The 56,221-nt window shown below is 62.4% G+C and carries 52 protein-coding genes and 2 tRNA genes (1 of these 54 cut by a window edge); 36 read left to right on the forward strand and 18 right to left on the reverse strand.

Features of this window, described 5'->3' with window-relative positions:
* The 8 genes from K7R21_RS01055 to K7R21_RS01090 form a co-directional block, all read left to right on the forward strand.
* A protein-coding gene (locus K7R21_RS01055; protein ID WP_224981377.1) for a retention module-containing protein crosses the window boundary here: on the forward strand, positions 1-95 show its 3' portion. Its footprint begins 7,495 nt before the window's first position; 95 of the gene's 7,590 nt are visible here — the last part of the coding sequence; its start codon lies off the left edge, out of view; its stop codon occupies positions 93-95.
* A gap of 189 nt (positions 96-284) precedes the next feature.
* Positions 285-1,937: an AAA family ATPase gene (locus K7R21_RS01060; RefSeq protein WP_224981379.1), complete on the forward strand. Its 1,653-nt coding sequence runs from the start codon at positions 285-287 to the stop codon at positions 1,935-1,937.
* A 1-nt stretch (position 1,938) separates the two neighbouring features.
* The gene (locus tag K7R21_RS01065) at positions 1,939-2,649 is read left to right on the forward strand and encodes a general secretion pathway protein GspB (protein WP_224981381.1); all 711 of its coding nucleotides are present in this window, start codon (positions 1,939-1,941) and stop codon (positions 2,647-2,649) included.
* Positions 2,650-2,733: 84 nt separating this feature from the next.
* The gene (recD2, locus tag K7R21_RS01070) at positions 2,734-4,923 is read left to right on the forward strand and encodes an SF1B family DNA helicase RecD2 (protein WP_224981383.1); all 2,190 of its coding nucleotides are present in this window, start codon (positions 2,734-2,736) and stop codon (positions 4,921-4,923) included.
* Between the two features lie 34 nt (positions 4,924-4,957).
* A complete protein-coding gene (locus K7R21_RS01075) occupies positions 4,958-5,659 on the forward strand; it encodes an aspartate/glutamate racemase family protein (protein WP_224981384.1) in 702 nt (233 codons plus the stop codon).
* A 34-nt stretch (positions 5,660-5,693) separates the two neighbouring features.
* Positions 5,694-6,236 carry a surface-adhesin E family protein gene (locus K7R21_RS01080; protein ID WP_224981386.1) on the forward strand — a complete coding sequence of 181 codons (543 nt, stop codon included), beginning with the start codon at positions 5,694-5,696 and terminating at the stop codon, positions 6,234-6,236.
* Between the two features lie 3 nt (positions 6,237-6,239).
* A complete protein-coding gene (locus tag K7R21_RS01085; RefSeq protein ID WP_224981388.1) occupies positions 6,240-7,574 on the forward strand; it encodes an MFS transporter in 1,335 nt (444 codons plus the stop codon).
* Positions 7,575-7,591: 17 nt separating this feature from the next.
* Positions 7,592-8,209, forward strand: coding sequence for a LysE family translocator (locus K7R21_RS01090; protein ID WP_224981389.1), 618 nt, complete (start codon positions 7,592-7,594; stop codon positions 8,207-8,209).
* Positions 8,210-8,225: 16 nt separating this feature from the next.
* Here K7R21_RS01090 and K7R21_RS01095 read toward each other — a convergent pair whose 3' ends face one another.
* Entirely contained in the window at positions 8,226-8,654 is a 429-nt protein-coding gene (locus K7R21_RS01095; RefSeq protein WP_224981392.1) for an FKBP-type peptidyl-prolyl cis-trans isomerase, read from the reverse strand.
* A 46-nt stretch (positions 8,655-8,700) separates the two neighbouring features.
* Positions 8,701-10,077 (reverse strand): 4Fe-4S dicluster domain-containing protein, encoded by a 1,377-nt coding sequence (locus tag K7R21_RS01100; RefSeq protein WP_224981394.1) that lies wholly within the window; start codon positions 10,075-10,077, stop codon positions 8,701-8,703.
* A gap of 248 nt (positions 10,078-10,325) precedes the next feature.
* Here K7R21_RS01100 and K7R21_RS01105 point away from each other — a divergent pair, with 248 nt between their 5' ends.
* Positions 10,326-13,991, forward strand: coding sequence for a PAS domain S-box protein (locus tag K7R21_RS01105; RefSeq protein ID WP_224981395.1), 3,666 nt, complete (start codon positions 10,326-10,328; stop codon positions 13,989-13,991).
* Positions 13,988-14,953: a diguanylate cyclase gene (locus K7R21_RS01110; RefSeq protein ID WP_224981396.1), complete on the forward strand. Its 966-nt coding sequence runs from the start codon at positions 13,988-13,990 to the stop codon at positions 14,951-14,953. The genes K7R21_RS01105 and K7R21_RS01110 overlap by 4 nt, the downstream gene beginning before the upstream one ends.
* On the opposite strand, the gene K7R21_RS01115 is transcribed toward K7R21_RS01110, so the two are convergent.
* Genes K7R21_RS01115 through K7R21_RS01160 form a run of 10 tightly spaced genes read right to left on the reverse strand, consistent with a single transcriptional unit; the run spans position 14,947 to position 23,592 of the window.
* On the reverse strand, positions 14,947-15,528 hold the full coding sequence (locus K7R21_RS01115; RefSeq protein ID WP_224981397.1) for a cob(I)yrinic acid a,c-diamide adenosyltransferase: 582 nt from the start codon (positions 15,526-15,528) through the stop codon (positions 14,947-14,949). The two genes, K7R21_RS01110 and K7R21_RS01115, sit on opposite strands and share 7 nt — an antisense overlap.
* A gap of 52 nt (positions 15,529-15,580) precedes the next feature.
* Positions 15,581-16,255: a sulfite exporter TauE/SafE family protein gene (locus tag K7R21_RS01120; protein WP_224981398.1), complete on the reverse strand. Its 675-nt coding sequence runs from the start codon at positions 16,253-16,255 to the stop codon at positions 15,581-15,583.
* 20 nt (positions 16,256-16,275) lie between these two features.
* The gene (gene ccoS / locus K7R21_RS01125; RefSeq protein WP_224981399.1) at positions 16,276-16,545 is read right to left on the reverse strand and encodes a cbb3-type cytochrome oxidase assembly protein CcoS; all 270 of its coding nucleotides are present in this window, start codon (positions 16,543-16,545) and stop codon (positions 16,276-16,278) included.
* Positions 16,538-18,958 carry a heavy metal translocating P-type ATPase gene (locus K7R21_RS01130; protein ID WP_224981400.1) on the reverse strand — a complete coding sequence of 807 codons (2,421 nt, stop codon included), beginning with the start codon at positions 18,956-18,958 and terminating at the stop codon, positions 16,538-16,540. The genes ccoS and K7R21_RS01130 overlap by 8 nt, the downstream gene beginning before the upstream one ends.
* The gene (locus K7R21_RS01135) at positions 18,955-19,410 is read right to left on the reverse strand and encodes a FixH family protein (RefSeq protein ID WP_224981401.1); all 456 of its coding nucleotides are present in this window, start codon (positions 19,408-19,410) and stop codon (positions 18,955-18,957) included. Before K7R21_RS01135 ends, K7R21_RS01130 begins: the two co-directional genes overlap by 4 nt.
* A gap of 20 nt (positions 19,411-19,430) precedes the next feature.
* Positions 19,431-20,654 carry a 4Fe-4S dicluster domain-containing protein gene (locus K7R21_RS01140; RefSeq protein WP_224981402.1) on the reverse strand — a complete coding sequence of 408 codons (1,224 nt, stop codon included), beginning with the start codon at positions 20,652-20,654 and terminating at the stop codon, positions 19,431-19,433.
* Complete coding sequence (locus K7R21_RS01145; RefSeq protein WP_224981403.1) at positions 20,651-21,142, reverse strand: c-type cytochrome; 492 nt, start codon at positions 21,140-21,142, stop codon at positions 20,651-20,653. The genes K7R21_RS01140 and K7R21_RS01145 overlap by 4 nt, the downstream gene beginning before the upstream one ends.
* Positions 21,126-21,311, reverse strand: coding sequence for a cbb3-type cytochrome c oxidase subunit 3 (locus K7R21_RS01150; protein ID WP_224981405.1), 186 nt, complete (start codon positions 21,309-21,311; stop codon positions 21,126-21,128). The genes K7R21_RS01145 and K7R21_RS01150 overlap by 17 nt, the downstream gene beginning before the upstream one ends.
* Before the next feature lies 1 nt (position 21,312).
* The gene (locus K7R21_RS01155; protein WP_224981407.1) at positions 21,313-22,176 is read right to left on the reverse strand and encodes a cbb3-type cytochrome c oxidase subunit II; all 864 of its coding nucleotides are present in this window, start codon (positions 22,174-22,176) and stop codon (positions 21,313-21,315) included.
* A gap of 12 nt (positions 22,177-22,188) precedes the next feature.
* Complete coding sequence (locus K7R21_RS01160; RefSeq protein ID WP_224981408.1) at positions 22,189-23,592, reverse strand: cbb3-type cytochrome c oxidase subunit I; 1,404 nt, start codon at positions 23,590-23,592, stop codon at positions 22,189-22,191.
* A gap of 559 nt (positions 23,593-24,151) precedes the next feature.
* Between K7R21_RS01160 and K7R21_RS01165 the strand changes: the two genes are divergently transcribed.
* Positions 24,152-24,808, forward strand: coding sequence for a hypothetical protein (locus K7R21_RS01165; RefSeq protein WP_224981409.1), 657 nt, complete (start codon positions 24,152-24,154; stop codon positions 24,806-24,808).
* A gap of 5 nt (positions 24,809-24,813) precedes the next feature.
* On the opposite strand, the gene K7R21_RS01170 is transcribed toward K7R21_RS01165, so the two are convergent.
* A complete protein-coding gene (locus K7R21_RS01170; RefSeq protein ID WP_199395145.1) occupies positions 24,814-24,981 on the reverse strand; it encodes a hypothetical protein in 168 nt (55 codons plus the stop codon).
* A 167-nt stretch (positions 24,982-25,148) separates the two neighbouring features.
* On the opposite strand from K7R21_RS01170, the gene hcp reads away from it, so the two are divergent.
* Positions 25,149-26,798: a hydroxylamine reductase gene (gene hcp, locus K7R21_RS01175; RefSeq protein WP_224981411.1), complete on the forward strand. Its 1,650-nt coding sequence runs from the start codon at positions 25,149-25,151 to the stop codon at positions 26,796-26,798.
* A gap of 120 nt (positions 26,799-26,918) precedes the next feature.
* On the opposite strand, the gene K7R21_RS01180 is transcribed toward hcp, so the two are convergent.
* The 4 genes from K7R21_RS01180 to K7R21_RS01195 all read right to left on the reverse strand — a co-directional run bounded on the left by K7R21_RS01180 (position 26,919) and on the right by K7R21_RS01195 (position 30,657).
* Positions 26,919-28,289: a cbb3-type cytochrome c oxidase subunit I gene (locus tag K7R21_RS01180; RefSeq protein ID WP_224981413.1), complete on the reverse strand. Its 1,371-nt coding sequence runs from the start codon at positions 28,287-28,289 to the stop codon at positions 26,919-26,921.
* Positions 28,286-29,002: a c-type cytochrome gene (locus K7R21_RS01185; RefSeq protein ID WP_224981415.1), complete on the reverse strand. Its 717-nt coding sequence runs from the start codon at positions 29,000-29,002 to the stop codon at positions 28,286-28,288. Before K7R21_RS01185 ends, K7R21_RS01180 begins: the two co-directional genes overlap by 4 nt.
* Positions 29,003-29,317: 315 nt before the next feature.
* Positions 29,318-30,049: an iron-sulfur cluster repair di-iron protein gene (ric, locus tag K7R21_RS01190; protein ID WP_224981416.1), complete on the reverse strand. Its 732-nt coding sequence runs from the start codon at positions 30,047-30,049 to the stop codon at positions 29,318-29,320.
* Between the two features lie 194 nt (positions 30,050-30,243).
* Complete coding sequence (locus K7R21_RS01195; protein ID WP_224981418.1) at positions 30,244-30,657, reverse strand: bacteriohemerythrin; 414 nt, start codon at positions 30,655-30,657, stop codon at positions 30,244-30,246.
* A 225-nt stretch (positions 30,658-30,882) separates the two neighbouring features.
* Between K7R21_RS01195 and K7R21_RS01200 the strand changes: the two genes are divergently transcribed.
* Positions 30,883-31,836, forward strand: coding sequence for a divergent polysaccharide deacetylase family protein (locus K7R21_RS01200; RefSeq protein ID WP_224981420.1), 954 nt, complete (start codon positions 30,883-30,885; stop codon positions 31,834-31,836).
* A 111-nt stretch (positions 31,837-31,947) separates the two neighbouring features.
* Here the strand turns inward: K7R21_RS01200 and K7R21_RS01205 are convergent, their stop codons facing one another.
* Entirely contained in the window at positions 31,948-33,321 is a 1,374-nt protein-coding gene (locus K7R21_RS01205) for a ParA family protein (RefSeq protein WP_224981421.1), read from the reverse strand.
* Positions 33,322-33,589: 268 nt separating this feature from the next.
* Here K7R21_RS01205 and xseA point away from each other — a divergent pair, with 268 nt between their 5' ends.
* The 23 genes from xseA (at position 33,590) to K7R21_RS01320 (ending at position 56,169) form a co-directional block, all read left to right on the forward strand.
* Positions 33,590-34,966, forward strand: a complete 1,377-nt coding sequence (gene xseA / locus K7R21_RS01210; protein WP_224981423.1) for an exodeoxyribonuclease VII large subunit — start codon at positions 33,590-33,592, stop codon at positions 34,964-34,966.
* A gap of 76 nt (positions 34,967-35,042) precedes the next feature.
* A complete protein-coding gene (locus tag K7R21_RS01215) occupies positions 35,043-35,270 on the forward strand; it encodes an exodeoxyribonuclease VII small subunit (RefSeq protein ID WP_224981425.1) in 228 nt (75 codons plus the stop codon).
* 55 nt (positions 35,271-35,325) lie between these two features.
* The gene (locus K7R21_RS01220; protein WP_224981427.1) at positions 35,326-36,210 is read left to right on the forward strand and encodes a polyprenyl synthetase family protein; all 885 of its coding nucleotides are present in this window, start codon (positions 35,326-35,328) and stop codon (positions 36,208-36,210) included.
* The gene (dxs, locus tag K7R21_RS01225) at positions 36,211-38,148 is read left to right on the forward strand and encodes a 1-deoxy-D-xylulose-5-phosphate synthase (protein ID WP_224981428.1); all 1,938 of its coding nucleotides are present in this window, start codon (positions 36,211-36,213) and stop codon (positions 38,146-38,148) included. It begins immediately after the preceding gene.
* Positions 38,141-39,379 carry a peptidase MA family metallohydrolase gene (locus K7R21_RS01230; RefSeq protein ID WP_224981430.1) on the forward strand — a complete coding sequence of 413 codons (1,239 nt, stop codon included), beginning with the start codon at positions 38,141-38,143 and terminating at the stop codon, positions 39,377-39,379. The genes dxs and K7R21_RS01230 overlap by 8 nt, the downstream gene beginning before the upstream one ends.
* A gap of 74 nt (positions 39,380-39,453) precedes the next feature.
* Positions 39,454-39,831 (forward strand): holo-[acyl-carrier-protein] synthase, encoded by a 378-nt coding sequence (locus K7R21_RS01235; RefSeq protein WP_224981431.1) that lies wholly within the window; start codon positions 39,454-39,456, stop codon positions 39,829-39,831.
* On the forward strand, positions 39,832-41,406 hold the full coding sequence (locus K7R21_RS01240) for an NAD(P)H-hydrate dehydratase (RefSeq protein ID WP_224981432.1): 1,575 nt from the start codon (positions 39,832-39,834) through the stop codon (positions 41,404-41,406). It abuts the gene before it with no gap.
* Positions 41,407-41,408: 2 nt separating this feature from the next.
* On the forward strand, positions 41,409-41,858 hold the full coding sequence (locus K7R21_RS01245) for a CBS domain-containing protein (RefSeq protein ID WP_224981433.1): 450 nt from the start codon (positions 41,409-41,411) through the stop codon (positions 41,856-41,858).
* Between the two features lie 8 nt (positions 41,859-41,866).
* Positions 41,867-42,325 carry a tRNA (adenosine(37)-N6)-threonylcarbamoyltransferase complex ATPase subunit type 1 TsaE gene (gene tsaE, locus K7R21_RS01250; protein ID WP_224981434.1) on the forward strand — a complete coding sequence of 153 codons (459 nt, stop codon included), beginning with the start codon at positions 41,867-41,869 and terminating at the stop codon, positions 42,323-42,325.
* A 273-nt stretch (positions 42,326-42,598) separates the two neighbouring features.
* A complete protein-coding gene (locus K7R21_RS01255; protein WP_216499469.1) occupies positions 42,599-43,816 on the forward strand; it encodes an aspartate kinase in 1,218 nt (405 codons plus the stop codon).
* A gap of 185 nt (positions 43,817-44,001) precedes the next feature.
* Positions 44,002-45,588, forward strand: a complete 1,587-nt coding sequence (cimA, locus tag K7R21_RS01260) for a citramalate synthase (RefSeq protein ID WP_224981435.1) — start codon at positions 44,002-44,004, stop codon at positions 45,586-45,588.
* Positions 45,585-46,142 carry a helix-hairpin-helix domain-containing protein gene (locus K7R21_RS01265; protein WP_224981436.1) on the forward strand — a complete coding sequence of 186 codons (558 nt, stop codon included), beginning with the start codon at positions 45,585-45,587 and terminating at the stop codon, positions 46,140-46,142. The genes cimA and K7R21_RS01265 overlap by 4 nt, the downstream gene beginning before the upstream one ends.
* A gap of 153 nt (positions 46,143-46,295) precedes the next feature.
* A complete protein-coding gene (locus K7R21_RS01270) occupies positions 46,296-46,451 on the forward strand; it encodes a hypothetical protein (protein WP_012529698.1) in 156 nt (51 codons plus the stop codon).
* 305 nt (positions 46,452-46,756) lie between these two features.
* On the forward strand, positions 46,757-47,167 hold the full coding sequence (locus tag K7R21_RS01275) for an RrF2 family transcriptional regulator (RefSeq protein ID WP_199387855.1): 411 nt from the start codon (positions 46,757-46,759) through the stop codon (positions 47,165-47,167).
* Positions 47,168-47,305: 138 nt separating this feature from the next.
* Entirely contained in the window at positions 47,306-48,649 is a 1,344-nt protein-coding gene (locus K7R21_RS01280; protein ID WP_224981437.1) for a cytochrome ubiquinol oxidase subunit I, read from the forward strand.
* A gap of 9 nt (positions 48,650-48,658) precedes the next feature.
* Positions 48,659-49,687: a cytochrome d ubiquinol oxidase subunit II gene (gene cydB, locus K7R21_RS01285; RefSeq protein ID WP_224981438.1), complete on the forward strand. Its 1,029-nt coding sequence runs from the start codon at positions 48,659-48,661 to the stop codon at positions 49,685-49,687.
* 318 nt (positions 49,688-50,005) lie between these two features.
* Positions 50,006-51,313: a trigger factor gene (gene tig / locus K7R21_RS01290; RefSeq protein WP_224981439.1), complete on the forward strand. Its 1,308-nt coding sequence runs from the start codon at positions 50,006-50,008 to the stop codon at positions 51,311-51,313.
* 8 nt (positions 51,314-51,321) lie between these two features.
* Positions 51,322-51,921, forward strand: a complete 600-nt coding sequence (gene clpP, locus K7R21_RS01295) for an ATP-dependent Clp endopeptidase proteolytic subunit ClpP (protein ID WP_224981440.1) — start codon at positions 51,322-51,324, stop codon at positions 51,919-51,921.
* On the forward strand, positions 51,918-53,171 hold the full coding sequence (gene clpX / locus K7R21_RS01300) for an ATP-dependent Clp protease ATP-binding subunit ClpX (RefSeq protein ID WP_183348987.1): 1,254 nt from the start codon (positions 51,918-51,920) through the stop codon (positions 53,169-53,171). The genes clpP and clpX overlap by 4 nt, the downstream gene beginning before the upstream one ends.
* 9 nt (positions 53,172-53,180) lie before the next feature.
* Complete coding sequence (gene lon / locus K7R21_RS01305; RefSeq protein WP_224981441.1) at positions 53,181-55,601, forward strand: endopeptidase La; 2,421 nt, start codon at positions 53,181-53,183, stop codon at positions 55,599-55,601.
* A gap of 88 nt (positions 55,602-55,689) precedes the next feature.
* Positions 55,690-55,965 (forward strand): HU family DNA-binding protein, encoded by a 276-nt coding sequence (locus K7R21_RS01310; RefSeq protein ID WP_216799074.1) that lies wholly within the window; start codon positions 55,690-55,692, stop codon positions 55,963-55,965.
* 38 nt (positions 55,966-56,003) lie between these two features.
* Positions 56,004-56,080 (forward strand) — tRNA-Asp (locus K7R21_RS01315).
* A 13-nt stretch (positions 56,081-56,093) separates the two neighbouring features.
* A tRNA-Val gene (locus K7R21_RS01320) sits at positions 56,094-56,169 on the forward strand.
* The last annotated feature ends 52 nt before the right edge of the window (positions 56,170-56,221 follow it).

Consider the following 56,221-nt stretch of genomic DNA (forward strand, 5'->3'; position numbering starts at 1 on the left):
GAACCCAGGTGGGGACTGTTACCTTTGAAAACGTCACCGACGCAGGTGCTCTTTTGGATTCGTTGATTCACAACGATCCCAAAATCCATAGCTAGGATTCGGTGACTGGTTGAACCAAGCTGCCGCGGAAAATGTTTCCGCGGCAGCTTTTTTTGTACCCGTCGACCTTGGTGGAGGTTTACTCCTTCACAGGATTCGCTTGACACTCCCGCCGCAAAAAACTATAGCTATAACCTCCACTTCACCCAACCTTCTCCCGCCCGGAACGGGCACATCGGGGAAACATGTACTGGGAATCTTTTGGCTTCAAAGAAGCACCTTTCGCACTAACTCCTAACCCGTCTTTCCTGTTCCTGAGCGCTCCGCACCAGGAGGCTTTCGCGCACCTGCTCTTCGCCATTGAAAACCGCGCCGGGTTCATTGAACTCTCCGGCGAGGTGGGCACCGGCAAGACCACCATCGTGCGCACTCTTTTGAACCAGCTCGACTCGGAAACGCACCGCACAGCGCTGATTTTTAACCCGATCCTCTCTCCCCTTGGTTTCATGAAAGAGGTAAACGCAGAGTTCGGCCTCCCCACTGAAGGCAACGAAATCCGCGACCTGCACGCGGCCCTCAACGCTTACCTCCTCGAGGAGAACCGCGCCGGTCACACGGTGGTCTTGGTGATCGACGAGGCCCAGAACCTCTCGGTGGAGGTACTGGAGCACGTGCGACTTATCTCCAACCTGGAGACCGAGAGCGACAAGCTGATCCAGATCGTGCTGGTCGGGCAGCCGGAATTGAATGCGCTCTTGGCCCGGGACGAGTTGCGCCAACTCGACCAGCGCATCACGGTGCGCTACCACCTGAAGCCGATGTGCTTCGAGGACACCTGCGCCTACATCCGGCACCGGATCAGGTTCGCCGCTGACGGCAGGGAACCGCTGACGTTCTCCCCTGGCGCCTTCAAGCGTATCTTCAAGTTCTCCGGAGGGCTGCCGCGCCTGATCAACGGGGTCTGCGACCGCGCTTTGCTGCTCGCCTACACCCGCGAGTGCAAGGAGGTCACCCCGGCTATGGCGTCGCTCGCCATTGCCGACTTGCGCAAGGAAGCGCCGCGCCGCAGGCGGGCATTGCAGGTTCGGGCTCTCTCGGCGGCCCTGGTGCTGTGCGTCGTCATCATCGTTGGGTTCTCGGTAGTGTCGTTCCATCTCCTCCCTGGTGAGAAGAAGGGGGGCAACGAGGTAAAGGAAGCGGTGCAGGAGGGAGCACAGCTGGCTCCCTGGTCGGCGGAGGCCGCGCGCCAGGCGATCGCGGCTCAACCGGAGCAGGTCAATCTCTATGCGGCGGTGAACGCGGTACTGGATGCGTGGCGGGTGCCGCGAGTGGAGCCGGTGCCGGGAAAACCTGCCAACCTGCGCTCGTTGGCCAAGCAGCGCACCCTGGTTCCCTCCAAGTTTTCCGCCAATCTGGAAATCCTGGGGCGGTTGGACGCCCCCGCACTGCTCCACATCGTGCTGCCGGGGGGCGCGGAGCGGCTGGTGGCCCTGGTGGGTGTGGACAAGAACGAGGTCGAGGTCGTCCCGCCGGTCGCCGGTCACACCAAACTCACCCGCGCCGAATTGGTGCAGCTCTGGAGCGGCGGGACCACCGTCCTTTGGAAGGACTTCCACGGCATCGCCTCCCGTCCCAAGGGTGCGGAGAAGGCCGCCGCCACCAAGTCGCTGCAGGGGCTTCTCAAGCAGGTGGGATGCTACGACGGCCCCGTGGACGGCAAGCCGAGCGAGACCACCAAGACAGCGCTGGCTGAATTCCAGCGCCGGGAGCAGTTGACGGCGGACGGGAAGGTGGGGGCACAGACCCTCATGCTCCTGTATCGTCGGGCCGGTGGCTACTTCCCGCCGGGGCTGGCGCGGGTGCAGGGCGCGGACAGCAAACAGACGGGACGGATGTGACATGAGCCTGATACTTGATGCCTTGAGAAAGATGGAACAGGAGCGCAGGAGCAGGCGCGGCACCGGCCAGGACCTGCGCCCCGAGGTGCTGCGCTATCGCCTGGCGGCCCAGCCCAAGGAGCCGCGCCGCTATCCCGTGGCGGTTATCGCGGGTGTCGTGCTGCTTTTGGCCGGTGTCGGAGCCGGGTTCCTGTTGAAGGGGCAGGCACCGCAACCGGTGGCGCAAGCCCCTGCCTCCCTGGCCCCGGTCGCCGCGGTACCGGTGGCCCCGCCCGCACCCCCGACCCCCGTGGCGCCCCCGGTTGCCGCCGTCCTGGCCACGCCTACGGTTTCGGCACCCGTTCCGGCTGCTCCGCCCGCGGTCGCGCCGGTCGTTGCGGCTCAAGCTCCGGCCGCAGTTGCGCCGGTTGTGCAGCCCTCTCGCAAAGCCTCCCGCGCTGCCGTGCCCCAGTCCGTACCGTCCGACGCACCGCATGTGGCAGCCCAGGAACCTGCCGCCGTTGCAGGCAGCGCCCAGGACATCACCATCTCCGGTATCGCCTACCAGGATGAACGACGCATGAGGCGGGCGGTCCTCAACGGGATCCTTGTCGGCGAGGGTGCCGAAGTTGGCGGTGCGCGCGTGCTCGAGATCAAGGAAACCAAGGTCAAGCTGTCCCGCGGCGGCCGCGTCTTCGAGGTTCCCTTCTCCTCCGGCCTGCAGTCCCGGTAATCCTGACATGCACCGGCCTGAGCCCTGGTAGCGTTCGGCCCGCCATCCCTGTTCCCAATTTTCCTTAGCACCACCGGGAGCCTGATGAAAGATAGATCACCTGCTGAGCACCCGGTCGAAAGGATCGCCGGCTCGTTGGAGAGGGTTACCTTCCACAGCGAGGAGACGGGCTTTTGCGTGCTGCGGGTGAAGGTCGCCGGGCACCGCGACCTAGTGACGGTGACCGGGAGCGCCGCCACGGTGACGCCTGGCGAGTTCCTCGAATGCACCGGCTCCTGGCACAACGACCGCACCCACGGTATGCAGTTCAAGGCGGAGCACCTGAAGGTGGTGCCCCCGACCACGCTGGAGGGGATCGAAAAATATCTCGGGTCCGGCATGGTGCACGGCATCGGCCACCACTTTGCCAAGGTGCTGGTGCAGGCCTTCCGCGAGGAGGTCTTCGATGTCATCGAGAACCGCCCGGAGCGGCTTCTGGAACTCCCCGGCATCGGCCGCAAGCGCATGGAATCCGTCGCGAGCGCGTGGGTGGAGCAGAAGGCGATCCGCGAGATCATGGTCTTTTTGCAGAGTAACGGCCTGGGCACCGCGCGGGCGGTGCGCATCTACAAGTGCTACGGCAACGAGGCGATCTTCAAGGTCACCGAAAACCCGTACCGGCTCGCCCTCGACATCCAGGGGATCGGCTTCAAGACCGCCGATGCGCTGGCGGCCAACCTGGGCATCGCCCGCGACTCGCTGATCCGGGCCCAGGCCGGCGTCAGACACGTGCTGCAGGAGCTCTCCGGCAGCGGCCACTGCGCGGCCGCCCGGGCCGACCTGGTGCAGAGCGCCGCCTCCCTGTTGGACATCCCCTCAACCGTTATTGAAACCGCCATCGACGCCGAGATCGCGGAGCAGAACCTGGTTGCCGAACCCATCGGTGGTCGCCCATGCCTGTTCCTCACGCCGCTGCATCGCGCCGAGGTGGGCGTCGCCGCCAGCATTGCACGACTCGCCAACGGAGCCCCGCCCTGGGGCGGCGTCGTCGCCGAAGAAGCCATCCCCTGGGCCGAGAGCCACAACGGCATCACGCTTTCAGAATCCCAGCGCGATGCGATCCGGCTCGCCCTGAAGAACAAGGTTGTTGTGGTCACCGGCGGTCCCGGTGTCGGCAAAACCACTTTGGTGAACAGCATCCTCGCCATAATTCGCGCCCAGCACCTGAAGGTCACCCTGTGCGCCCCTACCGGCCGGGCCGCCAAGCGGTTAACCGAGTCGACCGGGATTGAGGCCAAGACCATTCACCGCCTGCTGGAGTTCGACCCGCAGAGCTTCGGCTTCAAGCGCGACCGGGACAACCCGCTCGCCACCGACCTCCTGGTCATGGACGAGGCCTCCATGGTGGACGTGGTGCTGATGCACAAGCTCCTCCCCGCCGTCCCGGACCACGCCGGACTGATTATCGTGGGGGATGTGGACCAGCTTCCCTCGGTCGGCCCCGGCTGCGTCCTCGCCGACATCATCGACTCCGGTGCCGTCGCCACCGTGCGCCTTACCGAGATCTTCCGCCAGGCCGCTGGCTCGAAGATCATCGTCAACGCGCACCGCATCAACCGCGGTGAGCTCCCGCTGCAGGACGAGGGGAAGGAACTGGCCGACTTCTACTTCATCCCCGCCGCCACCGCCGAGGATATCCACGGCAAGCTGCTCCAGGTGATCACGGAGCGCATCCCCAAGCGTTTCGGTTTCGACCCTGTGCGCGATATCCAGGTGCTCACCCCCATGAACCGGGGCGGGCTCGGCACCGCCTCGCTCAACGCCGAACTCCAGGGAGTGCTGAATGGCAAGGCGGAACCGCGGGTGACCCGCTTCGGCACCGGCTTCGCGCCGGGTGACAAGGTGATCCAGACGGTGAACAACTACGAGAAGGAAGTCTTCAATGGAGACATCGGCCGGATTGTGGAGGTGCGCCAGGAAGAGGGGACGGTCAGCGTTGATTTCGACGAGCGGCTGGTAGAATATCAGTTCGGCGAACTGGACGAGGTGAGCCTCGCCTACGCCACCAGCATCCACAAGAGCCAGGGCTCCGAGTACACCGCGGTCGTGATTCCGCTCTCCATGCAGCACTACACCATGCTGGAGCGCAACCTGATTTACACTGCGGTGACCCGTGGCAAGAAGCTGGTCGTAGTGATAGGCGAGGCCAAGGCGCTGGCCATGGCGGTGCGCACCAACAAATCCCAGCGCAGGATGACCGACCTCGCGCGCAGGATCAGCAGCGCGCCGGCGTGACGGACATGAACTTCGCAATCGAGGGGAGGACGTGATGAAGACCATCGGCATGATCGGGGGACTGGGACCTGAGTCCACCGTCGATTACTACCAGCGCATCATCGAGGCGTTCCGCGTGCCGGGGAGTCTCGCCGCCCCGGAGATGGTGATCTACAGCGTGAGCCTGCAGGAGGTTATGGATCTCGCCGCCAAGCGCGAGTGGAACCATCTCGTGTACCTTCTGGTGCAGAAGGTGCGGGCGCTGCACAAGGCGGGCGCCGACTTCGCCATCATCACCGCCAATACGCCGCACGTCGTCTTCGACGAGGTCCAGGCCAAGTCGCCCATCCCGCTGATCAGCATTGTCGCCGCCACCTGCGACAAGGCGAGGGAGTTGGGGGTAAAGAAGGTCGGCCTTCTGGGGACCAAGTTCACCATGGAAGAGAACTTCTTTGCGCCTCCTTTCGCGGCGGCCGGAATCTCAGTGGCGGTGCCTTCTGCCAGTGACCAGAACTACATCCACGAGAAGCTTATGACCGAGATCGAACTCGGCATCATCAAGGACGACACGAGAAAAGGGTTGATCGACATCATCGCGCGCCTGGTGGGTAACGAACAGGTGGAGGCCGTCATCCTCGGCTGCACCGAACTGCCACTGATACTCAAAGACGGCGACTTCGACATCACCTTTCTCAATACCACCGCGATCCATGTCGAAAGTGTGGTGAGCTATTGCAGGGCAGGGAGGACGTGGTAAAAGGAGCATGGCTGAATTGAGCATAGGGGGGAGTATGAAGAGACTGATGATCCTGGCGCTGGTGCTCGTTGCCTCGACCTCGTTCGCCGGAGAGAAGAAAACGACGGCCAAGGATGCGCCGAGTTCGCAAACATTGCAGGAAAAGTGGGATGCCGATTCGTCTCTGTTGAAGCTGGACTGCAGCGACAGCATGTGCGTCTACGGCGTCAAGGGCTCCGCCCAGATCGTTGACGCCGACAACAACATCCGTTCGGCGTGGGTGGCCTTTCTCTACACAGACGCAGGGCGCATGGCGCTCACCGGGGCACTCAAGGGAAGCTACTACAGCAAGGAAAAGTGGAATATCAACTGCAACGAGGCGACCATGAATGTTTCGTCGGTGCACTACTACGACGCCAAGGGAAGCCCGGTGAGTTCCTACGGCAACGACGAGCAGTGGAGCGACGTCGTCCCCGGCAGTTTCGGCGAAACGGTCGCCGCCGTCGTCTGCACCCTCGAGGATGACGGGTCCGAGGAGGAGGCTCCCAGCCGGGATGTGCCAGGAGAGTCGCCTCCCCAGGAAGGCACCCCTCTGTAAGCCATGAGCCCTCTCGCCGGCATATCCCGCGCCAAGGTGCTGCTCCGGGCGCTGCGCTCCCGGAACTACCGCCTCTTCGTGGCGGGGCAGAGCGTTTCGCTGGTGGGCACCTGGATGCAGCAGGTCGCCATGAGCTGGCTCGTGTACCGGCTTACCAATTCAGCGGTGCTCCTGGGCGTGGTCGGCTTCACCAGCCAGGTGCCCACCTTCATCTTCGCGCCGGTGGCTGGCGTCTTGGCCGACCGCTGGAACCGGCGCCGCCTGCTCATGCTGACCCAGGCGCTAGCCATGGTCCAGGCGGCGCTTTTGGCCGCGGCGGTGATGCTCGGAATGGTCCAGGTCTGGCATATCGTGGTGCTTAGCCTGGTTTTGGGCGTGGTGAACGCCTTCGATATCCCGGTGCGGCAGTCGTTCGTGGTCGAGATGGTGACCGAGCGCGAGGACCTGGGCAACGCCATCGCGCTCAACTCCTCCATGGTCAATGCCGCCCGCCTGGTCGGCCCGACCGTCGCCGGACTGCTGGTCGCCACGGTGGGAGAAGGGATCTGCTTCCTCTTGAACAGCGCCAGCTATCTCGCCGTGCTCGTGGCACTGGCGGCCATGCGCATGGAGCCGCGCGCGGAAAAGGAGGCACCCCGCCGCCATATCTACCACGAGCTCAAGGAGGGTTTTTCCTACGCTTTCGGCTTTGGCCCCATCCGTAGCATCCTGCTGCTGGTCGCCCTCATGAGCCTCACCGGCATGCCGTACACCGTGCTGGTCCCGGTATTCGCCAAGGATATCCTGCACGGCGGCGCCCACACCTTCGGTTTCCTGATGACCGCCGCCGGCTGCGGCGCCCTGGTCGGCACCATCTACCTTGCCTCCCGTGGCACCGTCCTGGGCCTGGGCAAGGTCATTGTCTTCTCCACCTGCCTGTTCTCCGTCGGAGTCGCCGTCTTCGCCATTTCCAGCAGCATGGCGCTCTCCCTCGCTGCGCTGGTCGTGGCCGGCTTTGGCGCCATGACCCTGGTTGCCTCGTGTAACACGATCCTGCAGACCATCCTGGAGGAGGACAAGCGGGGTAGGGTGATGAGCTTCTTCACCATGGCCTTCATGGGGATGGCCCCCTTTGGCAGCCTGGGCGCCGGTGCCATGACCAAGGTGGTCGGCCCGCGGGTGACGTTGGTGATCGGCGCCTGCTGCTGCCTCGCCGGGGCGTTCGTCTTCGCCAGGAACCTCCCCCGCATCAGGCAGATGGTCCGGCCCATCTACGCCCGTATGGGCATCATCAGGGAAGTAGCCCAAGGCATGGAAACTGCGGCTGAGCAGCCGCAGCTGCCTAAAGAGAAAGAATGAGGGGAAGTGAACTATAGATGATCGATTTTCTTACTGCAGGACTTGTTCTTGGTTGCTCGGCGGGGTTCTCGCCGGGGCCGCTTCTGATGCTGGTCATCTCCGAGACGCTCACCCACGGCACCAGGTCCGGTGTGCGGGTGGCGCTCTCCCCCATCATCACCGATTTCCCCATCATCGCCGCGGCGCTCTTGCTGTTGATGAACCTCTCCGGTTATCACGGCATCCTCGGCGTCCTGTCACTCGCCGGCGGCCTCTTCGTCCTTTACACCGGCTACCACTCTCTGCGCGCCAAGCCGGTCGCTCTCGACCTCCCCAAGGAGCCTCCCAAGTCACTCAGGAAGGGCGTGCTGACTAACTTCCTCAGCCCGCACCCCTACCTGTTCTGGATCACCGTGGGCGCGCCGCTGTTGACCCGCTCGCTCAAAGTCGGTCCCGCCGCCTTTATCGCCTTCATCGGGAGCTTTTACCTCTGCCTCATCGGCGCAAAAATCGTCCTCGCCCTGGCGGTCGGGAGATCGCGGGCCTTTATGGGGAGCGGGGTCTACCTCTGGATCATGCGCCTGCTCGGCGCGCTGCTGACTTTCTTCGCACTGCTCTTGTTCCGTGAGGGAGTGAAACTGCTGGGGATTTGGTAGATCGGGGCGTTCCCGCTCAGGTGTTCTCTATCGCTACCACGTCGACCTGCAGCACGATCTCTTCGCCGGCCAGATGCGGGTTGCGGTCCAAGTTGACTACTCGATCCGTGGTGACGATGCTGAATTCGTCCGTGGTCCCCTGGTTCACCACCTCGTGCTGCATTTCCGTCGCGCTGCCGCCAATGGGGGCGGCCGAGTCGCGCGAGAACCGGGAGACAGCCGATGGGTCGCGGCGCCCGTACGCCTTGTCCGGCGGCACGGTGACCCGCTTGGATTCTCCGGCCGACATCCCCTCCAGTGCCTCTTCCAGACCCCGCATCACCTTGCCCGCACCCACCGTCACCCGCATCGGGTCTCCACCCGCCGTCGATTCGACGACTTCCCCGTTGTTGCGTAGCGCCGTGTAATGTACCTGCACGGTACTGCCGTATTTTACCGTTGGCATCTGTCACCTCCGTTGGTTCGATGTCGTTTCCTGCCGCCGGGACTCCTTACTCGTACCCCGAGAAACGATCCACCTCGACGTGTTCCAGCAGCCGTGCCAGGTACCGGGACTTCAGCTGCTCGCGGGCCATGATCCTCTTGACCGGCGGCAGTTTGAGGATGGCCCCGAGGATGGCCGCCATCGCGCGGTGGCTCAGGTAGGCCTGGTTATCAAAGATGAGGTTTTGCAGCTTGCCGCGCTCGATCGCCATCAGCACCAGGCGGTGAGCGGTGTTGACCGGCGTCAGGACCCGTCTGGCCCGGCTGGTGAGCCGGATGGCGCCGGCGGGGCAGGTGCGTACGCATATTCCGCACCCCAGGCAGAAGTCAGTGGCGGCCCGCGCCTTAAGCGCTCCCCCCTTGCAACCTCCCCCCTCCGGGTGGAGGAGCTGTACGCCGGATATCCCCTCCCCCGGAGGGGGAGGGCCAGGGAGGGGGGGCTGTCTTTCTTCGGCGTCCATGGTGATCGCGTCCACCGGGCAGACGGCGGCGCATCTGCCGCAGCCGGTGCAGCGGTGGGGTGCCGTCACCTGCACGAAATTGGTGCTGTACATGGCGTTGGGGATGGCCAGTCTGCGCGTCGCAATCAGCCCCTCGCAGCAGCAGCGGCAGCAGTTGCAGATGAAGTTGACCTGCTGCTGCACGTTATCGGCGCACTGCACCAGGTTAAGGTCGCGCGCCTGTTGCAAGAGGTCGAGCCCCTCGGCGCTCTCCACCCGACGCGCCACGCCGCGCCGCAACAGTGACTGCGCCGCCAGGTTCAAGGTCAGGCAGATGTCCAGGGGCGCATCGCAGCCGCGCCCGACGTGCACCATCTTCTGCCGGCAGTAGCAGAGCCCGACGGCGATGTGGCTCGCGCTCTTGATCACCTCGCTGGCCCGTTCGTAGTCGAGTACCTGGCACGCCTTCTCATCGGGGATGGCCTCCTCGTTCACCAGTACCCGCCCCAGCGAGGTCTCGCCGCCGGCGAAGAGGTCGCGGATGAAGGCTTCCTCGACGTTGATGTAGTGGAAAAATAGGCGTGATAACTCTTTCTGGTCCAGGTCCGGGCGCAGCCGCATCAGCGAGAACTCGAAGAACCCCGCCATCGGGGGGGGGAGGATGTAGACCATCCTGCCGCCACGCTCGATGTCGAGCAGCAGCGAGCGCGAGGCGAGCCTCTCCAGTAGGGCGTGCGTCTCCTGGAGAGGGAGGTTCCAGACCCTGGCCGCCTTGGTCGCCGAAAACGGGCGCAAAGGCAACTGGCTCATCAGGGCCGCCTCCTGCTCGCTGCACAAAAGCGAGAAGATCCTGAGCAGGAGATCGGAATCGGGAGCTCCCTGCGGGAACAGGTTCACCCGCCGCATCAGGCGGTGGTAGCCGTTGTTTGCTCTCTGTTCGGGCACGGCGGGTCTCCTTTTTATTAAAAAAAGACAACGTGTCAGTATAGCAGGGCGTGAACGGCAGGCAACCTCCCAAAAGGGGCCGGGATCCACGAGGCTTTACGCCATGTTACCTTCGTTATTCCTGACTCGACTAATTAAAGATCTCCCCCTTGGGACCGAAAAGGAAAAAAGTGACCGAGGCGGTGCACGGCCCGAAGGCCCCAGCCGTTGTTATTGGTCCGCGTGCCGGCGAGGAGCGCTCTGTAACCATGAAGAACCTGAGCCTGACAACCAAGATGAGCCTCATGGTGTCCCTACTGGTGGCGCTGGTGCTCTCCGTCATGACGCTATGCGCGGCGTGGTTTTTAGAGAAGCAGTACCAGGAGACCGTGTCGGAGCAGCAGTTCTCCATGGTCAGCTCCATGGCCGGAGAGATCGACAGCAAGATGCGCATGACCCAACTCCAGCTTGAGGCCCTCGCCAAGGCTATTCCCCCCGGCCTCTTCACCAGCCAGACCCTGGCGCAGCGTTTCCTGGAGCAGCGCCCCGAGGCCTTGGCCCTCTTCGACAGCGACATCTTCATCTTTGACGCCAAAGGGAAGCTCCTGGCAGTGAATCCGCTGGAAAAGCGGCTCATCGGCCGCGACTATTCCTTCCGTGATTATTACCGGGAGGCTGCCCGCAGTAAAAAAACGGTTATTTCGGAACCATTCATTACTACCCAGCAGCACGGCCACCCCACCGTTGCCTTCATCGTCCCGGTGCTGGACGTCAAGGGCGAGATACTGGGGATGATCGGCGGCATGATCGACCTGTACAAGGACAACCTCCTCGGCAAGCTCGCTCACGCCCGGGTGGGCAAAAACGGCTACCTCTACGTTTTCAACAGGGCGCGCGTCATCATCACCCATCCGGACCAGGAGCGCATCCTGAAGCGCATCCCCACGACGGCGGGCAACCGCATTCTGGATGAGGCTGTGGCCGGGTACGAGGGAGCCGGGGAGATGATTACCTTGCGCGGCCTCCGCGCGGTGGGCGCCTTCAAGCGGCTGAAAAGCACGGGGTGGATCCTCGCCTCCACCTTCCCCCTCACCGAGGCCTATGCGCCGGTGCGGGAGGCTAAGGTGCTCCTGGGATGCGGTTTGGTCGCGGCACTGGTCGGGAGCGTCCTGGTCTGCCTGTTGTTCATGAGACGGCTGACCGCACCGCTTTTGACCTTCATCCACCACGTTGAGGGGATCACGGACCAGGATCAGGAACTGGAGCCGGTGGTGATCCGGACTGGCGATGAAATCGGCACCCTGGCGGACGCTTTCAACCGCATGATCGCTGAGTTACGTCGGCAGAAGGAATCGGCGCGCGAACTGCGCCTGGCGATCGATCAGGCTCCGGTGACGGTGATGGTCACCGACCGAGACGGCCGCATTGAGTACGTCAACCCCCATTTCACCAGGGTGACCGGTTACAGCGCCGAGGAGGTGCTGGGGCAGAACCCGAGGATCGTGAAATCGGGATATCACCCCAGGGAGTTCTACACCGAGATGTGGCAGACCGTCCTCTCTGGCTGCAAGTGGCGCGGCGAGATGCGCAACCGGCGCAAAAACGGCGACCTCTACTGGGAGAGCGCCTTGATCTCCTCGGTCACCGACGATAGCGGCGAGATCAGGAACTTCGTCGCGGTGAAGGAGGACATCACCGAGAGGAAGCGCGCCGAGGAGGCCCTGATAAGAAGCGACGAGCGGATCAGGCTCCTGCTGGAATCGACGGCCGAGGCGATCTTCGGCATGGACCTCCTCGGCAACTGCACCTTCGCCAATCGCGCCTGCGCCACCCTGCTTGGCTACTCCGGCACCGAAGAGCTGCTGGGCAAGAACATGCACCTGCTCATCCACCATACCTCACCCGACGGCACACCCAACCCGGTGCAGGAGTGTCCACTCTACCGCGTGCTGCGCGGGGAGCAGGGGCTGCACAACAATGATCAGGTGTTCTGGCGTGCAGACGGCACCAGCTTCGCTGTCGAATACTGGTCGTATCCCCAACTACAGGGGGGGGAGCTGGTGGGAGGGGTGGTGACCTTCTTCGACATCACGGAAAGAAGGCGGGCGGAAAAGGAACTGCGTCGCGCCACCGAGGCGGCCGAGGCGGCCACCCGTGCCAAGAGCGAGTTCCTGGCCAATATGAGCCACGAGATCCGCACCCCTATGAACGCGGCGCTGGGCATGCTGTACCTTTTGCGGCAAACCGAACTCTCCGAACAGCAGAAGGATTACCTGGACAAGGCGCAGAGCGCTTCCGGGGTGCTGCTGCGGGTCATCAACGACATCCTCGACTTCTCCAAGATCGAGGCGGGCAAGATGGAGTTGGAGCGCATCCCGTTCCGGCTGGAGCAGGTACTCTCCGATCTGCGGAACGTGGTGGGGGCGATCATCAGGGACAAGGAGATCGAGTTCACCGTGACCGCCGGCGCCGACATCCCGGAACTGCTGGTGGGGGACCCGCTCCGGCTCGGGCAGGTGCTGTTGAACCTCACCGGCAATGCCATTAAGTTCACCGATAAAGGGAAGGTCGAGGTGGCGGTGGCGCTCGTGGCAGTGGAAGAGTCAGGCGCCACGCTGCGCTTCTCGATCGCGGACACGGGTATCGGCATGGATGCGAAGCAGCGGGAGGGACTGTTCACTCCCTTCACCCAGGCCGACAACTCCACCACGCGCCGCTATGGCGGCACCGGGCTGGGGCTCGCCATCTGCCGGGAACTGGTGCAGCTCATGGAAGGGCAGGTGTGGGTGGAGAGCGAGCCGGGGTGCGGCAGCACCTTCAGCTTCATGGCCCGGTTCGGGCTGGGCGAGGGGGGGCAGGCCCCGCTTGCCGAGACGTCAGCCGGTGGAGATGGCTCCCTGGGCGCTCCCGGCATCCGGGTCCTTTTGGTGGAGGACAACCCGATCAACCAGGAGGTAGCCCGGTTCATCCTGGAGCGGGGCGGCGTTACGGTGGCTGTGGCCCGTAACGGCGCCGAGGCGCTTTCCATGGTGCACGCCCCGGGGGCGCAGTACCATGCCGTGCTCATGGACGTGCACATGCCGGTCATGGACGGCCTGGAGGCGACCCGGCGCATGCGGCTCGACCCTGCGCTGGAGCGGCTTCCCATCATTGCCATGACCGCCAGCGCGCTGCCGGGGGAACGCCTGCTCTGCCGCGAGGCGGGCATGAACGACCAAGTAGACAAACCGATCAACGTGCCGGGGCTGTTCGCCACCCTGAGGCGCTGGGTGGGGACGTTGCCAGGGGAAGCGGAGTCCCCGGAACCGGAGCCGCTGCCGGCCGGCGAGGAACTGCCCGATCACGTACCCGGACTGGAGCTGCTGCGGGCTAAGGCGCGCATCAAGGACGGCAGGCTCCTCAAGAAGCTGCTGGTGACCTTCCATCGCGATAACCTGGAGCTGGTGCCGCGCATCGCCGCGGCCGCCGGCGTGGGTGACCTGAAAGAGGCCCGGCGACTGATTCACACGGTGAAGGGGAGCGCGGGGAACCTGGGTGCCATCTGGCTCAGCAGCGCTGCGGCCTCGCTGGAGCTTGCCCTGCTGGGAGACGACGCGAGCCAGGTTCACGAGACCCTGGAGCGGTTCGCCGAAAAGCTGGAGGAGGTGATGACCTCGATCGAGCAACTGACCGGGGGGGACACGGCAGGGACGGCGGGAACAACGTCGGTGCGCATGGAGTGCGAGGATCCTGAGCAGGTGGCAGCCCTGGCGCGCACCCTGGCCCGCCTGCTGGCGAGCCAGAACATGGCGGCCTTGTCGGTGTGGGAAGAGATGCGCCCCCTGCTGGCGGGGGAACTGCCGGAGCGGCTGGACGCCACGCTGCAGGCGCTTGATTTCGGGGACGCCGGCGCCATCTTGCGGGAAATCATGGAAAACCTGGAGCTAAGGACATGAACGTCGAGGGAGCGGGAGAAGCGGGAAGAGGCAAGATCCTGATTGTTGACGACACCACGGCCAACATCGAGATCCTGTACCAGATCCTCAAGGGAGAGTTCGATGTCCTCTTCGCTAAGAGCGGTGCCGATGGCATCCGCATGGTGCGGGAGCATGCGCCGGACTTGGTGCTTTTGGACATCATGATGCCGGACATGGACGGCTACGAGGTCTGCCGCGCCCTGAAGCAGGACCCGGTGACGTCACACATCCCGGTGGTGTTCGTGACCGCGATGGGCAACGACGAGGACGAGACCAAGGGGCTGGAAGAGGGGGCCATCGACTATCTCACCAAGCCGATCCGCCCTGCTATCGTGGTGGCGCGGGTGCGCAACCACCTGGAGCTCAAGCGCAGGGGAGACCTGCTGGAAAAGCTCAGCACGGAGCTGGCCTGGAAGAATCGGGAACTGGAGGAACTGGCGCGCCAGGACGGCCTGACCGGTGTGGCCAACCGGCGCCACTTCGACGAGTCCCTGCGCTCGGAGATCCAGCGCGCCGCGCGCAACGGGCGCAACCTGTCGCTCATCATGTGCGATATCGACCACTTCAAGAAGTTCAACGACCTCTACGGCCACTTCGCCGGTGACAAGTGCCTGCAACTGGTGGGGAAACTGCTCAGGAAGAGTTTCAAGCGGGCGGGGGAGGTGGTGGCGCGCTACGGCGGCGAGGAGTTCGCCGTCATCCTGCCGGACACCAGCGGGGAGTTGGCCGGGCACCTGGCCGAGCGGTTACGGCTGGAACTATTGGCCCAGGCACTGCCGCACGCCCACTCCGAGTTCAACATGGTTACCATGAGCCTGGGCGTGGCCGGAGCGCTGGTAACCCGGGAGCAAGACCAGGAGTGGTTCATCACGGCCGCTGACGAGGCCCTGTACCGTTCCAAGACGGCGGGACGGAACCGGGTGACCGTCTTCGATCAATAGTCCACTCCTGGCTGCGGCTCGATTTCCTTGCGGTACGCGTGCTTCACTTCCACAACCTCGCTCACGGTGTCGGCGAGTTCCACCACCATGGGATGGGCGTCGCGCCCGGTGAGCACGAGATGCATGAGCGGCGGCTTGTGGGACAGGATCTCCAGTACCTGTTCCAGGTCGACCAGCTGCAGTTGCAGGGCGTTGTTGATCTCGTCCAGGATCACCATGTCAAAGGCGCCGCCATCGATCTTTTCCAGGGCAAGCCGCACCGCGTCCTGCGCGTTGGCCCGGTGTTCGCTCCTGGGATACGGGTTGCCCAGGATGCCGCAGAACCCCTTGCCGGTGGTGTGCAGTTCCACCTGGCCCCCCAAAAGCTTCACCCCGTCCCATTCCCCCGCGTACAGGTCTCCCTTCATGAACTGGATGATGCAGACCTTCATGCCGTGCCCGCAGGCGCGTAGCGCCATGCCCAGCGCGGAGGTGGTCTTCCCCTTGCCGTGACCGGTGATGACGACGGTCAGTCCCTGTTTCACCTTCGGTTCCAGCTTATGTATCCGCAGCGGCGGGCTTCCCTGGTTTTTCATGATATGGACTCCCCTGGTTCGTTTAATTATAACTCCGGGAGCGGGGGGAAGATCAATGGTGCGCCGCCATCTTGCCGATGACGCGCCACAGACCGGCCACCCCCATGAGGGCGATGGAGACGCCGGCGGCGCGCAGCATCGCGTTTCTCAGTGCGCCGGAGACGGCGCTCGACGCGGTGCCGAAGCCGAGCATCACCGGCACGGTACCCAGCCCCATGGCGGCCATGGTGGCGGCGCCGGTCACCGGGCTCCCGGTCCCGGCGGCGACCAGCAAGGGCGCGTAGACCAGGCCGCAGGGGAGCAGCCCGAGCATCAGCCCCAGCGGCAGGGACGCCAGCGGCGAGGGAGTGGCGAGGGCGCGGCGCATGGGCGCGGTGAGAAAGCGCGCGCCGCTCCCTTCGAGGGTGGAGAGGTTGAAGACGCTCAGCCCCAGGGCCGAGGAGAGCCCCACCATGATCACCATGACGTTTGCCCCCACCATGAACCAGCGGAACACCATCTTCATGGCCATCAGATTGAGCGACGAGCCGATCAGCCCGGCCAGCGCCCCCAGCAGCGTGTAGGTGACGATGCGGCCGGTGTTGTAGAAGAGCTGGGACTGGAGCCTCCCCCGGAGGGGGCCTTCCTTGTCCTTGAGGGAGATGGCGGCCACGATGCCGCCGCACATCCCGATGCAGTGGAAGCTGCCGGCCAAGCCGGCCACGAACGCCAACCAGATCTGTAGCATAGCGGTCTCCTGTACAGGTGTTATCGGTGCGGCACCGCCTTCACCGCCTGCGGGGTCTCCGGATGGTGGTGCTGCAGGGGGAGGTCGTGTCCCTCGGGAGCGGGGACGGGCGGGTCGGGGCTAGCCTCGACACGGGGGGCAATGGAGCTCTCGTCGTCGTCCAGCATCCTGTGCTTGGGGCGCTCCAGGTCGCTGAATTCACCCTTTTGCACCCCCCACAGGAAGAAGAGCCAGCAGCCGCAGCCCAGGAAGAACGAGAGACCGATCAGTGCGAAAAGGGAATTATTCATCCGGTGTCCTCATGAGCCTAAGCGAGTTGCCGACCACGCACACGGAACTAAGCGCCATGGCGGCGGCTGCGTAGATCGGGGTCAGGCGCCCGGTCATGGCGAGCGGGATCCCGATCAGGTTGTAGAGAAAGGCCCAGACCAGGTTCTGCCGGACCACGGCCATGGTGCGCAGCGCCATCCGGTGCGCCAGCGAGAGGCGTCCCAGGTCGGGCTTGGCGAGGACCAGGTCCGAGGTCTCCAGGGCGATGTCAGTCCCGCCGGCCACGGCACAACCGACGTCGGCGGCGGAAAGGGCCGGGGCGTCGTTGATGCCGTCACCCACCATCAGTACTGTTGCCCCCTGCGCCTGAAGACTCGCGATCTCCCTGGTCTTGTCCGCCGGCGAGAGCGAGCCGATGCCGCGGGCCACCCCAGCGCTCTTGGCGACCTTGTCGGTGCACTCCTGGCGGTCGCCGCTCAAGAGCAAGGTGTCGATGTTCTTGCGCCGGAAGTAAGAGACCATGCCCGGGGCGTCGTCCCTCATCCGGTCCTTGAAGGTGAGGGTGCCGCAGTACCGCCCCTTGTGCGCCACGCCGACCAGCATCCCTCCCTCCGGCGATTCCAGCTCGGCGGGGATGCCCGTGACCCCCAGGCGCTCCAGGAACGATACGCTCCCCAGTGCCACCGTTTCGCTCGCCACCCGGCCCGTGACCCCCGCGCCGGCCAGCGTCACCAGCTCGGTGCCGGTGGGATACTCGATATCGTGCCGGGCGGCGTAGTCGCGCACCGCTTTGGCGATGGGGTGCAGCGAACCGCATTCCACCGCGGCAGCCAGGAAGAGCACCTGGCGTGGCGTCATCCCTGCATTGGCCTGGATGTCGACCAGCATGGGGGCGCCACGGGTGAGGGTGCCGGTCTTGTCGAAGACCGCGATGCTAACGCGGCTCAAGCGTTCCAGCACGTCGCCCCCCTTGAAGATCACGCCCAGCGCCGCGGCGGCTCCGGTGCCGGCCAAAATTGCGGTGGGGGTAGCCAGGCCCAGCGCGCAGGGGCAGGCAATCACCAGCACCGCCAGCGCCACCATGAGGCTCGCGCCTATCGATCTCCCTTGGCTGTAGTGCCAGCAGAAGGTGGCCACGGCGAGGGTGAGCACGGCGGGAACAAAGTAGGCGCTGACCCGGTCCGCGATGGCCTGGATCGGGGCGCGCCGGCTCTGCGCTTCTTCCACCAGCTGCGCCACCCGGGCGATGAAGCTGTCCCCGGTCTTCCTGAGGCAGTGCACCCGTAGCGCGCCGGAGAGGTTGCAGCTCCCGGCGATGACCTGGTCTCCCACCTTTTTCACCTGCGGCAGCGGTTCACCCGTGGCCGCCGATTCGTCCACGTCGCTGCTCCCCTCCAGCACCGTTCCGTCCACGGGAAAACGCTCCCCCGGTGCCACCAGGATCAGGTCTCCCGGGTTCAGCTCCGTGGGCTCTACCGTCTCCAGTTGCTCCCCGACGAAGCGCTGTGCCTGTCCCGAGCAGAGTTCCAAAAGCCTCCCGATGCCGCTGGAGGCGCGCCTCTTGGCACCGTTTTCCAAGAGCCTGCCGGCGAGGATCAGCGTGACGATCATGGCGGCGGTTTCGTAGTAGACCTCGCCGCCGGTAAAAGTCGCGTAGACGCTGTAGCCGTACGAGGAGAGGGTGCCGATGGCGATCAAGAGCTCCATGTTGGGGGCGCCGTTGCAGACGCCGCGCCAGGCCCCGGTGAGGAAGGGCCAACCGCAGTAGAAGACCACTGGCGTGGTGACCAGCAGCGAGAAGAGCTGCAGGTACGCCTTCATCTGCGGCTCGATGCCCTGGAAGTATCCCGCGTAGAGGGCGAATGCGTAGGCCATGAGCTGCATGGTGAGGAAGAAGGCGGTGCCGAACCGGACCAGGAGGTCCTTCTGTACCCGCTGTCCCGCCTGGCGCGCGGCGTCCTCGGTGTAGGGGCGCGGCACGTAGCCGATCTGGTCGATGCGGTTGAAGATGGCGGCAGGGGTGATCCGCTCCGGATCGAAGCGGACCCGGGCCCGGCCGGTGGCGTAGTTGACCCGTGCGTCGAGCACGCCGGGAATGGCGCCGATGATCTTTTCGTTGAGCCAGACGCAGGAGGCGCAGCGAATACCGTCGATGATGATGTCGACGACACTCCCCTCGGCCGCCGTATGGACGAAGCGGGACAGGTAACTATCCCGGTACTCACCCTTGAAGGCCTGCGGGATGAGCCCCGTTTCCTGCCAGTCGCGCCGGCGGTAATAATCGTACAGTCCCGATCCGCTGATGAGGAGGTAGGCACCGTGACAGCCGTGGCAGCAAAAGGAGAGCACCGCATCGGGCGTGCGCTCCTCGACCAGCATGCCCGGCGGGATGTCGCCGCCGCAGTGGAAGCAGGGGGCCAGGGGGACTCTCAATTGAAGAACACCACTTTCTGGGAGGCCACCGACTCTCCCCTGGTGAACAGGAGTTCGCCGCGCAACTCGCCCCGCCCGGAGGCCGGCCAGGGGGCGACGAAGACGCCGGGGGACGTTTCCGCCAGGGTCAGCACCTCTTTCTCGTTGCCGTGCCTGGTCTGGAACAGGAGCCTGCCGCCGGTGACCGGCGCGCCCTTCTCGTCATGCACCCGGACCTGCAGGTCGCTGCCGGCGAGTGAGGCGGACATGCCCCAGTCCAGCCCCTCGTTGTAGGCGCCGTTCTTGCCCTTGGCGTAGTTGAGCCCGTGCTGGTAGTAGTCCGGGTCAGTGACGCCGCTGCCACGCTCGATGGAGATGAACATGGTGGTCCCCATGCCGAGCAGGAAGGTGGCCACCATGAGCACGATGGCGAGTTGCCAGCGGGAGGGGGATTTTGTTGACGGTTTTTGCATGGATCTTTCCTTGACCATTCTCATTGCAGCGCTACCGGCAGTGGGCTCGCCGCCACCGCCTTCCCCCCTGTTACCAGCCTTAACTCCACCTGTGTCCCCGGCGGCGGTGCCGAGCTGAGCTTCAGGGCGAAGCCGATCTTCCTGTTGGCATTCGCCGCCAGCGTTATCTCCCGCACCGGGCCGATCAGCTCCAAGCGGTATCCCGCCAGCGGCGCGGTCTCCAGGGAAAAGACCCGGGCCGCACCACCGCGGTTCTCCAGGTAGGCGGAGTAAAAGTTGACCAGCGACCCGTCCGGGAGCCGCTTCACCTCGCCGCTTTCGGCGCGCTGCACCTTGAGGGTCGCCTCCCGGCGCGTGGTCACCCCGACGATCAGCAGCCCCACCAGCAGCAGGAGCACGCCCCCTAAAAGGAGCGCTTTTTTGTTCACCGGCCGCGAGCCGTCGGCGCCAACCGGCCCGAAGGTGTAGTGGATCAGCCCGCCGGTGCCGCGCTTGGCGAACACGTCTCGGCAGGCGTCCAGGCAGCGGCCGCAGTTGATGCACTCGATCTGCAGCCCCTCCCGGATGTCGATCCCCGTGGGACAGGCCCTGACGCAGGCACCGCAGCGCAGGCAGACCCCTTTGAGTTCGGGATCGAACTCCAGGGTGAGGGTGCCGCGTTCCATGGTCATCAGCTGGATGCGCCCGTAGGGGCAGACGCTCTTGCAGAACCGGCGCCGCACGAAGGCGAGGTCGAGGTAGACCACCAGCGCCGTCACCGCCAGCGTAATCCCCGCCACCGCTCCCAGCTGCCCCGCGGCCAACCTCGCGAAGAACTCCGGCGGCGCGATGAAGTACCAGACCAGGTTGGCCCCCACCAAAGCCGAGAGGGCCAGGAAGCACGACTGCCTGAGCGCGGCGCGCAGCGGCGTGGGTAGGCTCTTGGTGCGGCGCTCGATCCAGTCGGCTAGGTCGCCCAGCGTGGTCTGGGGGCAGAGCCAGCCGCACCAGACCCTGCCAAAGAGCATGGTCACGAACAAGAAGGCGAAGACCAGGATCAGCACCACGATGAGGAAGAGGTAGAACTCCTCGATGCGCAGCTTGGCGCCGAAGAAAAGCAGCGTCCTGGTCCCCGCGTCCAGGCGCAGCAGCGATTCCCCGCCGGGACGGATAAAGGGGAGCCCCAGGATGAGCAGGGTCGACAACCACTGCACGCCGCTGCGCCACGGGGCGATGCGGCCGGTTTTCAGCGGTACATCACTCAAAGCGAAAGGACGTACTGTACCAGCCCCTGGATCTTGTCACCGGAGAGCTCGTTCTTGAAGCCGGGCATGCCGCCTGGGCGCCCGTCACTGATGCTCGTGGTCACCTCGGGCGCGGTCTTGCCGAACTTGTACTGCTTGGCGGTCAGGTTGGGGCCGATGCCCCCCTTGCCGTCGGCGCCGTGGCAGGCCGCGCACTTCTCGGCGAACTCCTTCTTCCCTTCGGCGGCAAGGTTGGTGCTCTTGATTTCCTTGTTGGCCGGGACTGCCTGGCTGGCGGTTCCCTTCTCCTGCTGAACGGCGAGGCGCGCCTCCTTGGCCTTCTTGATCTCGGCGAACTCGCCGTAGGAAGTCCAGCCGCTGAACAGGTAGTAGGCCATGAAGATAATCCCCCAGGCCCACAGTCCGAAGTACAGGATCCTGAACACCAGCGGGGAGCTTTTTTCCGCCCGGTACCTGATGCCGTCGTACTCTTTATTTTCGTCGGACATCGCGTCCTCCTTTGTTCTCGTCGCTCGGTTTGTCGTCGTCCATCATGCGGAACTTGGGTGCTTCCCCCTTTTCCCGGTACTTGCGGCTGTAGGTGCGCGCCACGATGGCGGCGAAAACCAGGAACAGGATAAGGGTCACCCCCAGGTAGTAGATGCTGGCACTGTCCATGTCAGTGCTTGTGCACGGACTTCAGGTAGGTGACCACCTTCCAGGTCCGTTCCTTGCCCAGCGTGTCGCCGAAGGCCGGCATGCCGCCTGCGGCGATGCCGCTGTAGACCGTGGCGAACACCTTGGAATCGGGCTGGTCCATATCGCGCAGGTCCGGCCCTACCTCGCCCTTCAGTTCTATGCCGTGGCACTGGGCGCAGTGCTCGGCGTAGAGCTTCTGCCCCTCGGGGAGCACGCTCATGTTGTCCTGGAACGGGTTCTTCAACTCGCCCAGCACCTCCGCCTTGCCGGTCTTTCTCCAGGGGATGTCGTTGCCTACCTTCTGCATGTAGGCGATGATGGCGTCCATCTCGGTCTTGCCCTGCAGTGCCTGGATGTCGGCCGGGGAATAGGGGAACTTGAGCGCCTTCATCTTCTTCTCCGAGAGGCTCGTGTCGAGCGGCCGGTTCAAGAAGTCGTAGGCGGGCATGTTGGAACGCGGCACCATGGAGCGCGGGTCCTTCATGTGCTTCACGTGCCAGGCGTCCGGGTACTTGCCGCCGATGCGGGCCAGGTCCGGGCCGTTTCTGCGCGAGCCCCACAGGAAGGGCTGGTCGTAGACGAACTCGCCGCTCTTTGAGTACTCGCCGTAGCGCTCGGTGTCGGAGAGGAGCGGACGCACCGTCTGGGTATGACAGTTGTTGCACCCCTCGCGGATGTAAATGTCGCGCCCTTCCAGTTGCAGCGGAGTGTAGGGCTTCACCGAGGCGATGGCGAGCTTCGGATCGTTGATCCACCGGAACGGGAGCACCATGGTGATGATGGTGCCGACCAGGATGGTGGCGGTGGCAAGGAGCAGGAATATGATGGGTTTCTTCTCGATCATGGCGTCTCCTCCCTAGGCTCTTTGCGCCACGGCCTGGGTCTTGGCACCGGCGATGGTCTGGTAGATGTTGTAGAGGAAGACGAGAAGCCCGGCGAGGTAGATCACGCCACCCAGGGCCCGCATGTGCCAGTAGGGGTAGAGCTCCACCATGGTCTCGATGAAGCTGTAGTGCAGGCTGCCGTCGGGGTTGGTGGCGTTGAGCATCGCCGCCTGCTGCACCCCCGCGATCCACATGGTGATTGAGAAGATGAGCTGACCGGTGAGCACCAGCCAGAAATGCACGTTGGCAAGGCCTACGCTGTAGATCTCGGTGTGGTAGATCCTGGGGATGGTGTAGTAGATGGCGGCGAAGAGCACTAGCGAGACCCAGCCGAGCGTCCCCATGTGCACGTGTCCCGGCACCCAGTCGGTGTAGTGGATGAAGGCGGAGAAGGTGCGGACCGCCTGGGACGGCCCCTGCAGCGTCTGCATCCCGTAGAAGGTGATGCCGAAGATCAGGAACTTGACCAGGTAGTTCTCGCGCATCTGGTGCCACTGGCCGTTCATGGAGAAGTAGCCGTTGAAGACGGCGGCCCAGGAGGGGGCAATCAACATCACGGAGAAGGCCATGGCGAGTGTCTGCACCCAGTCCGGTACCGGCGTCCACAAGAGGTGGTGCGCGCCGGTCCAGAGGTACATGAAGATGAGGCTCCAGAAGGCGATCACCCCCATGCGATGGCTGTAGATGGGGACCCCGGTTGCCTTGGGCAGGAAGTAGTAGAAGATGGCCAGAGGCGGCGTGGTGAGCACCATGGCCACTGCGTTATGCCCGTACCACCACTGCACGTTGGCGTCGTTGGCGCCAGCGTAGGCGGAGTAGGACTTGGTGAGCGAGACCGGAATGGAGGCGTTATTGACCAGGTAGAGCACCGCGACCCCGACCAGCGTGGCCAGGATGTACCAGAGCGAGATGTACATCTGCTCCTCGCGCCGCTTCACGATGGTCATGATGATGTTGACCGCGAAGATGACCCAGAGCACGACAACCAGGCTCGCCACCGGCCATTCCAGCTCGGCGTATTCCTTGGAGCGGTTCATCCCCATAGCCAGCGTCACCGCGGCGAGCGCTATGACCACGTTGAAGAGCCAGAGCTGGACCTTGGCGAGTCCGGGACTCCACAGGCTCGTTCGCGTCAGGCGCTGGGTGATGTAGATGAAGAAGGCCATGAAGCTGCCGATGCCCCAGCCGAAGATGCCGGCGTTGGTGTGGATCGGGCGCAGGCGGCCGTAGGTGAGGTAAGGGGGGAAGTTGAGCTGTGGGAAGGCGATTTGGAACGAGATGAAGACGCCGACCAGAACGGCCACCAGTCCCCATACCATGCTCCAGATCACAAACCCTTTGACGATGTCGTCAGCGTACCCTTCCTGTTGGTTCATGCCGTCCTCCTGGAAATGAATGGATCAATACAGGCAACATGTGAACGATGGGTCTGTTGAGCCGACACCCGTCGTTTAATCGCCGAGAGCTTATGTCATAAATGTTGGAAGTATCAGGATTTTGTCTGGTGGATGGAGCGTTGAGCCAGAGTAACGTCCAATGATCCTGCAATAACAAAGTGTTAGTTTAAGTTGTAATCGGCGTTTAGCAAGCGCACCCCCTGTATACGCCTTCATTTTGGTCGTCCTGAATTCTGTTGAACCGTATGGGTATGTTGCCCTCGACCAGTCGCACGTGAACCAGCGTCCTCCCTTTGACCGTGGAGAATGATGACCACAACCGCTGCACCCGAACTGACGTCCCCCTCTTTGCGAAAGGGGGGACAGGGGGGCTTTGCTTCTGTTCATACCTTATCCCCCTCTTTTGCCTGCAGAAACCGCCACAGATGCCGATACGCACAGTATCAGGACGCCTCGCTTTGACAGAAGCGGGTCTCGTTATCCTTGTTCGTCGTGCCTGCACCCCTACAAAGTGGGTGCTTGGGCCCGGAGGAGTCATATGAGTGAAGTGATCTACTACTGCGCGGCGGGAGCGACCCTGCTGGTTATCTGGCTCGGGGCCACTTTCTGGGCGGTCAACTTTTTCATCAGGCAGGTGACCCAGCAGAGCTGCCAGGATTTCAGGGGGCGCATGCGGGGCGAGACGGAGCGGGCCCTGAAGCTGTTCCGGGAAGGGCTGTGCGAGCAGATCGTCCAGCAGGAAAACAAGTCCGACGCGCTGGCGCGGCTCTACGCGACCCTGATCGACCAGTTGCGGTTGGGGAGGGAGTTTCTGGGCTCAATCGGGGAAGGTGAGCGTGCCCAGGCGGAGAAACAACTGAGGACCATCAGGGGAACCGGCGAACACTTCATGGAGACCTTCCAGAAACAGGGGCTCTTTTTCTCCGAGGAATTCACCAGGACGGTGAAGGATCTGCTCACCCAGCAGAAAACCGGGCAGGAACGTCTCGAGGAACTACTGCGCCGGGTGCAGCGGGAGCCTCAAAACGTTCATGCCCTCGACGATTTGAAAAAAGAATGGGGGCAGTTCGAGGACCTGTTGAACAAGCTCATGGACTACGTGCGCAACGAGTTCCGCAGGCGTAATCCGGTGAGCGGCATGATGATGAAATGGCTCAACGAAAGCCCTGCCCCCGGCGAATCCCAGGGCGCCTAGTTCTGCTACTTGTCCAGAGGCTCCGGTTTGCAGAGGTGCTCCTCTTTCTTCGCCGCGCGTCCGCATTTCTTGCAGACGTAACGTGGCTCAGCGACGATCTTTTTAAGCTCCTTCAGGTTATCCTTTATCTCGTCCTTGTCCCACTTGCATAGCGTCTTGTTGTCCTTGCCCATATCGATCACTCCCGTGTCATTGAGATCGGCGTCTCTGTCTTAATGGCGTATTAATCTGATTTAATTCAATTTTTGGCTGCACCATTGTTGAAATGGAAATCTTTCCAGATATAGTAAAACAGTTTTCGAAATTTCCTAGTGAGTTCAATAGAAAAGGGGGAGTCGATATGTCGATGTTTTGCCGTCAATGTGAGCAGGCCGCCAAGGGAACCGGGTGCGAGGTAGTGGGTGTGTGCGGGAAGAATCCCGAGGTTGCGGCGCTTCTGGACCTGATGATGTACGGTCTGAAGGGGCTGGCTATTTACGCTGACAAGGCAAGGGAACTGGACGTGCGCAACACGGTCGCTGATATGTTCCTCATCGAGGGGCTTTTTACCACCGTCACCAACGTAGATTTCGATCCGGTGCAGTTGGCTGGCAAGTTGAGGAAATGCTATGACCTGAAGGAGCAGGTGAAGGCGATGTACGAGACCGCCTACCGCGAGAAGAACGGCGCGGCGGCTCCCGCCATCGCCGACGGCCCGGCAGCGTGGGTGATCGCCGACAACCTGGAAGGGCTCGTGGCACAGGGGCAGGCGCAGGGCGTGAAGAGCCAGCACAGCGACCCCGATATCCTTTCCGCCATCGAGATCATCATCTACGGTCTGAAGGGAATGGCCGCCTACGCGGAACACGCCATCATCCTGGGCAAGACCGACGAGGAGGTGTTTGCCTTCTTCCACAAAGCGCTCGCCGCCACCACCGACGGCAGCAAGGGGCTCATGGATTTAGTGGGCATCGCCATGGAGTGCGGCAAGCTGAACATCAAGGTAATGGAGATGCTGAACACCGGGCATGTGGAGCACTACGGGCACCCGGTCCCGACCAAGGTCCAGCTCGGCACTCGCAAGAACAAGGGCATCCTTGTTTCCGGCCACGACCTGCGCATGCTCGAGGAGCTCTTGAAGCAGACCGAAGGGAAGGGGATCGACATCTACACCCACGGCGAGATGCTCCCGGCCCACGGCTACCCCGGCCTCAAGAAGTACTCGCACCTCTACGGCAACTTCGGGGGGGCGTGGCAGGACCAGGCCAAGGAATTCCCGAACTTCCCGGGCGCCATCATCTTCAACACCAACTGCATCCAGCGCCCGGCCGACAGCTATAAAGACCGTCTCTTCACCTGGGGTGAAGTGGGGTGGCCCGGCGCCAAGCACCTGACTGGGTGGAAGTTCGACGAGGTGATCAACAAGGCCCTTGAGTGCCCGGACCTCCCCGACGCCCCTGGCCAGGAGATCCTGACCGGTTTCGGTCACAACGCGGTACTGGGGGTGGCCGACAAGGTAATCGAGGCGGTCAAGGCGGGGGCGGTGAAGCACTTCTTTCTGATCGGCGGCTGCGACGGCGCGAAGAGCGGCCGTAACTACTACACCGAGTTTGCCGAGAAGGTACCCAAGGACTGCGTCATCCTGACCCTTGCCTGCGGCAAGTACCGTTTTAACAAGCTCGAGTTCGGCGACATCGGCGGCATCCCGCGTCTTCTGGACGTCGGGCAGTGCAACGACGCCTACTCCGCGGTGCAGATCGCTTCTGCGCTCGCCGGCGCCTTCAACTGCGGCCTCAACGACCTGCCGCTCTCCTTCATCCTTTCCTGGTACGAGCAGAAGGCGCACGTCATCCTGCTGTCGCTGCTGTACCTCGGTGTTAAGAACATCAAGCTTGGTCCGGCGCTTCCGGCGTACCTGTCGCCCAACGTTTTGCAGTTCCTGGTCGACAACTTCAACATTGGCCAGATAGGGACAGTGGATGCGGACCTGAAGGCGAGCCTCGGGCAATAAACAGAAGGGAGGGGGCGGTCCCAAAAGGGACCGGCCCCCTTAGCCGCACGCAGCACCAGAGCAGATGTAGCTCCTTTAGCGCCAGGTCTGGGCAGACCTGGCGCCTTTTTTGTGCCTGCGTCAGATGTTGGAGGCGGGCGTCACCACGGGTTCGGGTGCGGGGATGCTGGACGGCTTGATGGTAAAGAGGTGGTACACGGTGATGACCACGCCCGCGAGGAAAACGAGACCGACGCCGAAGGCGACCCGGAACCAGAACATCATGGTGAGGTGCGCGGTGCTGTAACCGATGTCCAGAAAACGCTCCAGGTAGGTCTGCAGGATCCCGGCGATGCCGAAGACGAGCCCCAGTATGAACATGCCGATGGTGGTGATCCAGAAGCCCCACTTGCCCAGGCGGTCCTGGTACTTGTTGATTCCCTTCAGGCGCGGCATGGCGAAGTAGAAGATGGTCAGGTTCAACAGGGCATAGGCGCCGAAGAAGGCGAGGTGCCCGTGCGAGACGGTGACCTGGCTGCCGTGAGTGTAGTAGTTGATCGGCGGCAGCGTGTGCATGAAGCCCCAGAGCCCTGCGCCGACCAGGTGGTAGATGGCGAGACCGATGATGTAGTACCAGGTGAGCGGGTTCACGATGGGGTTTTTGCGCTCGCGCACGTGCATCCAGGTGTCCACTACCATGAGCACGATGGGAAGCGGTTCCAGGGCGCTGAAGATGCCGCCCCACCAGATCCAGTAATCGGGAGCGCCGATCCAGTAGTAGTGATGGCCGGTACCGACGATGCCGGTGAAGAGGAACAACCCCGTTTCAACGTAGAGCCATTTCTCCACCACCTTGCGGTCCACCCCGGTCACCCTCATGATGATGTAGGCGACGATGGACGCTGTTACCACCTCCCAGGCCCCCTCCACCCAGAGATGGATCACCCACCACCAATAGTAGTAGTCCGTGTTCAGGTTCTTGTAAAAGGGCATGCCGAAGAGGTACATGACGGCCAGGAAGGTGACGCCGCCAAGCAGCATCCACTGTAGGGCCGACTTCTGCTTGGACTGGATGATGGTCATGGCGACGTTGGCAATGAAGAGGAGAGCCGCGACCACGATCAGTCCGTTCAGGGGGAAGGGGATCTCCAAGAGCGGCTTGCCGCGGGTCCAACCGAACAGGAAGCCGATCACCGCGGTGACGGCGGCGGCGACGAAGATGATGAGCTGCGCATAGGCGATCTTCGGGCTGTAGAGTTCACGGCCGCACTCGGGGGGGAGGATGTAGTAGGTGCCTCCCATGAATCCCAAAAGCATCCAGGCCACCAGCACGTTAGTGTGGATCTCGCGGGCTGTGGAGAAGGGGAAGACGTTGACCAGGTCCTGCGGCAGCGTGAAGGCGTAGTTGATGGAGAGCCACAACCCCATGATCACCTGCTGTATGAAAAGCACCAGGGCGAGACGGAAGTACCACAGCGAAACCCGCTGGCTTTGGTATTCGATCAGCATCATTTGCTCACCTCCTTGGTGGACTTAAGGCTCAGGATGAAGTCCGCGATTATGGCTGCCGTCTGCGGGCTCACGTCCTGCGGCGGCATGGTCACGCCGGGGCGCACCGACTGAGGATTGATCATGTAGTTGATCAGGGTCTGGCGATCGTAGGTAATCCGATTGGCAATGGTGGTGAGATCGCCGCCCACGTTGCGTCCCTGGTTTTCGAAGGTGTGGCAGCCGCCGCACGCCTGAAGCACTAGGTGCACCTTGTCCAGTTTCTGCGGCTGGGTCTCGCGCAGCTTGTAAGCTTGTACGAACTTCTCGTCCTGCGGGGGCCAGTGCCGGTTTTCGATGTCGCCTACCCAGCGCAGGAAGCTGACCAGCTGCCTGGCCTCGGTCTCGTTCACCCCCAGTTGGGGCATCTTCCGGAACGAGTTTTTGTACATGACGTCGGGGTGCTGAACGATGGAGGCGATGTTGTTCTCTCCGAGCCGGTAGAAGGCCTTGGTCATGTCCGGCGCGTAGTAGCCGCCGAAGCCGAGGATGGTGTGGCAGTCATTGCAGTTGTACTTGTGCCAGACCTTCTTGCCGGCCACTACTTCCGCGGTGAGCTTGTCGGTGTGGGTGAACTTGGGGGTCTGCATGTGGAAGTCATAGGTTTGCCAGAGGAAAATCGCTGCCGAGGTGAGGGTTCCCACCCAGAAGATCAGCCGGGCTGTTTTTCCGGTCATACCGCCCTCCTTTGCCGTGGTTGGTCATTGTGGTTAGATAAATCTAATGATTGACAGCAGGAAGGATACCCTGAGGAGGGGGGATGTCAACATGGAGGAATAAATAAGGCCCCGAAAGGATTGTTATCATCCGGTCTCGGGGCCTTGTGCGGTGGAGGCGGTTTAGGGGGAGAAGTTAATGTGAGGCTGGTTGCGGCGCCTTAATCATCTTTGCGCTGTCTCAGTGGGCAGAGCGAAACTGCCGCAAGGGCCAGCCAGGAAAAAGCGAAGATTGCGACTATGACAGTCATTCGTGGACCCCTTGTTTAAGTTGTGCTAGAGCTTGGCTGCTTTAGGGAACAGGATGTTGTTCTCCAGGTGAACGTGCTTGTGCAGGTCGTCCTCGAACTCTTCCAGTTTCTGATAGGTGACCATGAAGGTGTTGCAGGCGTCGGCGGGGACGGCGTAGTTCTTGGACAGACGGCGAATCTCGTGCACCGCGGCGCCGACTTCGTCATGCTCATGCCCCAGTTCCGCAAGGACGGCCTTCAGTTTCTTGATCTCCTCGGGGTTTGGCGCCCCGCCTTCCTTCCTCAATTCGATCAGCTTCCTGATGGCTGGGAAGAGTTGTTCCTCCTCGCTTTTCAGGTGCTGCATCAGGTCGGTCGCCATCTTCTCGAAGATCTGGGCGATCTGCACCACCTCGGGGTGGTTGGGGCCGTGCACCTGTGCGATCTTGTTGGTGTAGGCGGTGATGGTCGGGACGCTCTCCTTGAGGTAGCCGTGGTGCGCGTTGACGATGTAGTCGGCCAGGAACGGAAGTTCCCATGCGTCGTAATTCTGGCTGCGCTCTAGTGGATGGGCCGATGTTTCTTCCAGGTCGCACACGAGTACCGCGAGGTCAATCCCTCTTTCGCGGCAGGCCTGGGCCAGCGGCAAGTTACCGCCGCAGCAGAAGTCGATGCCGTATTTCTCAAAGACTTGAGCGGTGCGAAAATCTCTCGCAACCACCGAGCCTACGGTTTCCATGTTGGTTTTTTCAGCTGGTTCCGGAGTTGATTTTTCCATGGTGTCGCTCCCTTGGCGGCTCTTGTCGAAAGAACGGCCGGTCAGACGTTGCGGGGCCTTTTTGTCCCCTTTGAGCCCATGGTAACACTATTGGCGCTTTAGAGTATGATCCAGATCAAAAAGTGAGAGGTAGTGCGGGTTGGGGACATGAACGCCGGTGCCCCGCGCTCACGCCCAAAGAGGATGGGGACAGGTCAGGGGGAGGCCGACGAATTGTTGACGAAGCGGCCGATGGCACGGTCCATGGTGGAGATGTGGTCGATGAGCCAACTGGTGATGAAGTTGGTCATGGAGTTGACCACGTTTTGGCTAAGCCCCTCGACCTTCAGGCGCTCTTTGAGTTGGTTGATCTGGTCGATGAAGGCAAGGTGCTTTTCGCGGTGCGCCACGTAGTCAGGGTAGCGGACCTGCTGCATCAGCTTCTCCTCTTCCTTGAAGTGCGTGACGGCGTATGCTTCCAGGAACCAGAACATGCGCATGATCTCGTCCTGGTCCTGGTTGGACTGGTAGGCGTTGACGAAGGCGTTGAACTTGTCGAAAAGCAGCTTGTGTTGAACGTCGATCTCCAGCATCCCGATGCTGAGATCGTCTCTCCACTGGACCAGCATTTTCATCCTCCTGAGACAGTTGACGTTTTTTTATACATCCTCTGTTTGCCTTAATCAATCTCTTTAATGTTGGTCGGTGCCTCTTCCCTTTTGCAAAATATTTGCAATGTCGCAGCGCATCATGCTATCTCACATTAAAACATGCCGGCGTGCACGTGCCGGCAGTTATGTCTGAAGGACGGCGCGGGCAATGCCCTGTTGTTACACGTCCCGGTGGAGGTAGTTTTGGCAAGAAAAGGCAAGGCGGTAAACAGGCGTAAGCCTGCTCCCGGCGGTGGTGGACGCAAGCCGCTCATGGCACTTCTGATCGTCGCGGTACTGATCGCGGCAGCGTTCTTTCTCCTGGAGCACTTTAAAAAACCTACTCCGCCGCCCCAACCTCCGCCCAAGACCGCACCCGGCCCGGACAAGCATCAGCCGATGCCAGTACGGCAGGCCCCGGTGCAGCAGCAGGTTTCCACCGCCCAGGCGCCGGCCGCAAAACCGCATCCGGCCGCACTCCCCAAGGCCACCGGCCCCGGTCGCCTCGCCATCATCATCGACGACATGGGTACCAGCATGCAGGAGTTGAAGACGCTGCAGTCGATCGGGCAGCCGCTCACCTACTCGGTCATCCCGAGTCTCGCCCACGCGAAACAGGTGGCCGAAGGGGCGCACACGGCTGGCGCCCAGGTCATGGTGCACATGCCTATGGAGCCGGAGGGGTATCCCAAGCAGAAGATGGAGTCGATCGGGGTGCTGGTCGCCATGGACGACGCCGAGATAGCGAGCCGAATCCGGAGCTATTTCGCGACGGTGCCCCATGCGGTCGGCGCCAACAACCACATGGGGTCGCGCTTCACCCAGGACGCGGCCAAGATGAAGGTGGTGCTGCAGATATTGAAGGAGAAGGGACTTTTCTTCGTGGACAGCAAGACCTCGCCGGCCTCGGTCGGGTACCGGGAGGCGAAGGCGCTGGGGATGAAGTGTGCGGCGCGCCAGGTGTTTCTGGACAACGTGCAGGACGAAAGCGCTATCGGCAAGCAGTTGACGCAGGCCGCTGCCATAGCAAGAAAAAGGGGCGCGGCGATAGCAATCTGTCATCCCCACCCTGCAACCATGCGAGCCCTGAAGCTCTATATGCCCGAACTGGCCAAAAGCGGCATCACCTTTGTGCACGTGTCGGAGTTGATCAACTAGAACGTTGCTACGTACAAGCGAAAAGGGGACCGGCACCTGCGGAGCCTGTCCCCTTTTATTTATGGTTGAAGAGAAAGGGGGACTGGCACCTGACGGAGCCAGCCCCCTTTTTTATAGCTGCGCAGCGATCTTCTTCTTGAGCTTTGCTACTTCCCGGTACTTGTCGTCCACCAGGATGGAGGCGGGGTTGTCGCCGTTCACGGGGTGAACCATCAGGAAGGCGTCGCGCAATCCGCCTTCGTAGCCGGACAGGGTTTCGGACATGATTCCGGAGAAGCCGTCGCGCTGTGGGGCGCGGGCCAGCGGGTACTTCTTCTTCAACAACTCGCTTCCGCTCAGGTCGAAACGGTGGAAGTCAATGCTCCCCGCCTCGTTCCCGACACCGGGGTTCAGCACGAACACCGACTCCAGCGCGGTCTGGTGGATCATCTGCCTGGTAGGGTCGTCCGGCGGCAGCTGGCGCTCGATCTTGAAGATGGTCGAGACCAGGAAGCCGGTGAAGCAGTCGGCCTCCATGTAGCCGCTGGCGGCACCGTCGGAGCTCTCGCAGTAGTAGGAAACCTGCGATTCCTGGCTCAACTCCTTGCCGCACACCAGGCACTGGCTCTTCAGCCCGGACAGCCTGCCGAAGTATTCCTCTTTCTTCCTCTTGTTCTCCTCGTGCTGCCACTTGTCATAGAGCATGGCGCGCGGTTCTTCGGTCTCGTAGAACTCGTTGAGGCAGGTCTGCCCCAGCGCCGCGAACTGGCCGTAGACGTCGGTGCCGCGCCCGTGGGTGAGGACCGGGTAGATCTTCCCTTCGGGGTTGGTGTTGAGGCTCTCCACTTTGGGGCTCTTGGAGATGAATGTATCGGAGCAGCGGAAGCCGCGGTTGATGGCGAAGGCCTTCAGCAGCGTCTTCTGGTCCTTGAACATCCCTTCGAACTTGATCCTCTCGTCGATGAGGCAGGGGATCAGCGACAGGCTCTTTCGGTCCAGCCCCCGCTTGTCGAACAGCTCGAAGATGTTGCGGCAGTTATCCATGCTGGCCATGTCCTTGATGGGGACCAGCACCCGGTCCGCGGCGTAGAGCGCGTTTTGGGTCATGACGTCGAGGTCCGGGCGGGTGTCGACGATCAGTATCCCCGGGATCTCGGACATTGCCAAAAGCCGGGCCAACACCATCGGTCCCTTGAGCGAGCCACGTAGTTCCGGAAGGGTGGTGGAGGAGGGGATGTAGTTGACCCCGTACTGCCCGGTGTGCAACAGGTCACGCCCGCGGGTCTCCAGCAGGAGGTCGGCCACGGTCCCGTTCAGTTTCTGCCCCTTGATCGAGAACATCTTGTCGATGGTGAAGTGGTTGTCGAAGGAGAAGATCGACACCGGCAGATTTTCGTCCAGGGCCTTGAGGAAGATGGCGAGGTTAGTGGCCAGGGTCGTCTTGCCGACGCCCCCCTTTTCCGAGGAAACAGTTATTACATAAGGGTAATTTTTCATGGCGCGCATACTAACATCGACACGGTCGGACGGTCAAGACGGTTTGAGGGGAAAGGGACAAGGCAAGGGGACAGGCACCTTTGGAGCCAGTTCCCATCCGGACGGTCAAGCCGTTTGACAGTGGCGAGCGTGGCGTGATAGAAAATTGCTGGGGCACCGCTGGCCGTTTCACCCTGTCGCAGCTGAGTTTTTACCCTCGCCCTCCGGGAGACCCCTCCCAACCTCCCCCCTCCAAGGGGAGGAGTTCTTCGGCGTGGTGATCCAAGAAGGAGGTAACGTGCAACTTTTCAAAGAACGCCGTGTCCTGACGGTGAGCGCATTGACGGCGCTGGTGCGCGGCCTCTTGGAGGAGAACTTCGATCAGGTCTGGGTTGAGGGGGAAATCTCCAACCTCGCCTGCCCGCAGTCGGGACACTGCTACTTCACCCTCAAGGACCCCGGCGCCCAGATCCGCTGCGTCATGTTCCGCGGCGCCTTCCGTACCCTCAAGTTCACCCCCCGCGACGGTATGCGCGTGCTGCTGCGCGCCCGCATGACCCTGTTCGAGCCGCGCGGCGAATACCAGCTCTCCGTCGACGCCATGGAACCGCAGGGGATCGGCGGGCTTCAACTTGCCTTCATCCAGTTGAAGGAGCGCCTCGCCAAGGAGGGGCTCTTCTCGGAGCTGCACAAGCGCGAGATCCCGAAACTCCCCCGCAAAATTGGCGTGGTTACCTCGCCCACCGGCGCCGCCATCCGCGACATCCTCACCGTGCTCTCGCGCCGCTTCGCCAACGTGGAACTATTAATCGCGCCGGTCCGGGTGCAAGGGGAGGGGGCGGCCCAGGAGATCGCAGCCGCCATCGCCGACCTGAACCGCGCCGGCAACGTAGACGTCATGATCGTCGGACGCGGTGGCGGATCGCTGGAGGACCTGTGGGCCTTCAACGAAGAGGTGGTGGCACGCGCCATTCATAAATCCACCGTTCCGGTTATCTCGGCGGTGGGGCACGAGATCGACTTTACCATCGCCGATTTCGTCGCCGACCTGCGTGCCGCCACGCCGTCGGCCGCGGCTGAACTGGTGGTGCAAAGTAAGCAGGAACTGACCGCGACGGTTGAGGCCTTGAGCCACCGGCTCCAGGTCGCGCAGTTGCGCCGGCTGGAGCGCTCGCGCGCCCTGGTGACGGCGCTGAGCCGGGCCATCACCGACCCGAGCCGCATCCTCGGCCACCTGGCGCAGCGGGTCGACTCGCTCGACGCCCGCCTGGTGCGGGAGGCGGGGCTCATCCTCGACGACGCTTCGGAGCGTATCGTTACCCTGTCGGCGCGCCTGGCCCGGCAGAGCCCCGCACTCACCCTGCAGCGCAACGCGGAACGGCTCTCGACGCTGTCGCTGCGCCTGGACCACGCCATGACCCGGCGCCTGGCCTGCGCCGCAGAGAGTGTCGGCCTCGCCACCGGCACCCTCAACGCGGTTTCTCCGCTCGCCACCCTGTCCCGCGGCTACAGCATCGCCCGCAAGCTCCCCGGCCGTTCCGTGGTCACCTCGTTCCGCCAGATCGCCCCCGGCGACCGGCTGGAACTCTCGCTTGCCGCCGGTTATGCCCTTTGCACCGTGGAGGGAGCCGCCGGGCAGAGTGAATCCTTGACGGCACCAGAGCGATCGGTATAATAGGCGATCACTTTTTAATAATTAAACGCGGCGGCGCTTCTAATCCGTCGCGGCAGCACCCGGACACGAGGTTGGCATGGCCGTTGAGAAGTTCGAGACCGCACTGAAAAAGCTCGAGGACGTCGTGAAGAAGCTGGAAGGGGGAGAGCTCTCGCTTGAGGATTCCCTGAAGGCCTTCGAGGAGGGGGTGAAGTATTCCGCCTTCTGCTCCAAGAAGCTCAACGAGGCCGAGCGACGGGTCGAACTGCTCGTCAAGCAGCGCGACGGCAGCCTCACCACAAGGCCCTTCGACGAGGAGGAGTAGCACCCGCGTCCGGGGCAGATCTTCCATACCACTACACCGAAAGCGAGACCATCACATGGATCTTAAGGAATACCTGAAGCAGAAATGCCAGCTGGTCGACCAGGCGCTGGAGCGCTACCTTCCCGATGCCAATGAGCTGCCGGCATCCCTCCATAGCGCCATGCGCTACTCCGTTTTCGCCGGTGGCAAAAGGGTCCGGCCGGTGCTGATGCTGGCGGCCAGCGAGGCGGTGGGCGGCTCCGCGGATGCCGTGATGCCGGCGGCCTGCGCCATGGAGATGATCCACACCTACTCGCTGATCCATGACGACCTTCCAGCCATGGACAACGATGACTTCCGCAGGGGCAACCCCACCAACCATAAAGTCTATGGGGAGGCCACTGCCATCCTGGCCGGCGACGCCCTTTTGACCGAGGCCTTTATCCTGCTCTCCAACGGCACCGGCGGGGATCCCGCGGCACGGCTCAGGGTGATCCAGGAGATCGCCGTCGCCTCCGGCTCGCGCGGCATGGTGGGCGGCCAGGTAGTCGACATGGAAAGCGAAGGGCGCCACGACGTCGACCTCGCCACGCTCTCCTACATCCACACCCACAAGACCGGCGCGCTGATCCGCGCCTCGGTCCGCTGCGGCGCCATCCTGGGAGCGGCGACCGAGGAACAGTTCAAGTCGCTCACCCGCTACGCCGACGCCATCGGTCTCGCCTTCCAGATCGCCGACGACATCCTCGATGTCGAGGGGACCACGGAGGAACTGGGCAAGGACGCCGGCAGTGATCAGGCCCGCGGCAAGGCGACCTATCCGGCGCTGATGGGACTGGAAGCGTCCAAGGCCCGCGCCCACGAACTGGTAGAGATAGCGCTGGACGCACTCGCCACATTCGACGAGCGGGCGGAGCCGCTGCGCGCCATCGCGTCGTACATCGTGAAAAGGAAATCGTAAATGCCCAGCATCCTTGACGGCATCACCGACCCGAGCCAACTGAAGGCACTCTCGTTGCGCGAGCTGGAGACGCTCGCCGAAGAACTGCGCGTGCGCATCATCGAGACCTGCGCCGCCAACGGCGGCCACGTGGCGCCGAGCCTCGGCGTGGTGGAACTAACCATCGCGCTGCACCGGGTCTTTGATTCCCCCAAGGACAAGATCGTCTGGGACGTGGGGCACCAGGCCTACGCCCACAAGCTGTTGACCGGCAGGAAGGAGCGTTTCGGCACGCTGCGCACCCGGGGCGGCATCAGCGGCTTCCCCAAGCGCGCCGAGTCGCCGCACGACTGCTTCGACGTCGGGCACTCCTCCACCTCCATCTCCGCCGGCGTCGGCTTCGCCGTGGCGCGCGACCTGAAGCAGGGACACAACAAGGTGCTAACGGTGATCGGCGACGGCGCCATGACCGGCGGCCTGGCCTTCGAGGGGTTGAACCACGCCGGTGAGCTGAACAAGGACCTGGTGGTGATCCTGAACGACAACGAGATGTCCATCTCCGAGAACGTCGGCGCCCTCTCCAATCTCCTCTCCCGCACTATTACCAGCGAGTACGTGCACCGCGCCAAGAAGGACCTGGAGGCCTTCCTGGAGGGGCTCCCCATGTTCGGCAGGTCGGTGCTGAAGATAGCCAAGCGGGCGGAGGAGTCGCTGAAGACCCTGTTTACCCCCGGCATGCTGTTCGAGGCCTTCGGTTTTGAGTACATCGGCCCCATCGACGGCCACGATATCCCGAAACTTCTGGAGACGATGGAGGCCGTGAAGCGTTTCGACGACGCGGTGCTGATTCACGTACTGACCAGGAAGGGGAAGGGATATCCCCCTGCCGAGGCCAACCCGTCGCTGTTCCACGGAGTCGGCCCCTTTGACGTCAAAACGGGTAAGGTGAACAAGGGTAAGGGGGGCGCGGCGTCCTACACCGGCGTCTTCGGCCAGACCATCAAGCGCCTGGCCCAGGAGGACGAGCGCATCGTCGCCATCACCGCCGCCATGCCCGACGGCACCGGCCTCACCCCGTTTGCCAAGGAATTCCCCGAGCGCTTCTTCGACGTCGGCATCGCGGAACAGCACGCGGTCACCTTCGCCGCCGGTCTTGCCGCTCAAGGGTTCAAACCGGTGGTCGCCCTGTACTCCTCGTTTCTCCAGCGCGGCTTCGACCAGCTCTGCCATGACGTCTGCCTGCAGGATCTCCCGGTGGTGTTTGCCATCGACCGCGCCGGTGTGGTCGGCAGCGACGGCCCCACCCACCACGGCGTTTTCGACCTCTCTTACCTGCGCGCCATCCCCGGGCTCACCATCATGGCCCCCAAGGACGAGAACGAGCTGCAGCACATGTTGCTCACCGCTTTCTCCCTGGACGGACCGGCAGCACTGCGCTACCCGCGTGGCAACGGCCTGGGTGTTCCGATGGACCAGATCCTCACGCCGCTTCCTATCGGCAAAGGGGAGCGCTTGAAGGAGGGAAAACACGGCGCCATCCTCGCGCTGGGCACCATGGTCGAGCCTGCCCGCGAGGCCGCAGCTGCCCTCGCCGCCGAGGGAATCGAGGTCGGCGTCATGAACGCGCGCTTCGTCAAGCCGCTCGATGCAGACCTGATCCTGGACCTGGCCCGGACCGGTCTCCTCGTTACGGTGGAAGATAACGTGGTCCAGGGGGGCTTCGGTACCGCCATCCTGGAACTGCTCGAAGAGCACGAGGTGACCGGGGTGCGGGTGATCCGCCTGGGCTATCCGGACGCTTTCGTGGAGCAGGGGGAACAGGCCGACCTCAAGGCCGCCTACGGCCTCGACGCCGCCGGTATCGCCCGTTCGGTTCGCGAGGCGTGCCAGGGACGTCGCCCCGTTGCGCCGGTGCAACGCTCTGATCATCCGGCCGTCCCGGACCAGCCGCATGCTTGATCGAGCGCTGCTGCTCGCCCTGGTTTTCTGCGCAGGCACCGCACTTGCCGCCGACCCTCTCACCTATGGCTCCAAGGCCCAGCAACTGATCACCAAGGGGGACTTCGCCCAGGCGCTCGATGAGCTCAAGGCAGCCACGTCGCGCTTACCCTACGATCAGGAGCTCAAGCACCAACTCGCCTTCACCTACATCGAACTTGCCAAGCGCGACCTGCAGGGCGGTCGTTACGCGCAGGCGGCGGAAAACTTTCGGCAGGCCCACGAACTGATACCCGAGAGCAAAGAGCTGGCCCTGATGCGCGGCATCGCCTTGTACCTCAACAAGGATTACTACACCGCACGGGATGAACTGCTCCAGTCGGGTGAGGGGAGCGAGCCACTGGTCTACCTCGGCAAGATCAGCTACGACACCGGCGACCTTCCCGGCGCTCTTGACTTCTGGCGCCGCGCCAAGGAGCTGGATCCCGCCAGCAAGGTCCTCGTCGGCCTGATCGAGAAGGCAGAGCGCGAGCTGCCGGTGGAATCCCGGATGGACAAGGGATACAGCTCGATGTTCGACCTCAGCTTCGACGCCGAGCTTCCCCCCGGTCTCTCCACGCAGGTGTTGGATGCCCTGGAGAGCGCCTACAATATGGTCGGCTCCGACCTCGGCGTGTTTCCCTCAACGCGCATCCCGGTGCTTCTTTACACCAAGAAGGATTACCGCAGCGTGACCGCCGGCCCGGACTGGTCTGGCGGGCTCTACGACGGCAAGATCCGGCTCCCGGTGGGTGGGCTTACCGAGCTGACGCCGCAGTTGCGGGGCATCATCTCCCACGAGTTCACCCACGTCCTGGTGGCGGAGCTCACCCACGGCAATGTCCCCACCTGGTTCAATGAAGGGCTAGCCGAGATCGAGGGGCGCAAGCTGTTCGCCCCCAAGCTCCCGCAGTTGGACGCATCCCAGGAAAAGCACCTGTTGCCGCTGGCGGACCTGTCCGGTGGCTTCAGCGGCATGGGAGGCTCCAAGGCGTGGATGGCGTATCAGCAGAGCTTTGCCATGACCAGTTTCATGGTGCAGCGCTACGGGTGGTACTCTGTGCAAGAGATCCTGAAGTACCTGGGGCAGCATGCCGACATGAACACGGCCGTGTCGAAGGCGCTGGCTGATTATGCGCTGGATCTAAACGGGGTGATGCGTGAGTGGCGTGAGTCACTGCCGGCAGCAGGGGCGGGCGGCGGCTCGCAGTGAGTGGTATAGTATCAGTCAGGTAGCCTGTATGGCTGTTCCTCGGGGCGGCGACAAGGCAACAAAAGGGAGTTCTGTTGATTTACGGTACCGGTGTTGACATAGTGGAGATTGCACGCTTCGAGAAGTTCCTGAAGCAGGGCAACGACGCGCTGTTTCAGCGTATCTTCACGCAGAACGAGATAGCTTACTGTTCGGCGAAGAAACTTGCCGCCCAGCACTACGCCCTGCGTTTCGGTGCCAAAGAAGCGTTCCTGAAGGCCCTTGGCACTGGGCTGCGCGACGGGCTTTCCTGGCAAGACATGGAAGTCGTCAACGATTCCCTGGGCAAGCCGTCACTGAGATTGGGAGGACGGGCCGAGCAGCTGTTCCGGGAGGCGAGACTCTGCTCCTGTTTCCTGTCGCTTTCGCACGATGCTGGGTGCGCCGTGGCCATGGTGGTATTGGAGCGCTAGATGAAGGTTGTCAGCGGACAAGTCATGCAGCTTATGGATCGTCGGGCCATCGGCGAGTTCGGCGTGCCGGGACTGGAACTCATGGAGCATGCCGGGCGCGGCTGCGCTGACGTCATCGAAGAGGCCTTCGGTGAGGGTGAGGCGAGGCGTGCCGTCATCGTGGCGGGCAAGGGAAACAACGGCGGCGACGGTTTCGTGATCGCCCGGCTCCTGGCGGAGTGTGGCTGGGAGGCGCCGGTGCTGCTTTTGGCGGCGCCCGAGGCGGTGACCGGGGACGCTGCCGCCAACTTGGCGCGCCTGCCCGCCTCGACGGTGAAGAGCGTGCCGTGGGGGATCGCCGGCGAACAGGAGTTGCTGAAAAATGCCACGGTCATCGTGGACGCCCTGCTTGGCACCGGCATGAACAGCGAGGTCACCGGGGTCTACGGCGAGGCCATAGATTTTATCAACGCGGCCGGGGTCCCCGTGATTTCCGTCGACATCCCCTCCGGCGTCGATGCCGCTTCCGGTAAGGTGCTGGGGCGCGCGGTACGCGCCGACATCACCGTCACCTTCGCGCTGGCCAAGTTGGGCAACGTCCTTTATCCCGGTGCGGAGTTGTGTGGCCGGCTGGTGGTGGCTGACATCGGCATGCCCGACGTCGTGGTCGCCGAGTCCGAGGGAGCAGAGTACGTCGATGCCGCCTGCGCGGCCGCCCTGTTCCGTCCCCGCAGCGCCACCGCCCACAAGGGAAGCGGCGGGCATTGCCTCATCGTCGCCGGCAGCACGGGCAAAACGGGCGCCGCTGCCATGGCGGCCAACAGTGCGCAGCGCACCGGGGCGGGGCTGGTGACCCTGGCCGTGCCGGCCGCGCTGAACCCGGTACTGGAACAAAAGACCACCGAGGCCATGACCATCCCGGTTGGACCGGAGCGGGCCGGGCACCTGAGGGCTGGGTCCCTCGCCGAGATTCTTGCCGCTGCGGCGGTCCGCGACGTGGTCGCGCTGGGTCCGGGCATCGGCACCGCCCCCTCTACCCTATACCTTGTGCATTCGCTCCTTGCCGCGCTCGATACGCCGCTGGTGCTGGACGCCGACGGCTTGAACGCCGTGGCACTGAAGACCGAGCTGCTGCTGGCGAGGACGGACCGCATCACTGTGCTCACCCCGCATCCGGGGGAGATGGCACGCCTAGTGGGATGCTCGGTGCCGGAGGTGGAGGCGGACCGCATCGGCTGCGCCCGCGCCTTCGCCACCAAGTACCGCGTCTACCTGATCCTCAAAGGCGCCCGCAGCATCATCGCCGCGCCGGACGGGCGCATCGCCATCAACGGCAGTGGCAATCCGGGCATGGCCACGGGCGGCATGGGCGATGTCCTGACAGGGGTAGTCGCCGCATTCCTGGGGCAGGGGTATGAACCTTTCGCCGCCTGCCAATTGGGCGCATTCGTCCACGGCCACGCCGCCGACTTCCTGGTCGAGGGGCTCGGCACCCAGGGGATGAGCGCCACCGACGTGCAGGAGATGCTCCCCGTGGCACTGGCAAGCCTGGCCGCATCCCGAACCACCGCAACGAACCATCAACAGGGAGAATGACCATGATGAAAGCAAAAGAGATCATGACCACAGACGTCATCACCGTGCGCCGCGACACCACCGTCAGGGATCTCGCCAAGCTCTTCGCCGAGCGCCGCATCTCCAGTGTCCCCGTGGTGGACGACGAGGGGCTCCTGGTCGGCATCGTCTCGGAAAGCGACCTGATCGAGCAGGACAAGCCGCTGCACATCCCGACCGTCATTTCCATCTTCGACTGGGTCATCTACCTTGAGAGCGACAAGCGCTTCGAGAAGGAGCTGCAGAAGATGACCGGGCAGACCGTGGGCGATATCTACTCTACCGAGGTGGCCAGCGTGGGGCCGGATGCGCCGGTCTCCGACGTTGCCGAGATCATGACGGAGAAGAAGGTCCAGGCCGTGCCCGTGGTCGAGGGGCGCCGCGTGGTCGGCATCATCGGGCGCATCGACATGGTGCGCACCATGATCGCCTAGGCGGCCGGATGTCCTGTGTGCTGACCAAGAGCCAGGAAGAGACGGTAGCGCTGGGGGCGAGGCTGGGGCGGTTGCTGCAGCCGGGGGATTTCGTCGCCCTCGTCGGGGAGTTGGGTGCTGGCAAGACCCAGTTCGCCAAGGGGATCGCGCTCGGGCTGGAGGTGGACCCGGAGACTCCGGTGACCAGCCCCACCTACACCATCCTCAATATCTACGACGGGCGTATTCCGCTGTACCACTTCGACCTGTACCGGCTGGAGGGGGCGCACGATGTGGAGGCCCTGGGTTTCGAGGAATACTTCTCCGGGGACGGCGCCTGCGTGGTGGAATGGGCCGAGCGGCTCGAGGGGGACCTTCCGGAGGACTTTTTGACCGTCACGCTGGGCCACACGGGGGTGGATGAGCGCAGCGTGACCTTCACTGCAACGGGGCCCCGATCGGATGCCATGGTTGGGGCTCTTTTGTGATCGCTGAACCTAAGTTTGGCCTTGTTAAACCGGGGCAGCCTCTGGAACAGACCGAGGTTCGACTGGATGAAAAAACGCCGCTTCCTGTGTAGGAGGGGCGTTTTTTTATACTGTAAACAGGACGGCCCGGAAAAATGAAGAAATAGGCTATCTTGGCCTTGTTTGCTTAAAAAAATGTTTTGAGCAAGCACGCTAATGTGCTAATAAAGTGGTTCCTACCGCCCGGATCAAGGTTCAGGTGGATCAATCAGTAAGAGTACAAGGAGGACTGACATGGCTTTGGTGGTCCAAAAGTACGGCGGCACCTCGATGGGGTCCGTCGAACGAATTCGCAACGTCGCCAAGAGGGTGGCAAAAACCTATGACGCCGGCAACGACATGGTGGTGGTTGTCTCCGCCATGGCAGGCGAAACCAACAAGCTGGTCGCGCTTGCCAACGAGGTGTGCGAGTTCCCGGACAACCGTGAATATGACGTGCTTGTTGCGGCTGGGGAGCAGGTCTCCATCGCACTGCTGGCCATGTGCCTGAAAGCCATGGGGTACAAGGCGAAGTCCTACCTCGGCTTCCAGGTGCCCATCCTCACCGATACCTCCTACAGCAAGGCCAGGATTGAGAGCATCGACGACAAGAAGATGCGCGCCGACCTGAAAGAGGGGACCATCCTGATCGTCGCCGGCTTCCAGGGCGTCGACGAGTTCGGCAGCGTCACCACCTTGGGACGCGGCGGCTCCGACACCTCGGCGGTAGCCCTCGCTGCGGCCCTCAAAGCCGACGTCTGCGAGATCTTCACCGACGTGGACGGCGTCTACACCACCGATCCCAACATCTGCAAAGACGCCAAAAAGATCGAGCGTATCTCCTACGAGGAGATGCTGGAGTTGGCCAGCCTCGGAGCGAAAGTACTGCAGATCCGCTCCGTCGAGTTCGCCAGCAAGTACAACGTCGACGTTCACGTCCGCTCGAGCTTCAATGAAAATCTCGGAACCATGGTTACCAAGGAGGATAAAGAAATGGAAGCAGTGCTCGTCTCGGGTATCGCCTACGCCAAGGATGAAGTGAAAATCGCCGTCATGCAGGTACCGGACAAGCCGGGGATCGCTGCCCAGATCCTTTCTCCGCTTTCCGACGCCAACATCTCCGTCGACATGATCGTCCAGAACGTGAGCGAGGCCGGTTCCACCGACTTCACCTTCACCGTGCCCCAGGCCGATTTCAAGAAGGCGCTCTCCATCACTAAGGAAACCGCCGAGGCCATCCACGCCAAGGAAGTGCTCTCCGACGAGAACGTGACCAAAGTCTCCATCGTCGGCTTGGGCATGAGGAGCCATGCCGGCGTGGCCACCACCATGTTCCAGGCGCTCGCCAAGGAGGGGATCAACATTCAGATGATCTCCACCTCCGAGATCAAGATCTCCGTCGTGGTCGATGCCAAGTACACCGAACTCGCCGTCCGCGTGCTGCACGACGCCTTCGGCCTGGCCGGCAAATAATACCGTTCAGCGTGCAACGTTCGACGTTACGAAACGCCCCGGCTTCGGCTTGGGCGTTTCCGTAACGGCGGGCGCGGACCTGCGGACGGCGAAAGGGGACCGGCAGCTGCGGAGCCAGTCCCCAAACTGACTTTGAACGTTCGACGATGAACGTTGGACGTCTTTTGATGAAGTTGGGGGGGGATATGAGCCTGGTGAAACTTTACGATACGACGCTTAGGGACGGAACGCAGGCGGAGGACATCTCTTTCCTGGTAGAGGACAAGATCCGCATCGCGCACAAGCTGGACGAGTGCGGCATTCACTACATCGAGGGGGGATGGCCCGGCTCCAACCCCAAGGACGTCGCCTTCTTCAAGGACATCAAGAAGGAAAAGCTCTCCCAGGCGAAGATCGCGGCCTTCGGCTCGACCCGCCGCGCCAAGGTCACCCCGGACAAGGACCAGAACCTGCGCACCCTGGTGGAGTCCAAGGCCGACGCCGCCACCATCTTCGGCAAGACCTGGGACTTCCACGTGCACGAGGCGCTCAGGATCCCGCTCGAGGAGAACCTGGAGCTGATCTTTGACTCGCTGGAGTTCCTCAAGAAGAACATGCCTGAGGTCTTCTACGACGCCGAGCACTTCTTCGACGGCTACAAGTCCAACCCTGAGTACGCCATCAAGACGCTGCAGGCGGCCCAGCAGGCGGGCGCGGACTGCATCATCCTCTGTGACACCAACGGCGGCTCGATGCCTTACGAGATCGCGGCCATCGTGGACGAGGTGAAGAAGCACATCACCACCCCGCTCGGCATCCACGCCCACAACGACGGCGAGTGCGCCGTGGCCAACTCCATCATCTCCGTGCAGCAGGGGATCGTGCACGTCCAGGGGACCATCAACGGCTTCGGCGAGCGTTGCGGCAACGCGAACCTCTGCTCCATCATTCCGGCCCTCAAGGCGAAGATGCAGCGCGACTGCATCTCGGACGCACAGATGAAGACGCTCAGGGACCTGTCCCGCTATGTCTACGAGCTCGCCAACCTGGCGCCCAACAAGCACCAGCCCTACGTCGGCAACTCCGCCTTCGCCCACAAGGGGGGCGTGCACGTCTCGGCGATCCAGCGCCACCCGGAAACCTACGAGCACATGCGGCCGGAACTGGTAGGCAATACCACCCGCGTCCTGGTCTCCGACCTCTCCGGGCGCGCCAATATCCTCGCCAAGGCAACCGAGTTCAACATCAACCTGGACAGCAAGGACCCGGTCACCCTCGAGATCCTCGAGGATATCAAGTCCATGGAGAACCGCGGCTACCAGTTCGAGGGGGCCGAGGCGTCCTTCGAGCTGCTCATGAAGCGCGCTCTCGGCACGCACCGCAAGTTCTTCTCGGTGATCGGCTTCCGGGTCATCGACGAGAAGCGCACCGAGGACGATCAGCCTATCTCCGAGGCGACCATCAAGGTCAAGGTGGGGGGCAAGGTCGAGCACACCGCGTCCGAGGGACATGGCCCGGTCAACGCCCTGGACAATGCGCTCAGGAAGGCGCTGGAGAAGTTCTACCCGAAGTTGAAGGACGTGAAGCTGCACGACTACAAGGTGCGCGTGCTTCCGGCAGGGCAGGGGACCGCTTCCTCCATCCGCGTGCTCATCGAGAGCGGCGACAAGGAAGGGCGCTGGGGCACCGTGGGCGTCTCCAGCAACGTCATCGAGGCCTCCTACCAGGCCCTCGTCGACGCCATCGAGTTCAAGCTGCATAAAGACGAGGAGACGGCGGCGCCCAAGAAATGATGCCCAGGAGCCAGCGACTCACCCTGTGGTGTCTCGCCCTGCTCCTCTCCCTCGCGCTGTATCTTAAAGGCCGCGTTCCCACCCCCAGGGGTGAGGGCGCGGCCTTTTCCCGTTATACGGGGCAGGGGATCATCGTCCGGGTCGCCGGAACGGTGCGACATCCCGGCGTTTACCGCCTGCCGGTTGGCACCTCGGTCGGAACCGCCATAAATATGACGGTTACCGGCGGAGTCGTCGGGGAAAGCGTCAGAGGCCCCCTCACTCGCCAGCTGGTCAGCGGCGACGTGGTGACCCGTACCACTGATGGTGCAGGTAACCCGCTGATAACCATAACGAAAATGGGTGCCAAGGAGAGGATGCTGCTCGGCATTCCGCTGCACCCCGACCTGCTTGACGAGGCGGAATGGGACCTGCTACCGGGCATCGGACCGGCACTTTCCCGACGCATCATGGCCGACCGTCACGAAAATGGCGCTTTCGGTTCGGTGGATGGGCTGCTGCGCGTCCAAGGTGTCGGGGAGGGGAAGCTGGCGGCAATTCGAAAGTATTTTTAATGCTCCCTAAGGGGGCCTTTTTGCGATGGTTCCTTCGAAAAGGAGTACCGTTTAGATTACAACTTGTTTATAAATCTGATGTTGGCATGTCGTGTGAATTATACGATCCCACATGAAGTTCTTTAATCAACTTTTTGTTGGGAGGTACGGCTTATGAAATGCCCTAAATGCAAAGGTAGGATGTTTGCGGAAAAATATTACGACTTCGTGAGATCGTTCGATGCCTGGAAATGCACCTGCTGTGGCGAGGTGCTTGATCCCACTATCCTCGCCAACAGAGCCAGGAACTTCAACAGCCTCCTCGGCTGATCCACACCATAAACGACACCAAGGGGGGACGTCTCCGGCGCCCCCTCTTTTTGTTCTCCCCTCTGTACCGTTTCCCCACACGCTGCGCCCGCCTCGTCGGATGTGCTTGTCGTGTCGGATGCGGTGTGCACCGTTGGGTGGATGCGTGGATGCGCTTCGTTATACCATTGCGCCTGTCCGTAATCCCAGCAGCCTTACCCAGTGGCCCAGCCACTCCCTGCATAAAACTTCCCACCACATTTTGTCTTGACAGGATCAGGGGGGTCGGTTATAAAAGGGATCAAATTGGTCCTAAAGGTGTTTTTATGATGGAACTGACCCGTAAGGGCGAATACGCAATACGTGGCATCATCTACCTGGCGCAACAGCCGCCGGGGCGGGTTTCTCTGATCAGCGAGATCGCCGCCGCCGCAGAGGTGCCGCAGACCTTCCTTGCCAAAATCTTCCAGAGCTTTGCCAAACTCGGCCTAGTCACGTCTTCTCGCGGTACTGGCGGTGGCTTCGTCCTGGCGCGTCCGGCGTCCGCCATCACTCTTCGTGAGGTGGTCGAGGCCGTCGAGGGGCCGATTCTTCCCAACCGCTGCCTGCTGGGCAGTGCCTGCGACAGGGGAGGGCCCTGCCGCGTGCACGCCGTGTGGAAACAGGTGCAGACCGAAGTAGTCCATATTCTCGACGGTGTCACTATCGATACACTGGCCCGGAATCCGGAGTCCTGATCAGTCGCGCGAAAAAAATTTTGTCTACAATTAGGATAAAGAAGGTCCTGTTGATCTTTTGTGACCATTAATATCAAGTATGGCGGAGCAACGGCCCATTGGCCAAAACGGTTCAATTTTATTCCAAGGAGCGAATCAATGGATGTACTGACCCTGAGCAGGCTGCAGTTTGCCATCACCTGTATGTTCCACTTCATTTTTGTCCCCCTCACCCTGGGACTGTCGGTGTTGGTGGCCATGATGGAAACTCGCTACGTGCTGACCGGCAACGAGATGTACAAGAGGATGACGAAGTTCTGGGGCAAGCTGTTCCTGATCAACTTCGCCCTCGGCGTTGTCACCGGCATCACTATGGAGTTCCAGTTCGGCATGAACTGGGCCGAGTACTCGCGCTACGTCGGTGACATCTTCGGTGCGCCCCTGGCCATCGAGGCCACCGTGGCCTTCTTCATGGAAAGCGTCTTCATCGGGGTCTGGGCCTTTGGCTGGGACAAGGTGAGCAAAAGGTTCCACGCCGTCTCCATCTGGCTGGTGGCGCTGGCGACCAACCTCTCAGGACTTTGGATCCTTTTGGCCAACGGCTGGATGCAGCACCCGGTCGGCTACGTGCTCAGAAACGGTCGCGCCGAGATGGTGGATTTCATGGCGCTCATCACCAACCCGTTCGGCCTGCTGAAATTCGGGCACCAGATCGTCTCGGGTTACACGGTAGCCGGCTTCTTCGTTATGGGGGTCTCCGCCTACCACCTGCTCAAGGCTCGTAACCGCGATTTCTTCAAGGCCTCTTTCGGCATGGCCGCCGTCTTCGCCCTGGTCGCTTCAATCATGGTCGGCGTCATCGGCGACTTCCACGCGGCCGACGTCGCCAAGACCCAGCCCGCCAAGTTCGCCGCCATGGAGGCGGTCTGGAACTCCTGCAACAACGCACCGATGCACCTGATCGCCTTCCCGGACGAGAAGAACGAGTGCAACCTGGTCACCGCACTTCCGGTGCCGGGCCTCTTGAGCTTCCTCGCCTTCCACGACACCAACGCCCAGATCCGCGGCATCACCTCCTTCCCCAAGGACGAGCGTCCGCCGGTACTCCCCGTATTCCTGAGCTTCCGCCTCATGGTCGGGCTGGGCACCCTGTTCATCCTCCTTTCGGCGGCGGCGCTCTTTCTCTCCAAGAACGGCCTGCTGGAGAAGTACCCCCTGTTCCTGAAGCTTTTGGTTCTCTGCATCCCGCTCCCGTACATCGCCAACCAGCTTGGCTGGGTGGTCTCCGAGGTGGGACGCCAGCCCTGGATCGTCTACGGCATCATGAAGACTTCTGACGGGGTTTCCAAGTCCCTTGATATGTCGCAGGTGATCGGTTCGCTGCTCGGGTTCACGCTCCTCTACGGCCTGCTGGGTTTCGTGGACATCTACCTGTTGGCCAAATTCGCCCGCAAAGGGCCTGAAGAATCTCACGTCGGCGCTAGCAACGCCTTCAGAAACTAGGGGGGGATAATGGATCTGCATATCGTATGGTTTGTACTTTGGGGAGTTCTCTGGGGGGTCTACTTCATGTTGGACGGTTTCGTGCTCGGAGCGGGGATGCTGCACCGCGTGCTGGGCAAGACCGACATGGACCGGCGCATCGTCATCAACAGTTTCGGCCCGGTCTGGGACGGTAACGAGGTCTGGCTGGTCACCGCCGGCGGCGCCACCTTCGCCGCCTTCCCGACCACGTACGCGCTCATGTTCAGTTACCTGTACACGCCGCTTTTGCTGCTGCTCTTCGGGCTGATCGTGCGCGGCGTCTCCTTCGAGTTCCGCAGCAAGGAGGAAAGCGCCACCTGGCGCGGCTGCTGGGATTGGGCCATCGTGCTGTCGAGCTTCGTGCCGGCGCTGCTCTTCGGGGTCGCCTTCGGCAACATATTCGCCGGGCTCCCGATGGACCAGGCCGGGTACCACGGCTCCCTCATCGCCTTGTTAAATCCCTACGGCATCGTGAGCGGCCTGCTCTTCGTGATGCTCTTCCTGGAACACGGCGCCCTCTACGTGGCCGTGAAGACCGTGGGCGACCTGAGCCGACGCGCCGAGTCCCTGGCCCGCACCCTCTGGGTCCCGCTCCTCGTGGTCGCGGTCGCCTTCCTGGGCTACACCAACTTCGCGACCAAGCTCTATGACAACTACATGAAGGCCCCGGTCCTCCTGGTGGCTCCGCTTCTGGCCGTGGCCGCCCTGGTCGGAACCCGTCTGCTGCTGGGCGCCGGCAACACCCTGGCCGCCTTCGCCGCCTCCTGCGTCACCATCCTGGGCGTGGTCGGCACCGGCGTCATCGGGCTGTTCCCCAACCTGATCCCGTCCAGCATGGATGCCCTGTCCAGCCTCACCATCTACAACAGCTCGTCGTCCGAATACACGCTGCAGATCATGACCGGCGTGGCCTTCACCTTCGTGCCGGTGGTGATCCTGTACAAGATCTGGGTCTACCGGGTCTTCCGGGGGAGGGTTACCGCCGAGGCGGTGGCCGCCGACCACGAGGCCTACTAGTCCGCTTTTGCCTACCGCCGCCCCCCTCCCGGGGGGCGGCTTTTTACGTTCCGGGAGCCGTCGCGGACGGGGTTCTACGGCCGTAAGCGATTAAAGCGAAACCAATTCTATATTGACAAGTTCCCTTCCTCTTTGCTACTTTACCCTCTTGTCGCGCGCCCTAAGCGAACAGCGTCGGTGCCAAAGCCCTTCCCGGGAGGCAGCTTTTCTAGCGGATGCCCCGACAGACCCGTCACCACAACCCCCGCCCAGACAATCATGCACGAGGCATTACGGCAGAGAGCCTGCCATATAAAGTGAACAAAGAGAGGACTTTCCATGCAGATTAGTGTTGAATCGGTCAACAGCATCAAGAAAAAGTTGAACTTCGAAATTCCGGCGGACAAAGTTTCCGCTGAAGTTGACAAGGCCTATGCCGAAATAAAGAAGCATGCCGCCATCAAAGGGTTCCGCAAGGGCAAGGTCCCGATGAGCCTGATCGAGAAACACTACGGCGAGAAGATGGCCGAGGACGTCGTCAAGAACCTCGTTAACGATACCTACTTCAAGGCTGTCACTGAGCAGGGGCTCAACCCGGTGTCCTACCCGGTCATCGAGAGCGATCTGCTCAAGAAGGGCGAGCCGTTCAAGTACTCCGCGACCATCGAGGTCTTCCCGGAAGTCGAACTGAAGGAATACCTCGGCCTCGAGGTGCAGAAGGAGCAGCTGGTGCTCGACCCGGCCGCGGTCGATGCCCGCCTTAAGGAGATGCAGGAGCGCATGGCGCAGCTTGCGCCGGCTCCGGAAGGTCATGCCGCGGCGCTGGGCGATTTCGTCACCTTCGACTTCAAGGGCTCCATCGACGGCGTTCCTTTCGAGGGCGGCGCAGCCGAGGACTTCCAGCTCGAACTGGGCTCTGGCCGTTTCATCCCGGGCTTTGAGGACCAGATGGTCGGCCTGACCGTCGGGGCCAACAGCACCATCAAGGTGACCTTCCCGGAGAACTACGGCTCCGCGGAACTGGCTGGCAAGCCGGCTGACTTCGAGATCACCGTCAAGGAGATCAAGATCAAGGAACTCCCCGAGCTGAACGACGACTTCGCCAAGGAATTCGGTGAAGAGTTCGAGACTCTCGACCTGTTGAAGGCCAAGCTGGCCGAGATCAATCAGGCCCAGGAAGAGTCCCGCATTAACCACGACCTGCGCGAGAACGTCTTCAAGGCGTTGATCGAGAAGAACCCGGTCGAGGTCCCCGAGGCCCTGGTCGATCGCCAGGTCACCATGATGCTGGAGAACACCAAGCAGCGCCTCGCCTCGCAGCGTATGTCCCTTGAAATGATGGGGATGACCGACGAGAGCTACAAGGCGCAGTTCCGTGACGTCGCTCGCGACCAGGTCAAAGGTTCCGTCATCGTCGAGGCCGTGGCCGAGAAGGAGTCGGTCGAGGTGACCGAGGAGGAGTTCGAAGCGCAGCTCGGCCAGATCTCCGCCCAGACCGGCCAGCCGCTGGAGAAGGTGACCCAGCTGTACAAGACCAACGAGCGGGCCAAGGACAGCCTGATGGCCCAGATGAGGGAAGACAAGGCGGTGCAGTTCATTACCGACCGCGCCAAGGTGACCGAGGTTCCCAAGGCGGAAAACAAATAGGAGATTCCATGCTGGTACCGATAGTAGTGGAGCAGACTGGCCGGGGCGAGAGGTCGTATGACATCTATTCGCGCCTTCTGAAGGACAGGATCATCTTCCTGGGTGGCGGCATCGACGACAACGTCGCCAACCTGGTGATCGCGCAGCTCCTCTTCCTGGAGGCCGAGGATCCCGATAAGGACATCCATCTCTATATCAACTCCCCCGGCGGTGTGGTCACCGCCGGGATGGCGATCTACGACACCATGCGCTACATTAAGGCGCCGGTGTCGACCATCTGCATCGGGCAGGCGGCCTCCATGGGCGCCTTCCTGCTGTCAGGCGGTGAGAAAGGGAAACGCTATTCCCTGGCCAACTCGCGCATCATGATTCACCAGCCGCTGGGAGGGTTCCAGGGGCAGGCAACGGATATTCATATCCACGCCAAGGAGATCTTGCGCATGAAGGACCAGCTCAATGAACTACTGGCCGAGCACACCGGTCAGAGCTTTGAAAAAGTGTCTGCTGACACCGAGCGCGACTATTTTATGTCGGGCGAAGAGGCAAAGACATATGGTATTATAGATGCCATTGTGACTAGAAACGTTGTCACCGGAGGTGCCAATTGAGCAGAAGAGATGACCGTTCCGATACGCTGATCTGTTCCTTTTGCGGGAAGAGCCAGGAAGAGGTGAAGAAGCTTATTGCGGGGCCTACGGTCTACATCTGCGACGAGTGCATCGAACTTTGCAACGACATCATCGCCGAGGAGTCCAAGCTCGAGGACACCTCGGGGCCGGACGTCCGCAAGCTCCCCAAGCCGCAGGAGATCAAGGAGGTCCTGGACGAGTACGTTATCGGACAGGCCCGCGCCAAGAAGGTCCTGGCCGTCGCGGTGTACAACCACTACAAGCGCGTCGAAGCGCCCACCAAGCCGGGCGACGTCGAGATGCAGAAGAGTAACATCCTGCTGCTCGGGCCCACCGGTTCGGGTAAGACGCTCCTGGCCCAGACCCTGGCCCGCATCCTCAAGGTGCCGTTCGCCATGGCGGACGCCACCAACCTCACCGAGGCGGGCTACGTCGGCGAGGACGTCGAGAACATCATCCTGACCCTCCTGCAGGCCGCCGACTACGACGTAGAAAAGGCCCAAAAGGGGATCATCTACATCGACGAGATCGACAAGATCGCCAGGAAGTCCGATTCCCCCTCCATCACCCGGGACGTTTCCGGCGAGGGTGTGCAGCAGGCGCTTCTGAAGATCATCGAGGGGACCATCGCCAGCGTGCCGCCCAAGGGCGGCCGCAAGCACCCGCAGCAGGAGTTCCTGAAGGTGGACACCACCAACATCCTCTTCATCTGCGGCGGCGCCTTCCCCGGTCTGGACAACATCATCCAGCAGAGGATCGGCGTGAAGACCCTGGGCTTCGGCGCGGACGTCAAGAAGAAGGTGGAGAAGAAGGCTGGGGAACTGCTGGCCGGCGTCACCCCCGAGGACCTGTTGAAGTTCGGGTTCATCCCCGAGTTCGTCGGGCGTCTCCCCATGCTCGCCTCGCTGTCCGAACTGGACGAGGAGGCCATGGTACAGATCCTCAAGGAACCCAAGAATGCGCTGATCAAGCAGTACCAGAAGCTGTTCGAGATGGAGCACGTGAAGCTTAAGTTCACCGACGGCTCCCTGATTGCCATCGCCCGCGAAGCGCTCAAGAGAAAGACCGGCGCCCGCGGCCTGCGTTCCATCCTGGAGAACGCGATGCTCGACATCATGTACGAGATCCCGTCCCAGAGCATGGTCAAAGAGGTGGTGATCAGCGAAGAGGTGATCTACAGCAAGGAAAAACCGATCATCGTCTATGAGAACGTGGCGGAAAGCGCCTAACAGGGACATATGACTGAAGAAACCAGCAGCAGACGCAAAAAGAGAGGGAATCCGGAAAGGTTCCCTCTCTTTCCTTTACGGGACATAGTGATCTTCCCGCACATGGTGATACCTCTGTTTGTGGGGCGTGAGAAGTCGGTGCTCGCCCTCGAGGCCGCCATGGCCCAAAACGACAAGCTGATCCTGCTTGCCACGCAGAAAAACGCCAAGACCGAGGATCCGGAGCCGGGCGACATCTACACCGTCGGCACGCTCTGCCAGGTGATCCAGCTCCTGAAGCTCCCGGACGGGACGGTAAAGGTGCTGGTCGAGGGGAAAAGGCGTGGCTCCATCGTCTCCTTCAGCGACCGGACCGATTACTTCGAGGTCGAGGTGGAGACCCTCACCGAGAAGAGCACCAACGTGACCGAGGTCGAGGCCTTGAAGCGCGGCGTGCTCGCTTCTTTCGAGAGTTACGTCGAGCTGAACAGCTCGGTGCCGGCCGAGATCCTGCAGTCGGTGCAGGGCATTGCTGATGCCTCCCGCATGGCGGACACCATCGCGCCGCACCTGAACCTGAAGGTGGCCCAGAAGCAGGAGCTTTTGGCGGCGGTGCAGCCGGCGCGACGCATGGAGCGCCTGTTGTCACTGATGGGCGCCGAGATTGAGATCCTGCAGATCGAGAAGAAGATCCACGCCCGGGTCAAGAAGCAGATGGAGAAGACCCAGAAGGATTACTACTTGAACGAGCAGATCCGCGCCATCCAGAAGGAGTTGGGGGGCAAGGACGAGTTCAAGCAGGAACTGAGGAGCCTGGAGGCGAAGGCCGCCAAGCTGCCGCTGTCGGCCGAGGCGAAGCAGAAGGTGCAGGCGGAGATCAAGAAGCTCAAGTTTATGTCCCCCATGTCCGCCGAGGCAGCCGTGGTGAGAAACTACGTGGACTGGCTGCTTGCGCTTCCCTGGGGCGCCTACGCCGAGGAAAAACGCGACATTCAGCAGGCGCGTGAGCGCCTGGACGGCGACCACTACGGCCTGGAGAAGGTGAAGCTGAGGATCCTCGAGTTCCTGGCGGTGAATGCCCTCGCGCCGGGCATGAAGGGACCGATCCTGTGCCTGGTCGGCCCTCCCGGCGTCGGCAAGACCTCGCTGGCGCGCTCGGTGGCCAAAGCGACCGGCCGCGACTTCGTCAAGATCTCGCTGGGCGGGGTGCGCGACGAGGCCGAGATCCGCGGGCACCGGCGCACCTACGTGGGGGCCATGCCAGGACGCATCATCCAGTCGCTCAAAAAGTGCGGCTCGTCGAATCCCGTGTTCCTTTTGGACGAGATCGACAAGATGAGTTCCGACTTCCGCGGCGATCCCGCCTCGGCGCTCCTCGAGGTGCTCGACCCGGAGCAGAACGCCTGTTTCAACGATCACTTCCTGGACCTCGACTACGACCTCTCCAAGGTGATGTTCATTACCACGGCGAACTCCAATCACTCCATCCCGCGGCCGCTTCTGGACCGCATGGAGGTGGTGCGGTTGGACGGCTATACCGAGCACGAGAAGCTCGCCATCGCCCGCCAGTACCTGGTCCCGAAACAGGCTGAGGCCAACGGCCTTTCCGGCAAGGGGATCAGCTTCAGCGACGCGGCGCTCCTGGAACTCGTGCGCCGGTACACCCGCGAGGCGGGGGTGAGGAATCTGGAGCGCGAGATCGGCTCGATCTGCCGTAAGATCGCCTTCGCCGTGGCGGAAGGAGGCAAGCTGCGCCGCACCGTGCAGCCCAAGCAGGTTGCCGGCTACCTGGGACCCGCCCGTTACAAGTACGGCGAGATCGGCCAGGAGGACGCCATCGGCCTGGTCACCGGCCTGGCCTGGACCGAGGTGGGAGGGGAACTGCTCAACATCGAGGTGGTCTCGCTGCCGGGCAAGGGGAAGCTGACCGTGACCGGCAAGCTGGGCGAGGTGATGCAGGAGTCGGCGCAGGCGGCCATGACCTACGTCCGTTCGCGTGGGGAGTTGTTGGGCTTTGCCAAGGATTTCTACCAGCATCTCGACATTCACATTCACGTCCCGGAAGGGGCGATCCCGAAGGACGGTCCCTCGGCAGGCATCGCCATGGCCTGTGCGCTCACCTCGGCGCTGACCAGAAGGCCGGTGCGGCGTGACATCGCCATGACCGGCGAAGTGACCCTGCGCGGCACCGTGCTCCCCATCGGCGGACTCAAGGAGAAACTCCTCGCCGCGGGGCGGGGCGGCATCCGCACCGTTTTGATCCCCAAGGAGAACGAGAAGGACCTGGCCGAGGTGCCCAAGGAGATCCTGGCGGGTCTCACCGTGTACCCGGTGGCGCACATGGACGAGGTGCTTGGCCACTCGCTGCTGGCGCCGGTGGGGCTCCCTGCAGCCGCTCTGTATGCGGATGCAGCTAACGCGGCCGGTGACGGCGCGGTGGTCCCGCACTAGAAAAAAAATTAGAAAAAAGGTTGACACCCCGAACGAAGCTCTGGTATATAGTGTCTTCACTTTTGCGATGCATACCTAGGAGGAGCTAATGAATAAGGCAGAACTGGTAAGCGCCATTGCCGAAGAAGCACAGTTGACCAAGGTTGATGCTGACAAGGCTCTCACTGGGATTCTTGACGCACTGACCAACTGCCTCGCCGCCGGCGACAAGGTAACCCTGGTCGGCTTCGGCACCTTCAGCGTCGCTGAGCGCGCCGCCCGCACCGGTCAGAACCCGCAGACCGGAAAGAAGATTGAGATCGCGGCTTCCACCGCTCCGAAATTCAAGCCGGGCAACACCCTGAAGGAACTGATCAACGCTTAACAAGTAACAAGTCCCGGTCTCCGGGATGTAGTAGATGCGGGGTTGTAGCTCAGTCGGTTAGAGTGCCAGCCTGTCACGCTGGAAGTCGCGGGTTCGAGCCCCGTCAACCCCGCCATATAAAAAATTTTGGGTGAATAGCTCAGCTGGGAGAGCGCCAGCCTTACAAGCTGGATGTCGGGGGTTCGATCCCCTCTTCACCCACCATTAGAAACATCGTTCAACGTTCTACGTTCAACGTTACCAACTGACACGTTGC

Source organism: Geomonas agri (genome assembly GCF_020179605.1).
Lineage (GTDB): Bacteria > Desulfobacterota > Desulfuromonadia > Geobacterales > Geobacteraceae > Geomonas > Geomonas agri.

What these genes read in the sequence shown, in the direction of transcription:
- K7R21_RS01060 (WP_224981379.1), top strand. Translation starts at nt 285, where the DNA reads ATGTACTGGGAATCTTTTGGCTTCAAAGAAGCACCTTTCGCACTAACT.
- K7R21_RS01065 (WP_224981381.1), top strand. Translation starts at nt 1,939, where the DNA reads ATGAGCCTGATACTTGATGCCTTGAGAAAGATGGAACAGGAGCGCAGG.
- recD2 (WP_224981383.1), top strand. Translation starts at nt 2,734, where the DNA reads ATGAAAGATAGATCACCTGCTGAGCACCCGGTCGAAAGGATCGCCGGC.
- K7R21_RS01075 (WP_224981384.1), top strand. Translation starts at nt 4,958, where the DNA reads ATGAAGACCATCGGCATGATCGGGGGACTGGGACCTGAGTCCACCGTC.
- K7R21_RS01080 (WP_224981386.1), top strand. Translation starts at nt 5,694, where the DNA reads ATGAAGAGACTGATGATCCTGGCGCTGGTGCTCGTTGCCTCGACCTCG.
- K7R21_RS01085 (WP_224981388.1), top strand. Translation starts at nt 6,240, where the DNA reads ATGAGCCCTCTCGCCGGCATATCCCGCGCCAAGGTGCTGCTCCGGGCG.
- K7R21_RS01090 (WP_224981389.1), top strand. Translation starts at nt 7,592, where the DNA reads ATGATCGATTTTCTTACTGCAGGACTTGTTCTTGGTTGCTCGGCGGGG.
- K7R21_RS01095 (WP_224981392.1), bottom strand. Translation starts at nt 8,654, where the DNA reads ATGCCAACGGTAAAATACGGCAGTACCGTGCAGGTACATTACACGGCG.
- K7R21_RS01105 (WP_224981395.1), top strand. Translation starts at nt 10,326, where the DNA reads ATGAAGAACCTGAGCCTGACAACCAAGATGAGCCTCATGGTGTCCCTA.
- K7R21_RS01110 (WP_224981396.1), top strand. Translation starts at nt 13,988, where the DNA reads ATGAACGTCGAGGGAGCGGGAGAAGCGGGAAGAGGCAAGATCCTGATT.
- K7R21_RS01115 (WP_224981397.1), bottom strand. Translation starts at nt 15,528, where the DNA reads ATGAAAAACCAGGGAAGCCCGCCGCTGCGGATACATAAGCTGGAACCG.
- K7R21_RS01120 (WP_224981398.1), bottom strand. Translation starts at nt 16,255, where the DNA reads ATGCTACAGATCTGGTTGGCGTTCGTGGCCGGCTTGGCCGGCAGCTTC.
- ccoS (WP_224981399.1), bottom strand. Translation starts at nt 16,545, where the DNA reads ATGAATAATTCCCTTTTCGCACTGATCGGTCTCTCGTTCTTCCTGGGC.
- K7R21_RS01135 (WP_224981401.1), bottom strand. Translation starts at nt 19,410, where the DNA reads ATGCAAAAACCGTCAACAAAATCCCCCTCCCGCTGGCAACTCGCCATC.
- K7R21_RS01145 (WP_224981403.1), bottom strand. Translation starts at nt 21,142, where the DNA reads ATGTCCGACGAAAATAAAGAGTACGACGGCATCAGGTACCGGGCGGAA.
- K7R21_RS01150 (WP_224981405.1), bottom strand. Translation starts at nt 21,311, where the DNA reads ATGGACAGTGCCAGCATCTACTACCTGGGGGTGACCCTTATCCTGTTC.
- K7R21_RS01155 (WP_224981407.1), bottom strand. Translation starts at nt 22,176, where the DNA reads ATGATCGAGAAGAAACCCATCATATTCCTGCTCCTTGCCACCGCCACC.
- K7R21_RS01160 (WP_224981408.1), bottom strand. Translation starts at nt 23,592, where the DNA reads ATGAACCAACAGGAAGGGTACGCTGACGACATCGTCAAAGGGTTTGTG.
- K7R21_RS01165 (WP_224981409.1), top strand. Translation starts at nt 24,152, where the DNA reads ATGAGTGAAGTGATCTACTACTGCGCGGCGGGAGCGACCCTGCTGGTT.
- K7R21_RS01170 (WP_199395145.1), bottom strand. Translation starts at nt 24,981, where the DNA reads ATGGGCAAGGACAACAAGACGCTATGCAAGTGGGACAAGGACGAGATA.
- hcp (WP_224981411.1), top strand. Translation starts at nt 25,149, where the DNA reads ATGTCGATGTTTTGCCGTCAATGTGAGCAGGCCGCCAAGGGAACCGGG.
- K7R21_RS01180 (WP_224981413.1), bottom strand. Translation starts at nt 28,289, where the DNA reads ATGATGCTGATCGAATACCAAAGCCAGCGGGTTTCGCTGTGGTACTTC.
- K7R21_RS01185 (WP_224981415.1), bottom strand. Translation starts at nt 29,002, where the DNA reads ATGACCGGAAAAACAGCCCGGCTGATCTTCTGGGTGGGAACCCTCACC.
- ric (WP_224981416.1), bottom strand. Translation starts at nt 30,049, where the DNA reads ATGGAAAAATCAACTCCGGAACCAGCTGAAAAAACCAACATGGAAACC.
- K7R21_RS01195 (WP_224981418.1), bottom strand. Translation starts at nt 30,657, where the DNA reads ATGCTGGTCCAGTGGAGAGACGATCTCAGCATCGGGATGCTGGAGATC.
- K7R21_RS01205 (WP_224981421.1), bottom strand. Translation starts at nt 33,321, where the DNA reads ATGCGCGCCATGAAAAATTACCCTTATGTAATAACTGTTTCCTCGGAA.
- K7R21_RS01215 (WP_224981425.1), top strand. Translation starts at nt 35,043, where the DNA reads ATGGCCGTTGAGAAGTTCGAGACCGCACTGAAAAAGCTCGAGGACGTC.
- K7R21_RS01220 (WP_224981427.1), top strand. Translation starts at nt 35,326, where the DNA reads ATGGATCTTAAGGAATACCTGAAGCAGAAATGCCAGCTGGTCGACCAG.
- dxs (WP_224981428.1), top strand. Translation starts at nt 36,211, where the DNA reads ATGCCCAGCATCCTTGACGGCATCACCGACCCGAGCCAACTGAAGGCA.
- K7R21_RS01230 (WP_224981430.1), top strand. Translation starts at nt 38,141, where the DNA reads ATGCTTGATCGAGCGCTGCTGCTCGCCCTGGTTTTCTGCGCAGGCACC.
- K7R21_RS01240 (WP_224981432.1), top strand. Translation starts at nt 39,832, where the DNA reads ATGAAGGTTGTCAGCGGACAAGTCATGCAGCTTATGGATCGTCGGGCC.
- K7R21_RS01245 (WP_224981433.1), top strand. Translation starts at nt 41,409, where the DNA reads ATGATGAAAGCAAAAGAGATCATGACCACAGACGTCATCACCGTGCGC.
- tsaE (WP_224981434.1), top strand. Translation starts at nt 41,867, where the DNA reads ATGTCCTGTGTGCTGACCAAGAGCCAGGAAGAGACGGTAGCGCTGGGG.
- K7R21_RS01255 (WP_216499469.1), top strand. Translation starts at nt 42,599, where the DNA reads ATGGCTTTGGTGGTCCAAAAGTACGGCGGCACCTCGATGGGGTCCGTC.
- cimA (WP_224981435.1), top strand. Translation starts at nt 44,002, where the DNA reads ATGAGCCTGGTGAAACTTTACGATACGACGCTTAGGGACGGAACGCAG.
- K7R21_RS01265 (WP_224981436.1), top strand. Translation starts at nt 45,585, where the DNA reads ATGATGCCCAGGAGCCAGCGACTCACCCTGTGGTGTCTCGCCCTGCTC.
- K7R21_RS01270 (WP_012529698.1), top strand. Translation starts at nt 46,296, where the DNA reads ATGAAATGCCCTAAATGCAAAGGTAGGATGTTTGCGGAAAAATATTAC.
- K7R21_RS01275 (WP_199387855.1), top strand. Translation starts at nt 46,757, where the DNA reads ATGATGGAACTGACCCGTAAGGGCGAATACGCAATACGTGGCATCATC.
- K7R21_RS01280 (WP_224981437.1), top strand. Translation starts at nt 47,306, where the DNA reads ATGGATGTACTGACCCTGAGCAGGCTGCAGTTTGCCATCACCTGTATG.
- cydB (WP_224981438.1), top strand. Translation starts at nt 48,659, where the DNA reads ATGGATCTGCATATCGTATGGTTTGTACTTTGGGGAGTTCTCTGGGGG.
- tig (WP_224981439.1), top strand. Translation starts at nt 50,006, where the DNA reads ATGCAGATTAGTGTTGAATCGGTCAACAGCATCAAGAAAAAGTTGAAC.
- clpP (WP_224981440.1), top strand. Translation starts at nt 51,322, where the DNA reads ATGCTGGTACCGATAGTAGTGGAGCAGACTGGCCGGGGCGAGAGGTCG.
- lon (WP_224981441.1), top strand. Translation starts at nt 53,181, where the DNA reads ATGACTGAAGAAACCAGCAGCAGACGCAAAAAGAGAGGGAATCCGGAA.
- K7R21_RS01310 (WP_216799074.1), top strand. Translation starts at nt 55,690, where the DNA reads ATGAATAAGGCAGAACTGGTAAGCGCCATTGCCGAAGAAGCACAGTTG.